The organism is Mycobacterium sp. NPDC006124 (assembly GCF_040614235.1).
Classification (GTDB): Bacteria; Actinomycetota; Actinomycetes; order Mycobacteriales; family Mycobacteriaceae; genus Mycobacterium.
In genome coordinates, this window is sequence record NZ_JBEXUA010000024.1 from 1 (window position 1) to 42,088 (window position 42,088).

The 42,088-nt window shown below is 67.9% G+C and carries 46 protein-coding genes; 25 read left to right on the plus strand and 21 right to left on the minus strand.

Annotated elements, in window-relative coordinates; all coding sequences use genetic code 11:
* On the plus strand, positions 1-395 hold a 395-nt coding region (locus ABZ195_RS27315), incomplete at its 5' end, for an HNH endonuclease signature motif containing protein (RefSeq protein WP_355223029.1).
* Here ABZ195_RS27315 and ABZ195_RS27320 read toward each other — a convergent pair.
* The 3 genes from ABZ195_RS27320 to ABZ195_RS27330 are packed head-to-tail and all read right to left on the minus strand — an operon-like array spanning position 392 to position 3,072.
* Positions 392-1,834, minus strand: coding sequence for an FAD-binding protein (locus ABZ195_RS27320; RefSeq protein WP_355223072.1), 1,443 nt, complete (start codon positions 1,832-1,834; stop codon positions 392-394). The two genes, ABZ195_RS27315 and ABZ195_RS27320, sit on opposite strands and share 4 nt — an antisense overlap.
* A gap of 2 nt (positions 1,835-1,836) precedes the next feature.
* A complete protein-coding gene (locus tag ABZ195_RS27325) occupies positions 1,837-2,331 on the minus strand; it encodes a VOC family protein (protein WP_355223030.1) in 495 nt (164 codons plus the stop codon).
* A 45-nt stretch (positions 2,332-2,376) separates the two neighbouring features.
* Positions 2,377-3,072 (minus strand): TetR/AcrR family transcriptional regulator, encoded by a 696-nt coding sequence (locus ABZ195_RS27330; protein WP_355223031.1) that lies wholly within the window; start codon positions 3,070-3,072, stop codon positions 2,377-2,379.
* Between the two features lie 112 nt (positions 3,073-3,184).
* On the opposite strand from ABZ195_RS27330, the gene ABZ195_RS27335 reads away from it, so the two are divergent.
* Complete coding sequence (locus ABZ195_RS27335; RefSeq protein ID WP_355223032.1) at positions 3,185-3,622, plus strand: nitroreductase/quinone reductase family protein; 438 nt, start codon at positions 3,185-3,187, stop codon at positions 3,620-3,622.
* A 3-nt stretch (positions 3,623-3,625) separates the two neighbouring features.
* On the opposite strand, the gene ABZ195_RS27340 is transcribed toward ABZ195_RS27335, so the two are convergent.
* The 6 genes from ABZ195_RS27340 to ABZ195_RS27365 all read right to left on the minus strand — a co-directional run bounded on the left by ABZ195_RS27340 (position 3,626) and on the right by ABZ195_RS27365 (position 9,549).
* The gene (locus tag ABZ195_RS27340; protein WP_355223033.1) at positions 3,626-4,258 is read right to left on the minus strand and encodes a hypothetical protein; all 633 of its coding nucleotides are present in this window, start codon (positions 4,256-4,258) and stop codon (positions 3,626-3,628) included.
* Between the two features lie 6 nt (positions 4,259-4,264).
* Positions 4,265-4,933, minus strand: coding sequence for a hypothetical protein (locus tag ABZ195_RS27345; RefSeq protein ID WP_355223034.1), 669 nt, complete (start codon positions 4,931-4,933; stop codon positions 4,265-4,267).
* A gap of 94 nt (positions 4,934-5,027) precedes the next feature.
* Positions 5,028-6,434: an FAD-dependent oxidoreductase gene (locus tag ABZ195_RS27350; protein ID WP_355223035.1), complete on the minus strand. Its 1,407-nt coding sequence runs from the start codon at positions 6,432-6,434 to the stop codon at positions 5,028-5,030.
* 22 nt (positions 6,435-6,456) lie between these two features.
* Positions 6,457-7,311, minus strand: a complete 855-nt coding sequence (locus ABZ195_RS27355) for a sterol desaturase family protein (RefSeq protein WP_355223073.1) — start codon at positions 7,309-7,311, stop codon at positions 6,457-6,459.
* Positions 7,312-7,339: 28 nt separating this feature from the next.
* Complete coding sequence (locus ABZ195_RS27360) at positions 7,340-8,905, minus strand: carboxylesterase/lipase family protein (protein WP_355223036.1); 1,566 nt, start codon at positions 8,903-8,905, stop codon at positions 7,340-7,342.
* Entirely contained in the window at positions 8,902-9,549 is a 648-nt protein-coding gene (locus ABZ195_RS27365) for a vWA domain-containing protein (protein WP_355223037.1), read from the minus strand. The genes ABZ195_RS27360 and ABZ195_RS27365 overlap by 4 nt, the downstream gene beginning before the upstream one ends.
* A 172-nt stretch (positions 9,550-9,721) precedes the next feature.
* On the opposite strand from ABZ195_RS27365, the gene ABZ195_RS27370 reads away from it, so the two are divergent.
* Positions 9,722-10,057, plus strand: a complete 336-nt coding sequence (locus tag ABZ195_RS27370) for an SMR family transporter (protein ID WP_355223038.1) — start codon at positions 9,722-9,724, stop codon at positions 10,055-10,057.
* Positions 10,054-10,380 (plus strand): multidrug efflux SMR transporter, encoded by a 327-nt coding sequence (locus tag ABZ195_RS27375; RefSeq protein ID WP_355223039.1) that lies wholly within the window; start codon positions 10,054-10,056, stop codon positions 10,378-10,380. Before ABZ195_RS27370 ends, ABZ195_RS27375 begins: the two co-directional genes overlap by 4 nt.
* On the opposite strand, the gene ABZ195_RS27380 is transcribed toward ABZ195_RS27375, so the two are convergent.
* Positions 10,352-11,542 carry an MFS transporter gene (locus tag ABZ195_RS27380; RefSeq protein ID WP_355223040.1) on the minus strand — a complete coding sequence of 397 codons (1,191 nt, stop codon included), beginning with the start codon at positions 11,540-11,542 and terminating at the stop codon, positions 10,352-10,354. The two genes, ABZ195_RS27375 and ABZ195_RS27380, sit on opposite strands and share 29 nt — an antisense overlap.
* Before the next feature lie 48 nt (positions 11,543-11,590).
* Between ABZ195_RS27380 and malQ the strand changes: the two genes are divergently transcribed.
* The 4 genes from malQ (at position 11,591) to ABZ195_RS27400 (ending at position 16,315) form a co-directional block, all read left to right on the plus strand.
* Positions 11,591-13,741, plus strand: a complete 2,151-nt coding sequence (gene malQ, locus ABZ195_RS27385; protein ID WP_355223041.1) for a 4-alpha-glucanotransferase — start codon at positions 11,591-11,593, stop codon at positions 13,739-13,741.
* A 65-nt stretch (positions 13,742-13,806) separates the two neighbouring features.
* Complete coding sequence (locus ABZ195_RS27390) at positions 13,807-14,226, plus strand: hypothetical protein (RefSeq protein WP_355223042.1); 420 nt, start codon at positions 13,807-13,809, stop codon at positions 14,224-14,226.
* A gap of 89 nt (positions 14,227-14,315) precedes the next feature.
* A complete protein-coding gene (locus ABZ195_RS27395; RefSeq protein WP_355223043.1) occupies positions 14,316-15,218 on the plus strand; it encodes a metal-dependent hydrolase in 903 nt (300 codons plus the stop codon).
* The gene (locus tag ABZ195_RS27400) at positions 15,218-16,315 is read left to right on the plus strand and encodes a PDR/VanB family oxidoreductase (RefSeq protein ID WP_355223044.1); all 1,098 of its coding nucleotides are present in this window, start codon (positions 15,218-15,220) and stop codon (positions 16,313-16,315) included. The genes ABZ195_RS27395 and ABZ195_RS27400 overlap by 1 nt, the downstream gene beginning before the upstream one ends.
* A gap of 3 nt (positions 16,316-16,318) precedes the next feature.
* Here ABZ195_RS27400 and ABZ195_RS27405 read toward each other — a convergent pair whose 3' ends face one another.
* Together ABZ195_RS27405 and ABZ195_RS27410 are read right to left on the minus strand one after the other, a co-directional pair.
* A complete protein-coding gene (locus ABZ195_RS27405) occupies positions 16,319-16,786 on the minus strand; it encodes an NUDIX domain-containing protein (protein WP_355223045.1) in 468 nt (155 codons plus the stop codon).
* Positions 16,787-16,790: 4 nt separating this feature from the next.
* Positions 16,791-17,402 carry a GIY-YIG nuclease family protein gene (locus ABZ195_RS27410; RefSeq protein ID WP_355223046.1) on the minus strand — a complete coding sequence of 204 codons (612 nt, stop codon included), beginning with the start codon at positions 17,400-17,402 and terminating at the stop codon, positions 16,791-16,793.
* 47 nt (positions 17,403-17,449) lie between these two features.
* On the opposite strand from ABZ195_RS27410, the gene ABZ195_RS27415 reads away from it, so the two are divergent.
* Positions 17,450-18,253: an SGNH/GDSL hydrolase family protein gene (locus tag ABZ195_RS27415; protein WP_355223047.1), complete on the plus strand. Its 804-nt coding sequence runs from the start codon at positions 17,450-17,452 to the stop codon at positions 18,251-18,253.
* Here ABZ195_RS27415 and ABZ195_RS27420 read toward each other — a convergent pair.
* The 3 genes from ABZ195_RS27420 to ABZ195_RS27430 are packed head-to-tail and all read right to left on the minus strand — an operon-like array spanning position 18,221 to position 20,021.
* Complete coding sequence (locus tag ABZ195_RS27420) at positions 18,221-18,607, minus strand: DUF732 domain-containing protein (RefSeq protein ID WP_355223048.1); 387 nt, start codon at positions 18,605-18,607, stop codon at positions 18,221-18,223. The two genes, ABZ195_RS27415 and ABZ195_RS27420, sit on opposite strands and share 33 nt — an antisense overlap.
* Before the next feature lie 37 nt (positions 18,608-18,644).
* The gene (locus ABZ195_RS27425; protein WP_355223049.1) at positions 18,645-19,208 is read right to left on the minus strand and encodes a hypothetical protein; all 564 of its coding nucleotides are present in this window, start codon (positions 19,206-19,208) and stop codon (positions 18,645-18,647) included.
* A 15-nt stretch (positions 19,209-19,223) separates the two neighbouring features.
* Positions 19,224-20,021: a nuclear transport factor 2 family protein gene (locus tag ABZ195_RS27430; protein WP_355223074.1), complete on the minus strand. Its 798-nt coding sequence runs from the start codon at positions 20,019-20,021 to the stop codon at positions 19,224-19,226.
* A gap of 118 nt (positions 20,022-20,139) precedes the next feature.
* Between ABZ195_RS27430 and ABZ195_RS27435 the strand changes: the two genes are divergently transcribed.
* The 3 genes from ABZ195_RS27435 to ABZ195_RS27445 all read left to right on the plus strand — a co-directional run bounded on the left by ABZ195_RS27435 (position 20,140) and on the right by ABZ195_RS27445 (position 22,848).
* Complete coding sequence (locus ABZ195_RS27435) at positions 20,140-20,511, plus strand: hypothetical protein (RefSeq protein WP_355223050.1); 372 nt, start codon at positions 20,140-20,142, stop codon at positions 20,509-20,511.
* Between the two features lie 199 nt (positions 20,512-20,710).
* Positions 20,711-21,142, plus strand: a complete 432-nt coding sequence (locus ABZ195_RS27440; RefSeq protein WP_355223051.1) for a hypothetical protein — start codon at positions 20,711-20,713, stop codon at positions 21,140-21,142.
* Positions 21,143-21,192: 50 nt separating this feature from the next.
* A complete protein-coding gene (locus tag ABZ195_RS27445) occupies positions 21,193-22,848 on the plus strand; it encodes an acyl-CoA synthetase (RefSeq protein WP_355223052.1) in 1,656 nt (551 codons plus the stop codon).
* Here ABZ195_RS27445 and ABZ195_RS27450 read toward each other — a convergent pair.
* Entirely contained in the window at positions 22,832-23,683 is an 852-nt protein-coding gene (locus ABZ195_RS27450) for a cyclopropane mycolic acid synthase family methyltransferase (protein ID WP_355223075.1), read from the minus strand. The two genes, ABZ195_RS27445 and ABZ195_RS27450, sit on opposite strands and share 17 nt — an antisense overlap.
* Positions 23,684-23,965: 282 nt before the next feature.
* Here ABZ195_RS27450 and ABZ195_RS27455 point away from each other — a divergent pair, with 282 nt between their 5' ends.
* The 3 genes from ABZ195_RS27455 to ABZ195_RS27465 all read left to right on the plus strand — a co-directional run bounded on the left by ABZ195_RS27455 (position 23,966) and on the right by ABZ195_RS27465 (position 26,460).
* A complete protein-coding gene (locus ABZ195_RS27455) occupies positions 23,966-24,751 on the plus strand; it encodes an SDR family NAD(P)-dependent oxidoreductase (RefSeq protein ID WP_355223053.1) in 786 nt (261 codons plus the stop codon).
* A gap of 321 nt (positions 24,752-25,072) precedes the next feature.
* A complete protein-coding gene (locus ABZ195_RS27460) occupies positions 25,073-25,618 on the plus strand; it encodes a peptidoglycan endopeptidase (RefSeq protein ID WP_355223054.1) in 546 nt (181 codons plus the stop codon).
* A gap of 194 nt (positions 25,619-25,812) precedes the next feature.
* Entirely contained in the window at positions 25,813-26,460 is a 648-nt protein-coding gene (locus ABZ195_RS27465; RefSeq protein ID WP_355223055.1) for a TetR family transcriptional regulator, read from the plus strand.
* A gap of 7 nt (positions 26,461-26,467) precedes the next feature.
* Here ABZ195_RS27465 and ABZ195_RS27470 read toward each other — a convergent pair whose 3' ends face one another.
* Complete coding sequence (locus tag ABZ195_RS27470; protein WP_355223056.1) at positions 26,468-26,653, minus strand: hypothetical protein; 186 nt, start codon at positions 26,651-26,653, stop codon at positions 26,468-26,470.
* A 157-nt stretch (positions 26,654-26,810) separates the two neighbouring features.
* Here ABZ195_RS27470 and ABZ195_RS27475 point away from each other — a divergent pair, with 157 nt between their 5' ends.
* The 4 genes from ABZ195_RS27475 to ABZ195_RS27490 all read left to right on the plus strand — a co-directional run bounded on the left by ABZ195_RS27475 (position 26,811) and on the right by ABZ195_RS27490 (position 32,699).
* The gene (locus tag ABZ195_RS27475; RefSeq protein ID WP_355223057.1) at positions 26,811-27,518 is read left to right on the plus strand and encodes a peptidase; all 708 of its coding nucleotides are present in this window, start codon (positions 26,811-26,813) and stop codon (positions 27,516-27,518) included.
* A gap of 26 nt (positions 27,519-27,544) precedes the next feature.
* Entirely contained in the window at positions 27,545-28,384 is an 840-nt protein-coding gene (locus tag ABZ195_RS27480; RefSeq protein ID WP_355223058.1) for a transglutaminase family protein, read from the plus strand.
* A gap of 66 nt (positions 28,385-28,450) precedes the next feature.
* Complete coding sequence (locus ABZ195_RS27485) at positions 28,451-31,576, plus strand: cytochrome P450 (protein WP_355223059.1); 3,126 nt, start codon at positions 28,451-28,453, stop codon at positions 31,574-31,576.
* A gap of 58 nt (positions 31,577-31,634) precedes the next feature.
* A complete protein-coding gene (locus ABZ195_RS27490) occupies positions 31,635-32,699 on the plus strand; it encodes an aldo/keto reductase (protein ID WP_355223060.1) in 1,065 nt (354 codons plus the stop codon).
* A gap of 9 nt (positions 32,700-32,708) precedes the next feature.
* On the opposite strand, the gene ABZ195_RS27495 is transcribed toward ABZ195_RS27490, so the two are convergent.
* The 4 genes from ABZ195_RS27495 to ABZ195_RS27510 form a co-directional block, all read right to left on the minus strand.
* Positions 32,709-33,980: a threonine/serine exporter family protein gene (locus tag ABZ195_RS27495; protein WP_355223061.1), complete on the minus strand. Its 1,272-nt coding sequence runs from the start codon at positions 33,978-33,980 to the stop codon at positions 32,709-32,711.
* The gene (locus ABZ195_RS27500; RefSeq protein ID WP_355223062.1) at positions 33,973-34,359 is read right to left on the minus strand and encodes a DUF4267 domain-containing protein; all 387 of its coding nucleotides are present in this window, start codon (positions 34,357-34,359) and stop codon (positions 33,973-33,975) included. Before ABZ195_RS27500 ends, ABZ195_RS27495 begins: the two co-directional genes overlap by 8 nt.
* 64 nt (positions 34,360-34,423) lie before the next feature.
* Positions 34,424-35,218, minus strand: coding sequence for a hypothetical protein (locus ABZ195_RS27505; RefSeq protein WP_355223063.1), 795 nt, complete (start codon positions 35,216-35,218; stop codon positions 34,424-34,426).
* Between the two features lie 64 nt (positions 35,219-35,282).
* Positions 35,283-36,938 carry an ATP-binding domain-containing protein gene (locus ABZ195_RS27510; protein WP_355223064.1) on the minus strand — a complete coding sequence of 552 codons (1,656 nt, stop codon included), beginning with the start codon at positions 36,936-36,938 and terminating at the stop codon, positions 35,283-35,285.
* A 139-nt stretch (positions 36,939-37,077) separates the two neighbouring features.
* Here ABZ195_RS27510 and ABZ195_RS27515 point away from each other — a divergent pair, with 139 nt between their 5' ends.
* From ABZ195_RS27515 to ABZ195_RS27540, 6 genes are all read left to right on the plus strand, one after another.
* Positions 37,078-37,389, plus strand: coding sequence for a WXG100 family type VII secretion target (locus ABZ195_RS27515; RefSeq protein WP_355223065.1), 312 nt, complete (start codon positions 37,078-37,080; stop codon positions 37,387-37,389).
* The gene (locus ABZ195_RS27520; RefSeq protein WP_355223066.1) at positions 37,389-37,673 is read left to right on the plus strand and encodes a WXG100 family type VII secretion target; all 285 of its coding nucleotides are present in this window, start codon (positions 37,389-37,391) and stop codon (positions 37,671-37,673) included. Before ABZ195_RS27515 ends, ABZ195_RS27520 begins: the two co-directional genes overlap by 1 nt.
* On the plus strand, positions 37,670-38,923 hold the full coding sequence (locus ABZ195_RS27525) for a hypothetical protein (RefSeq protein ID WP_355223067.1): 1,254 nt from the start codon (positions 37,670-37,672) through the stop codon (positions 38,921-38,923). Before ABZ195_RS27520 ends, ABZ195_RS27525 begins: the two co-directional genes overlap by 4 nt.
* Complete coding sequence (locus ABZ195_RS27530) at positions 38,920-39,291, plus strand: hypothetical protein (protein ID WP_355223068.1); 372 nt, start codon at positions 38,920-38,922, stop codon at positions 39,289-39,291. The genes ABZ195_RS27525 and ABZ195_RS27530 overlap by 4 nt, the downstream gene beginning before the upstream one ends.
* 170 nt (positions 39,292-39,461) lie before the next feature.
* Complete coding sequence (locus ABZ195_RS27535) at positions 39,462-40,370, plus strand: hypothetical protein (RefSeq protein WP_355223070.1); 909 nt, start codon at positions 39,462-39,464, stop codon at positions 40,368-40,370.
* Positions 40,371-41,019: 649 nt separating this feature from the next.
* Positions 41,020-42,024 carry a hypothetical protein gene (locus ABZ195_RS27540; RefSeq protein WP_355223071.1) on the plus strand — a complete coding sequence of 335 codons (1,005 nt, stop codon included), beginning with the start codon at positions 41,020-41,022 and terminating at the stop codon, positions 42,022-42,024.
* The last annotated feature ends 64 nt before the right edge of the window (positions 42,025-42,088 follow it).

A 42,088-nucleotide genomic window follows, 5' to 3' on the forward strand; every position in this document is an offset into this window, starting at 1 on the left:
TGCCCGCCACGAATTGCGATGTGGATCATACGATTGCGTGGCCGCACGGACCGACCGCGGCGTCCAACCTCAAATGCCTATGCCGTCGACACCACTTGCTCAAGACGTTCTGGGGTGGCGAGAACGGTTGGCGGGACTGGCAACTCGACGACGGCACGGTAATCTGGACTGCGCCGGGTGGCCACGAATTCATCACCACACCCGGCAGCTGGCTGCTGTTCCCCGAACTGAGTAGACCTACTGCCACGGTGACGACGAACGGCAGACCCACGGCTCACACCACCGGACTCACCATGCCGCGCCGCAGAACCACCCGCGCCCAAGACCACGCCAACCGCATCACTCGGGAGCGCGATCGACCCCTACCTCCGGACCAACATGACCCGACTCGTTAGCGCGCGGCGGCGTGTTCACCGGCGCGGCGGCCAAAGAAGGACCCCTCGCCCAATTGCGTTCCGCTGCAATACCCCTTGCCGTCCTGGGCGATGTTCGAAGCGCAGGCACCTGCGGCGTACAGACCGGTCACCACGGTGCCGTCGGCCCGGAGCACCTCGCCGTCCAGCGACGTGGCGAGCCCGCCCATGGTGAACCCGGCATACATCGCCTTGCCCAAGGACAGGTCGAACGCGCCCCATGGCCCCTTGTCTTGCGCGGCGAGGAATTCGGGCTGCTTGTGAAAGTCGGGATCCTCCCCCTTGGCTGCGAACTCGTTGTAGCGGTTGAGTGTTCGCACCAGGTTGCCCGTCGGAATGTCGAGCGCGGCCTCCATCTCCTCGACGGTCTCCCACCCGTCGATCAGCGGGATGAGAGGCACCTCGGGGCGTTCCAAATGGTCCTCGTCGACGATGAGGAAGGCCGCACTGTCGGGCTGTTCCATCACGAAGGCCGACGTACGCGAGTGATAGGAGTCCTCGGCGACGAACCGCTGGCCGTCCTTGTTGACGATGATCCCGGTGAGCAGGATCTCCGGCGGGTACGGCGGTGCGGTCACGAAGATCTGGTCCATGTGCTTGGTGGCCCCGCCGACCGATTCGCCGAGGCGGATGCCGAGTCCGTCGTCGTAGGTGCTGCCCAGGACGAACGGCTTCTCGGCGAGTTTCGGGGTGAACGTCGCGACCATCTCGGGGTTCATCACGAATCCGCCCGCGGCGATGACGACCCCCTTGGCGCGTATCGAGCCGGTGTCCTCGAAGTGCTTCCAGGACAAGCCGACCACGGCCCCGTCCTCGACGACCAGCGCCGTGGCTCCGGTCTCGTAACGGACGTCGACGCCCAATTCGGCGGCGCGTTTGACCAAGAGTTCGATCACCATCGCCGCGCCACCCAGTTCGCCGGGCATGGGCACGGAGTGTCCGCGGGGGGCGGGCGGCGCCTGCTCGAAGAAGGGCCACACCTTCTCGTTGCCCGTGTAGGACAGGCCCTCGGTGCCGGGTGGCACCACGACCTTGCCCGGGTAGTAACTGCGCTCGAACTCGAAGCCGAGATCCTCGAGCCAGTCGAAGTGCTCCACGCTGCCGTCGCAGTAGGCGCGGATCTTGTCGAGTTCGGGGTCGCGGGCCGTGGCGACGAGGTAGTCGTACATGGCGTCGGGGGTGTCGTGATGATTGGTGGCCTTCTGCACCGCGGTGCCGCCGCCGAGGTAGAAGTGGCCGCCGGCCATCGAGGTGGTGCCGCCCGCGACGGCGGCCCGCTCCAGCAGCACCACCCGTGCGCCGGCCGTGGCCGCGCTGACCGCGGCACAGCCCCCGGCGATGCCGAAGCCGACCACGACGACGTCGACCTCGTCGGACCAGTCGGCCACGGTCGCGGCGTCGACGGCGTCGGGGATCTGCATGCTCACGCTTGCTCCTGTTTCACGTAGTCGAAGAAGGCTCGGATCTCGGACGGGACGTGCGCGACCTCGAGGTAGGGCACGCCAGCCTGGGCGGCCGACAGATAGGCGAAGCTCATCCCGCCGGGCATGGTGCCGCGCGACACGACCGACGCGCCGTCGCGTTCGGCGTCGTCCAGGATCGTCTCGAAGTGGGCCTGGTCGTCGGCTTCGATCGCGACGTGGTGCAGACCGGGTCCGGAGGCGTCGAGGAACTCGGTGTAGACGCTCTCGCCGCGGACGGGTTCGATGAGTTCGAGCTGGGTGTCTCCCGCGTAGGACAACGACACGTGGGCGACGTAGTCGGCAGGCCGGCCGCGGTGGATGCAGGTGTCCGGGCCGAAGTGCACGTCGGGCATCCGCACCCACTTCCTGGCGCCCATCAGCTGCGTCAGCGCCGTCTCGGTGGCGCCGAGGTCGCGGGTCACCCAGGCGATCTGGACAGGTGTCTGGTCAGGCATCGCATCGAGGATATCCCCGGCGGCCACCCGTGGCTAGAACGTGTTCTAGTTCGGCGCGTGGGCGCCCGTCATCGCGGCGACGACCAGGCGAATCTGTCCATCGAACACGTCGGCGGGATCCGAGAGCGTGTCCGCGCCGTATTGCCCGAACGCCTCAAGGCTGATCGCCCCGACCAGCGCCGCCCACAGCAGGAAGCCCTTCAGCATCGCCGCATCCCCTCCGGCGAACGGGAATTCGTCACGGAGGGCGTCGAAGTCCTTCGACGTCGCCGACGACGGTCGGGGCCCGTCCTCGGGCACGTCACCCGCGGCTACCCCGTCGGATACCACGGCGAGCAGGGCGCCGACGACGCGGGTGCCGGGTCCGACGGTGGCATCGGCGGGTGCGTGATAGCCGGGCACCGGGCTGCCGTAGATCAGCGCCCAACTCGCCGGCTGGTCCAGCGCCCAGGCGCGGGCGGCGCGCGCCATCTGCAGCAGCCGGTCCTGCCAACCTCCTCGGGTCGCGGCCGCAGCCCGGTCGACGGTGTCGGCGAGGTCGGTGTAGGCATCGACGATCAGCAGGGTCAGCAGGTCGTCGCGGCTGGCCACGTAGCGGTACACCGCGGAGGAGACCATGCCCAGCTCACGGGCGATGGCACGCAGCGACAAGCCCGCGGCGCCGTCGGTGACGAGATGCCGCCTGCCCACTTCGACGATCTCGCGCTCGATGCGCTCGCGAGTCTCTTGGCGCTTGCCCATGGCTCGAGTGTCGCACGAATGGAGAGCATTGCTCTTGATTTTGCCGGATGCGCGTGCCATCCTCGAATGAGAGCACCGCTCTCTAATCACCGAACACTTTGAGGAGAACACCATGACGATCCGATACGACGAACCCAATCGGGCCGCGCGCGCAACCAACGCCGTGTTTCGCTGGCTGGCCGAGGCCGGCGTCAGCGTCGCGGGCACCCGCGCCCTGCGGGTCCGCGGTCGCACGACCGGCAAGCTCAGGGTCGTCGTGGTCAACCTGATGACCGTCGACGGTCGCGACTTCGTGGTCTCCCCGCGAGGCAACACCCAGTGGGTCCGCAACGCACGGGCCGCCGGCGAGGTGCAGATGGGGCCTCGGTGGCGGCGCCGGACGGTGCGGATCACCGAGATCGCCGACGACGCCAAGCCCGAGCTCCTGAGGCGCTACCTCGACCGGTGGTTCTGGGAGGTCAAGGGGCACGTCGGAGGGCTGACCCCCGACTCGTCCGACGACCACGTCCGGGCCGTCGCACCGACCATCCCCATCCTCGAACTGCGGTAACCCTCAGGTGCCTTCGCGCAGCATCCGGGCGATGGTGGCGGCCGTCTCGGCGCGCAGCTCACCGGATATCTGGATCGACTGCCCGTCGATGGGCTGACTGATGACGGGGGCGGCCAGCACGACGCCGTCGCGGACGAACGCGAGCTGCTTGCCGACGTTGGCCGTCGTGTACTGCGCGAACGCGGTGCTGGAGGCAGGGGTCATCGACAGCTGCACGGTGTGGAACTCGCCGTCGGGCAGCTTCGTCTCGCCCGCCCCGGTCAGGTCCAGCGCCAACCCCACCGGGCCGAGCCGGTAGACGGCGGCACGGTCGACGTCGCACACCTCGATCGGCGCGTCGGGCGGCGTCGGCGGCGGAACGGGCGGGCAGTCCTGCGGGTTGGCCACCAAGGGCGGCGATAGGACCGGCCGCACCGCCAGCGGGATCCCGATCACCGCCGGCGTCACCCGGGTTGGGGTCGTGTTGGCACGCTGGGCATTTCGGTCCTGCCCCTTGGTCATGAAGGCCGTCGCCGCACCGACGACGATCGTGCTGGCCACCGCGAGGATGCCGACCGAGGCCAGCACCGCGATCGCGACCCGTCGAGCCGTCCACTTCTCCTCCGAGGAGAACCACGAGAACAGCCGGTACCTCATCGGCACCTAAGCCGCCGGTGGGACCGGCACGGTATCGGCCGCAGACGTGATGACGTCCTGCCGAATCTGCTGATCGGTAACCGTCCACGACACCGCGGCGGGATAGTCGCCCCAGGTGCTGTTGAACATTCCGACGATGACGGCGCGCCCGTCATCGGTGAGGGTGTAGACCGGACCGCCGGAGTCTCCCTTCTTGCTGACCACGCCGTTGGCCATCGTGAACCATCCGTTGTTGACCGACTCCACGGTGCCGCAGCTCTCGCCGGTCACCACGCCGAAGTGACACACGGGCTGCCCCTTCTGCGGCGTCATCGCCGGGTCGGCGGCCAGCGTCCGACCGCCCGGCAGGATGTCGTTCAGCTGGACGTCGGGCTCCAACGCGATGATCTCCCAGTCCGAGATCATGTGGTCGGTGGCGACGACCGCACCGTTGGGGGTGTCGTCGCGGAACGTCGTCTGATGTCCCAGGACCCTGCCGCTACTGTCCGTGACGGCGCCGTCACCGCGGCAATGTCCTGCGGTGTAGGCCGTGCGCGTCGGGACGTCGACGAACCCGAGCGTGCACAGGTTGTTCCCCTGGCGAATCTCCATGCCGGGGTACACCAGCACGCCCGGATCGGCCGCGGCAGGCCCGGCGAGCAACACCAGGGACGCCGCCGACGCGGTGGCCAACACCGCTGCACGCACACGCCTTCGGCGCAACGTCGTCTCCGCTCGCTAGGGTCGATTGGGTGGTTAGCGTACCGACGGCACGGCTGGCCCGCACCGACTAGGAGTCGAAGCCGAGGCCGAGGGCGTCGAGCGTACGCAGCAGCACGTTGCGCCGGCCCGCCGAGTGGTCGGCCCGATCCAGTGACCAGCGGGTCGCCTGGATGCCGACGCTGGCGAACGGTTCGGGCGGAAAGGGCAGCGGCTTCTGTCGCACCATCTGCAGCTCGGTGCGTGGCGTCGGCACTCCGCCAAGCAAGTCCAGACAAACGTCGGCGGCGAACCGGGCAGCGCCGACGCCGAGGCCGGTGAACCCGTTGACGTAGGCGACCCGATCATCGCGGGCCAGGCCCCAGTGCGCACAGAAGCGGGTGTTGGTGTCGATGGCACCCGCCCAGCGGTGGCTGAAGCGGACGTCCTCCAACTGCGGGAAGGTGATGAAGAAGTGCGCTGCGAGTTTGCGGTAGCTCTCCTGCCGGTCTTCGTACTTGGCGTCGACCTTGCGGCCGAAGTGGTAGACCGCGTCGTACCCGCCGAAGACGATGCGGTTGTCCTTGGTCATCCGGTAGTAGTGGAACTGGTTGGCCGAGTCGCCGATCCCCTGCCGGTTCTGCCAGCCGATGCTCTGCACCTGGGCGTCGGTCAGCGGCTCGGTGGACAGCACGTAGTCGTAGACCGGCACGGTGTGGAACCGGTTGCGGCGCAACAGGTGCGGGAAGACGTTGGTGGCCAGGACCACCTGCTTGGCGGTGATGACCGATCCGTTCGCGGTGACCTCGACCGAGGCGGTGCCGGAACTGAGCGCCGTTGCGTTGGTGTGCTCGTAGATGGTGACGCCGGCCTCGGTGCACGCGCGAGCCAGCTCCAGGGCGAGCTTGGCGGGGTGCACGATCGCGCACGTGTCGCGCTCCAGCAACCCGGCCAGGAACGTCGGCGAGTGGACTTCGGCGCGCAGCGCGTCGCCGTCGAGGAATTCACCGTCGCCCTCGGCGGCGGATTCGTGGAGCCAGGTCACCTGGTGCGGTTCGGTCGCGACGGCGAGCATCCCGCTGCGCTGCCACTCGACGTCGAGTCCGAGCCGCTCGATCTCGGCCTGCATGCCGTCGAGGTTCTCCACGCCCATGGCCACGAGCTGGTCGATCTGGTTGGGCCAGCGCGTCTTTCCGTTCTCGTAGCCGTGGGTCAGGCTGGCCTCGACGAACCCGCCGTTGCGCCCCGAGGCGGCCCATCCCACGCGGTAGGCGTCGATGACGACGATGCGCCGATCCGGATCGCGCTGCGCGGCATGCAGTGCCGTCCACAGTCCGACGTATCCGGCGCCGACCACCAGCAGGTCGCACGACACCGACTGAGACAACGTCGGGCGCTCGGGGCGTTCGAGATCCAGCCACATCGACCCGAACGCACTGCCGGCCAGCGAGCGCTCCACCAGTGCGGGGTCGACGTATCCATCGAAGACGGTTTCCACGCGTCAACCCTACCGAGGCCCGTCAGGGACGTGACGGTCGCCAGCCGGGAGGTCCGAAGACGTACCCGAGGGCGTCGCGCAGCCGGTCCGTCCTGGTCACGTCGCGGACGATGGCGACGTATTCATGGGTCTGAAGTGTCCAGACGTTGAAGGTCGACACCTGCTTGGTCAACCCGTAGTGCGGCCGGAACGTCTCATCTCGATAGGTGCCGAACAGCCGGTCCCACAGGATGAGGATGCCGCCGTAGTTCTTGTCGAGGTACTCCGCGTCCATCCCGTGGTGCACCCGATGATGCGAGGGCGTGTTGAACACGTACTCGAACGGCCGCCACATCCGGTCGACGCGCTCGGTGTGCACCCAGAACTGGTAGACGAGGTTGACCGAGAAACTCGCGAACACCATCCACGGCGGAATTCCCAGCAGCGGCAAAGGAATCCACGCGACGATCTCGCCGCTGTTGTTCCATTTCTGGCGCAGGGCGGTGGCGAAGTTGAAGTACTGGCTGGAGTGATGAGCCTGGTGGGTGGCCCAGAGCAATCGGACGCGGTGTGCCGTGCGGTGATAGGCGTAGAACAGGAGATCGACGCCGACCAACGCCACCACCCACGTGTACCAGGCGGTCGACGGCAGGTGCCAGGGCGCAACGTAGGCGTAGACGACGGCATAGCCGAGCAGGGCAAGGAACTTCCAGGCGCCGGTCGTGACGATCGACACCAGCCCCATCGAGATGCTCGCCACGGCGTCGCGTCGTTGGTACGCCCCGGCCGGCGTGCGCTCGTCGGCGCCCGTCAACTCCTCGAGCTTGCGCGCCGCGAACCACTCCAGCGCCAACAGCAGCACGAAGAACGGCACCGCGAACAGCACCGGATCCCGCATCGGCGGCGGCAGCGAGTTCACCTGTGCCTCAGCGGAAGCTCAGCACGTCGTCGCCCCAGGCCGCCCGCAGCGGGCGGTCGGGATCTTCGACCACGACGTCGTTCTTGTCGAGCAGCAGGGTGGCGCGATCGTCGTCGCGGTAGGCCCGCCAGCGGGGCTGTCCGGCCGGGCCGGCGGGTTCCCCGGTCGCCGCGAAGTTCATCCATCTGGCGCGGATGCGCTCGGACAGGGCGGTGCCCGTCTTGAGCCCACCCAGCTTGAACGTCGGATCCTTGCTTCCCGCCACGAGATTGCCCCATACGTAGGGCAATTCGGTGGCGTGCGCGGCGCCGAGTCGCAACAGGCGCAGCATCGGCGTCGACCAGTCGAACCGGTAGGTGAACACGGGTGCGACGGCGGCGTGCCCCTCGGCGAACCAGATCGTCGGCATGCGGAAGCCGATGTCGCGGGCGACGCCAAGGCCGGGTGTCTTGCCGCGCCCGGGATAGGCCGACGTCAGGTCGGCCTCACTGGGCAACTGCAGGCTGGGCTGCTCGGAGGCGATGCCGTCGAACATCGACTTGATGGCCGTCGGCGTGATGGGCATCAGGGGCGACTTCATGAAGCGGAAGAGCGCCGCCTCGTTCTTGTTGGTGCCGATGATCAACGGCACCGGATGCGTCCCGCCTGCGCGCGCGACGTCGACCGGGTAATCGGGCACGAGATCCCCGTCGACGATCGGCGCGTAGGCCAACGTGCCGGGCGAACGCACCGGCACCTCGTCGAACAGCCGCTTGGAGGCCAGCAGCACCTCGCTCATCGGTGCGTCGGGCAGACGGTCGACCTCGTCGGGGCCGATGCCGAGGGTCTCCAGGAACTGCCGGGCCACGCCGCGGGACCGGCTGGCGTCGTAGACCGAGGTCACCGGGGAGCTCTGGGCGATGGCACCGGAGAACAGGCCGCGAGCCGCCGGGCTGGCCAGCAGCGTGGTGACGATTCCGCCACCCGCGGACTCCCCGAACAGTGTGACGCGGTCGGGGTCCCCGCCGAATGCGGTGATGTTGTCGCGCACCCATTCCAAGGCGAACAGCACGTCGCGCAGGCCCAGGTTGCTCTCGAAGCGGGTGCGGTCGGTGCTGAACGACGACAGGTCCAGGAAGCCGAACGCGCCGAGCCGGTAGTTGACGGTGACGATGACCGCACCGCCACCGGCCAGGGCCCGCCCCCGGTAGAGACTCTGCGCAGCAGACCCCAGCACATAGGCGCCGCCATGCACCCAGACCATCACGGGCTTGGCGTCGCCGGCCTCGGTGTCCGACGTCGCCCACACGTTCAGCAGCAGGGAGTCGTCACCCTGCGGTGCGCCGAGGTCGAGCGGTATTCGCGGGTCGGTGGGCTGATGGCACGCCGGTCCGACCCGCGAGGCGTCCGCGACGTCGGTCCAGCGCCGCGGCGGCTGGGGTGCCCGCCAACGCAGCTCGCCTACCGGGGGTGCGGCGTAGCGAACGCCTCGCCACGACTTCACGGTTCCGTCGTCGACCCCGCGGACGGGGCCGTAGGTGGTCTCGACGATCGGAGCGCCGACAGTACGGCCCACCCGCGGATCGGCCGTCATCGCGTGCCTCCCCTAGCGCTGGCCCGGTCCGCCTCGGAGAACCCCGGCGCAGGCATCGCGTCCACCGCCCGTCGCTGCCGAGAGACGTAGCTGGTGGTGGCTGCCATCGCCGAGGCCACGCCCTGGTCGCTCGCGTCGTAGGTCATGCTGCGGTCCGCCGAGAATCCCAGTCGGGCGCCCACCGCCACGGCATCCATGTTCGCGCCGAGGAACACGAAGTACCAGGAGTACTCGCCCTCCTGTCGCTTGATGGCCGCGTTCACCGCCTCGGGCGTCCATTCCCGGCTCGAGTTCTCCATGCCGTCGGTCATCACGACGACGATCACGTGGCCGGGCCGCTCGGTCTCCTCCATCGCCGCCAACTCCGCGCCGACGTCGGTGATCAGCCGGCCGATGGCGTCGAGCAGCGCGGTCGCGCCGCGGGGCTGCAGCTCCAGCGGCGCAACGTCGGCGATGGGCCGGTTCGCGTAGACGACCTCGTAGTCGGTGTCGAATTGCGCCAGCGTCACCAGCGCCTCCCCCGGCTCCGTGCGCTGCGTCGCGATCAACGCGTCGAAACCGCCCTCGGTGTCGGACTTGATGGTCTCCATCGATCCGGACCTGTCGAGCAGAGCGGCAATCAACGTGCGCTGGGGATTCGTCATGAGAACTCCTTCGGCAAAGCACGGAACAACGCGGCCACCACGATACCTGGGCCCTCCGACAGACCGGTTCGCCGCGAGATCCACCCGCGCCAGCAAACGCACCGTCGACGATTTGGCGCGCCGACGACCCGACGCCACCCGACGGGCCCGCGGCGCGGACTACGTTCGTCAGGTGCGCAAGTGGGCCCTACTCGGCGCGGCCATCGTGTCCGAGGTCGCCGCGACGCTGTCGCTGCGGGCGATGCAAGACCACGGCGTCTGGGTGGTGGCGGTCGTGGTGGGATACGCCTGCGCCTTCACGCTGCTGACCCTCGTGTTGCGCGAGGGCGTGCCCGTCGGCGTGACCTACGGCATCTGGGGTGCATGCGGCACGGCGTCGACCGCGGTGCTGGCGGCGGTCGTCTTCGGGGATCCCTTCACCTGGCCGATTGCGGCCGGCATCGGTCTCATCATCGCCGGCGTGCTGTTCGTCGAGTTCGGCTCGCGCACGGAGGGCCCCACGCCATGACGTGGTTGGTGCTGGCGCTGGCGATCAGCGTGGAGGTGTTCGCGACGCTCGGGTTGCGGGCGTCGGACGGCTTCCGCAAGCGGGCCTGGATCGCGCCCGTCGTCGCGGGATACCTGGCGTCGTTCTACCTGCTCTGGTTGACGTTGCGGCTCGGCATGCCCGTGGGCGTCGCCTACGGAGTGTGGACGGCGTGCGGTGTCGCACTGGTCGCGGTGATCGCGCGCTACGTCTTCGGCGATCCCCTGACGGGGAAGATGGTCGTCGGGATCTCGCTCATCATCGCCGGTGTGCTGGTCATCGAGCTGGCTGGCGCCGTCCACTGAGCACTCCCGCCGCGGCGGCGATGGCCAGCCCGGCGACGGGGACGATGAGCAGGCCGATGCGCAGGCTGGTCGCGTCGGAGACGATGCCGACCAGCGGTGGTGCACCCACGAAGCCAAGGCGCATCAGCCAGGCCAGCGCGGTCAGGCCGGCACCCGCCCGCAGACCGGGCAGCCGATCGGCCGCGTGCATGGCCGCGGGAATGGACGTCGCGGCGCCGATGCCCGCGGCGGCGAACCCGGCAATGGTGCCGGGCACCGTCGGGACGGCCAGCGCCAGTCCCATGCCGGCCGCGACGAGCAGGCCACCTCCGCGCGCGACGGCGCGTACCCCGAAGCGGTCGACCATCCGGTCTCCCGACACCCGCCCGATCACCTGGGCACCGAGCAGTCCGACGTAGCCCAGCGCGGCAATCGCCCCCGGTGCGCCGAGACCGCCGAGATAGAGCGCCGCCCACGAACTTCCGGCGTCCTCGATGACGGCTCCGCCGATGGCGATCAGCACGAGCAGCAGCAGGGCGCCGTACACCCGCCAGCCGGCCCGCCCCGCGGTGCCATCGTCGGCGGCGGGGTCGTCGGGCTGATCCCTACCCGTCAGCAGAAACGGGTAGGCCGCGAGTGCCACACCGATGAACACGGCAGCGCTGACGCCGAGGTGGACGCCGATGGGGATGCCCAGGGCGATCGCCCCGGCGGCCATGCCCGCCCCGAGAACCGCGCCGACGGACCACACGGCGTGCAGTGAGTTGATGATCGACCGGCCGTAGGCGCGCTGCACCCGTAGGCCGTGGGTGTTCTGCGCGACGTCGGTAACCGCGTCGCACGCCCCGCCGCCGAACAGCAGAACCGCCAGCAGCATCGGCGTGGTCGCGAGGCCGGCCGCGAAGACCAGCAGGGCGATGCCGACGGTGCACAGCACCGCGGTGCGGGCCGAGGTAAGCCTGCGGATCACCGCGCCGGCGGTCAGTCCGGCGACCAGCGCACCGACCGGAAAGGCGGCGACCACGACGCCATAGGTGGTGTTGGACAGGGCCAGTTCGGTCTTCAGTTCCGGGAAGCGCGGCACCAGGTTCGCGAAGATGGCGCCGTTGGTGAGGAACATCGCCGAGACGGCGATCCGGGCCCTGCGGGTGCGACGCTCGACGTCGACTGTCACCACTGCCACGACGATACGGGTGCGCGCGGGCGCACCCGAACCGGCAAGATCACCCCCATGACTGAACTGGCCGGCTCCCTGGTCGAACTCGCCAACCGCTACGGCGTGGCGGTCACCTACGACGATTGGACGGGCGGACACCGGGTGGTCTCGGAGTCGACGCTGGTCTCGGTGCTAGGCGCGCTCGGCGTCGCGGCGGGCACCGAGGAGGACCGGCAGCGTGCGCTGGGCGCCCTCGACGAGGAGCACTGGCGACGCGTGCTTCCCCCGACCGTCGTCACCCGCACAGGTCGGGCGGCGGCGTTCTGGGTGCACGTCACCCACGGCGATCCGGTGCGGGGGTGGCTTCGGCTGGAGGACGGCACCGTGCGCACCGGGCTTCGTCAGCTGGTCAACGACACCCCGCCCCGCGAATTCGACGGCCGGCTCGTCGGTGAGGCCAGCTTCGAACTGCCCGCAGACCTGCCGACCGGCTACCACCGCTTGCACGTCGACGCCGGCGGGGTCGAGGCGAACGCCGCGCTGATCGTGGTCCCCGACGCGGCGACGCTGCCGGCCTCCCTCGGCGGAGGTCGCACCTGGGGCCTGGCCACCCAGCTGTACAGCGTGCGCTCGGAGAGGTCGTGGGGCATCGGTGACCTGACGGACCTGACCGATTTGGCGGTATGGTCGGCCACCCGGTACGGGGCCGGTTACATCCTGGTCAACCCGTTGCACGCGGCCGCCCCGGTGGCGCCGATGGAGCCGTCGCCGTACTTGCCGACCTCTCGACGCTTCGTCAACCCGATCTATCTGCGGGTGGAGGCCATTCCCGAGTTCGCCTACGTCGCCGACCGCGGGGACCTGCGCAAGGCGCGCTCGGTCGCGCAGGGTCGGGCCAAGAAGTCCGCCCTGATCGACCGCGACTCGACGTGGAAGATCAAGCGGGCGGCGCTGCGGGCGGTCTACCGCGTCAAGCGCTCCGCGGGCCGTGAACTGGCCTACGCCGCCTACCGGGCGCGGGAGGGCCGCAATCTCGACGACTTCGCCATCTGGTGTGCGCTGGCCGAGAAGCACGGCGCCGACTGGCATCGGTGGCCCGAGGAGTTGCGCCACCCGGGCAGCCCCGCGGTGGCGGCGTTCGCGGCCAAGCGCGCCGAGGCCGTCGACTTCCACCGATGGCTGCAGTGGCAGCTCGACGATCAGCTCACGGCCGCCCAGGCGACGGCCGTGCAATCCGGCATGGCGCTGGGCGTGATGCACGATCTGGCCGTGGGGGTGGATCCCGACGGCGCCGACGCGTGGGCGCTACAGGAGACCCTGGCACTCGGGGTCAGCGTCGGCGCGCCGCCCGACGAGTACAACCAGCTGGGCCAGGACTGGTCGCAGCCGCCGTGGCGGCCGGATCGCTTGACCGAGCAGGGGTACGAGCCATTTCGTGCTCTGGTCAACGCGCTGCTGCGGCATGCGGGCGGGATCCGGATCGACCACGTCATCGGGTTGTTCCGGTTGTGGTGGATTCCCCAGGGCGCCGATCCGACAGAGGGCACCTACGTCCGCTACGACCACGAGGCGTTGATCGGAATCGTCGCGCTGGAGGCCCAGCGGTCCGGCGCCGTCGTCGTCGGGGAGGACCTCGGGACCGTCGAACCGTGGGTCCGGGACTACCTGGCCGAGCGCGGTTTGCTCGGCACGTCGATCCTGTGGTTCGAGCTGGACCGCGACGGGGGTGGCGGTCCAGCCGGTGGACCACTGCCGCCGCGGAGGTGGCGGGAGTTCTGCCTGTCGTCGGTGACGACGCACGACCTGCCGCCGACTGCGGGTTACCTGGCCGGTGAGCACGTCCGCATCCGCGAGGAGCTGGGGTTGCTGACGCGGCCGGCGGCCGATGAGCTCGCCGAGGACCAGGCCGAGCAGGCGGCCTGGCTGGCCGAGCTGCGCGCCATGGGTCTGCTGGGTGAGGACCCGAGCATCCAGGAGATCGTCAGCGCCTTGTACGAGTACCTGGGGCGGACGCCGTCGCGCCTGCTCGCGCTGGCACTTCCGGACGCCGTCGGGGACCTGCGAGCCCAGAATCAGCCGGGCACCACCGACGAATATCCGAACTGGCGGGTCAAACTGGCCGGTCCGGACGGCAGGGAACTGCTGGTCGAGGACGTGTTCACCAGCGCTCGGGCGGCGGCGCTGGCCGAGGTCATGCGTGCCCAGGTAACACCGGCACGCGAGTGACCGAAGTTTCTCAAGAGGCTGAACTGCGATATGTTCGCAGCCGCACCGCGACACTCGGAGGGCACGTGAAGAAGATCATCGGTCTGGGAGCCATCGGGCTCGTCGTACCAGCCATCGCTTCGACGGCCCTCGCGTCGGTCGCCCTGTTCGGTCCGGCCGTCGCCGGCGCCGCTCCGGCCACCGGCGCCTCGGCGAACGTCGTCGGCGAGCCGTATTACAAGGCCGTCAGCATCCTGAAGAGCCAGGGTCTGCGGGCGTCCTTCGGCGGCTCGTTCGGCAGCGACCTGCCGCAGTCCCAGTGCATCGTCAGCCAGCAGAAGGCGCTGAAGAGCCGAATGATCCTCACGCTGGACTGCACCACCGCAGCGGCCAAGGACGCGGCGGGCGATGTGGCGGCTCCGGCCGCCCCGGCCCCGGGCACGTCCACGGGCGGCGGTCAGGGCACCTACGGCGGCCCCATTGGGGTCCCGGTCCCCGTCGGCTGACGCCTCGGCAAGCCGGTACCCGCGTTCCCACATAAAGCTGCGAGCCGCGTAGACTCTCGTGACGTCACACGACGACGAAGGGGCACGCGATGCTGCGACCACGACGCTTCCACACGGTGATCGACCCCGGTCCGGTGCAGATTCAGGCCCGGCGGGTGCACTTCGGGGTCGACGACGTCCCCCTGCACTGGATTCCCGACCATCCGGTGGCATCGAACATGATCAGCCTGCTCAACGTGATCCTGCCTGCCGCCGAACGCTGGTTCGTCGCGGCGTACAACGAGGCGCTGCCACTGGTGAAGGATCCGAAACTGGCGGAGGACATGCGCGGGTTCATCGGCCAGGAGGCCACCCACGCCGATGTGCACGACAAGGTGCTCCACGAGTACATGGTCGGCCACGGAGTCGACGTGAAACCGATCCTCGACCAGGTCGAGTACGTCTTCGAGAAGGTGCTGGCTCCGGATCCGTCGATCACCGACCCCAAGCGCAAGCTCAACCACCTGTGCGACCGGTTGTGGCTGATCGCCGCGATCGAGCACTACACCGCGGTCCTCGGCGACTTCTCGCTGAACTGCACCTGGGACGACCACGGCGCGGACCCGACGATGGTGGACCTGTTCCGTTGGCACGGCAGCGAAGAGGTCGAGCATCGCATGGTGGCCCATGACGTCGCGCACTACTTTCACGACAGCTATCTCGACCGCATCCGCGCCATGTCGATCGCGGTGATCCTGATGGCGACGTTCTTCCAGCGCGGCCTCTGGTACCTCTCGAAGAGCGATCCCGGCGTCGAACTGGGCTGGTTCGAGATGCAACGCCTGCGACTGCGCGACTCGAAGCTCGGCCTGCTGCCGAAGTACCGAAAGTTGTTCGGGTCCAACACCTTCACGTACTTCCGGCCGGGATTCACGCCCGACGACATGGGGTCGACGGCCCAAGCCGTGGCCTACCTCGCCAGCTCCCCCGCGGCCCGGGCCGCTCACCTCTGATGTTCGCGCGCTTGCGGGACGTGCCGCCGAGTACGTCCGGGCGCACTCGCCACGACCTGCCGCTGGGTCTGGCGGCGAGCGTCCTGACCGGATTCTTCAATCTGTCTGCCGCCGTGCGAAATCCGGCCCCGCTGCCCGCCGTCTCGCGCGACTTCCAACTCGTGGTGGCCGATCGCCGGGTCGTCGCCCACGATCAGGACGTGATCGCGCTGACGCTCACCGCACCCGCCGGCGGGGAACTGCCACGCTGGCATCCCGGGGCGCACCTCGACGTGCACCTGCCCAGCGGCCGGGTACGGCAATACTCGCTGTGCGGCGATCCCGCCGTCACCGCGTCGTACCGAATCGCGGTGCGCCGCATCCCTACCGGCGGTGGCGGGTCGGTCGAGGTGCACGACGACCTGGTGGTCGGATCGACGATCACCACCAGCGGTCCCCGCAATGCGTTCCCGCTGACCGTGCCGGGGTACGGCTCACCGGCACAACGGTTTCGGTTCATCGCCGGTGGCATCGGCATCACCCCGATCCTGCCGATGCTCGCCCAGGCGGAGACCCTGGGCGTGGAGTGGTCGATGATCTACACCGGCCGCCGACGCGACACCCTGCCGTTCCTCGAGGAGCTGGCCCGCTTCGGTGACCGCATCCGGATCCGCACCGACGACGAGTCCGGTCTGCCGACGCCCGCCGAACTCCTGGGTGACTGCCCGGGCGGCACCACGGTCTACGCCTGCGGCCCCGCCCCGGTGCTGACCGGTCTGCGGTCGGCGCTGGCCGGCCGTGACGACGTCGAACTGCACTTCGAGCGCTTCGCCGCTCCCCCGGTCGTCGACGGCAACGAATTCTCCGTGTCGGTTGCCTCGACGGGCGACGCGGTTCGGGTCGGCGCCGACGAGACGCTGTTGACGGCGCTCAAGCGCGAGGGCGTACATGCGCCCTACTCGTGTCAGCAGGGGTTCTGCGGGACGTGTCGCGTGCGGGTGCTCGGCGGCGAGGTCGACCACCGCGACACGTTGCTCACCGACCCCGAACGCGAGGCCGGGATGATGCTGATCTGCGTCTCCCGGGCGGCTGGGGACGCGCTGACCCTCGACCTGTAGAGCTCACGCCGCGGCGAGGTGAGCCAGCAACGCATCCAGCAATGGGCGCTGCCCCTTGAGCAGTTTCTCCCGAGCCTGCTCGACGGAGAACCATCCCACCCGGTCCAGTTCCGGGAATTGCTTGACGACGCCGGACCCCTTGGGCCACTCCATGTCGAAGGTGTTGCTGACGCTGTCGGTGACGTCGAGGTCGGCCTCCACGGCGAACGCCGTGACGACCTTGCCGCCGGATTGCTTGACCGGCGGCAGGTCCGCCCGCGGCCCGTCGGGGACGGGAAGGCCGATCTCCTCGCGGAATTCGCGTTGGGCGGCCGCCCACGGGTCCTCGTCGTCGGTGTACTCCCCCTTGGGGATCGACCACGCGGCCTCGTCCTTGCGGGCCCAGAACGGGCCGCCGGGGTGGCCGATGAGCACCTCGTAGCCTTCGGGGCCGCGTCGGTACAGCAGCAGACCCGCGCTCATCCTGGGCATGGGATCACCACTCCTTGAGGATGCGAAGCTTGTTGGCCTTGGCCATCGCGTCGCGCCGCAGGCGTTTGAGTTCCTGGTGAAAATCGCTGTCGCCCTGCAAGTTCAGCGGCAGCACCAGGTGCTTCGTCAGCTCCTCCTCGAACACCCACGGCTCGGGACGCACCACCCAGGACACCTCGGTGTTGTCGGACATCCACCGGTTGAGCGTGGCCTCGCCGCCGGCGAGCGTGATCTGCTTTCCGGCGCCGACGCGGCGCAGTTCGAGGCCCAGCTCACCGGCGAGCAGCACCCCGAGGGTCTTGCGCAGCGAGGAGCCGTCGGCGTTGCCTCGGGCGCCGCCGAAGTGGTACCGGATGCGCTTGTGCAAATCCTGGCTGACGGGTCGCTTGCCGCTCGCGGGCGGGGGCGTCGGACTGATGCCGACGTGCAGCAGGGTCATCCCGTCACGCACCTCGCATCCGGTTGCGTCGACGACCGCCGGCAGGGTGCGGAACCACCACCCGTAGGCGCCGGGCGCCTTCGGGACGGGGCTGGGCTCGGCGAACACCTGCTCGCGTGTAAATCGCTGTGCGTCAAGAAAACCCGCGACGGAGTCGGGGCGAGGTGCGTCAGGCATGCCCTCAGCCTTTCACAGCCGGCCGCAGACGCCGCTAGAGTGCCCTCGTGGCGAACCAGTCGTATCTGCGATACGTCGCCCTCGGCGACAGCCAGACCGAGGGCCTGTGGGACGGTGATGACGAGACGGGCGTCGCGGGCTTCGCCGATCGGCTGGCGGCCCGGCTGGAGGAGCTGAATCCCGGAGTCCTCTACGCCAATCTCGCCGTCCGCGGCCGCCGCATCCGCGACGTGCTCGACCACCAGCTGCCCGCGGCCGTGGCGATGACGCCGGACCTGATCACCAGTTGCATCGGGATGAACGACGTCACCCGGCCGGGCAAGTCCTTCGCCACCGCGCTGGCCGACGTCGACCTGCTGCACGATCGGCTCGCGGAGACCGGCGCCACCGTCGTCACCACCACGTTTCCCGACCTCGAGCAGATCCTGCCGGTCGGGCGCATCCTGGGAGCGCGGGTGCGGCAAATGAACGCGGTGGTCCGCGCGGCGGCGGCCCGGCACGGCTTCCGCTTGGTCGACCTGTACGGGGCGGAGTCGATGGCCGACCCCGGCGTGTGGAGCCCGGACCGCGTGCACGGCTCCCCGGCTGGCCACGAGCTGTTCGCCGCGGCGGCCGCGGAGGCGCTCGGTTTGCCTGGCAGCAGCCATGATTGGGCCGTGTCGAAGACCGAGGTGGTCAGGCCCGGCCTTCAGTCGCGGATGTACTCGCAGCTGTTGTGGACGCAGAATCTGCTGATGCCGTGGATCTGGCGACACCTGCGTGGCTTGTCCAACGGCAACGGGCGCGTGGCCAAGCGCCCCGTGCTGACGCCGGTCGCGCTAGTTGCCGAAGCCGCCGAGGCCACCGAGTAGGCCCAGCGGAATCGGCGACTCGCCGTTGGCGAGCGAGCTCATCGCAGCGGGGCAGAACGCGGAGATCGCGAGCCCGGTGAACATCGTCGCCGGGCCCAGCGACATGCCACCGGCGTCGGCGACGTGGGAGGCGGTGTCGGCCATGTCCTGGCCGGGCTGCGCCAGCATCGGGCACACCGACCGACCGAGGTCGGCGGCCTGCCCGGGGTCGACGCTGCCGATGCCCGCACTGTCGATCGAGTTGATGAAGTCCGAGGTCGGGTCCGCCGAGGCGGGGGCGGCCGCCACCAGGGCGGCGCAGATGGCTCCGCCGGTCACGAGTGCGATCCGGGCCATCGTCGAGGTGCTGTCCACACGTGGAGCGTACGGCGAAACTCCGTCGCCGGCCGAATCAGATGCCGGTCCACACCTCGGCGATTTGACCTCCGATGTCGATGACCTTGGCCTTCGCGGACTGGGGGCTGTCGATTTCGCCGGACACGTGCTGCGAGATGAAGCGCTTGATCTCGGCGTCGACGCCGCCGACGATGCGCACCAGCTCCGCACGCAGGGTCGAGGAGGTGATGTGAATGGAGATGTCGGTGGGACGGGGCTTGTGGACGTCGAGGATCAGCGCCAGCGGGTGTGCGGCGATGGCCGTCGCGTGCAGGGCGATCTCGCCGAAGACCTTGAACCGCGGCTTGTCGATTCGCAGATCGATGATCAGCTCGATCTCCAGCGGGATCTGGATGTCGAAGGTCAGCTGCTCACCCTGATGCCGCGTCACCGCCGGATCTTGCACGTTCACCGTGGCGGTGACCTTGGCGAACTTGCCGGGCCCCTGGGCCATGGGCCCCATGGTGAACTCCTCGCCGGCGATCTGGCCGATCGCCGCGGCGACGCGCTCCTCGGTGACGGCGATCTCGAAGAACCGGCGACCGAATTCCTCGTACGTCATGGAGTCGTAGGCAGACATGGTTCGAATACCTTGTCACGTCCACTGGTCGTCGGTGAACACCCGCACGGCACGGATGCGCGTCGGTCGGGTCTCGAGGTCGGCGATGAGAACCAGCTGACGTCCGTCGCGGCACACGCGGACGGCGACGGCGGTGCCGGCGCGAATCATGCCGTCCCAGCGCGCCCCGTGCAGCAGACCGACCAGTTCGGAGGTGCCGATGCGCTCGTCGTCACCCCTGCTGAGCGTCGCGGCGTCGGCGAGGCGGCGCTTGACCGCCACCTGGTCGCCGGCGCACGCGTCGTCGAGCAGCCGGGCCACGTGCCGCTTGGCGCGGCTGGTCACGCCGCGAAGACCGGCCAGGAAACCCGCCGTGCCGGCCAGCCGCTGGTTGCGCAGCAGAGCCCTGGACAGCCGAAACGCGGCGGGCACGGCGCCGGCCCCGGTGCGGACGAACTGCCACATCATGGCGGGCAGCTCCCAGAACGCCTGCAGCCGAACGATCTTGAGTGAGTCGTCGAGGTCGTAGCGCAGGTAGGCGGGGATCCGCATCGTCACCGACGGGCCCATCCGGACCTCGAGGGTCAGGTCCCGGACGACGGTGTGTCCGACGACGACGTCGACGCCGCGGTGGAAGGTGATGTCCCGCGGGCCGATGAAGGTGTCGTAGAACCGGGCGATCTTGGCGCGTCCGACGTGGGGCCGCGAGCCGACCGGGTCCTCGACGCGGCCGTCGGGCGCGAACAGCCCAATCCAGCCGTCGCGGTCGTGGGCGCCCGCGGCCTCGGGTGAACGTTCGACGGCGGCGAGCACGTCGGCGATCGAGCAGACCATGCCCATTCACTTACCACCCCGATGCCGGTCGCACGGAGGTCGTGGCGAACTTCGTCGGGGACCTGCACACTGGTGGAAGAGCCGTGGAGTCCCCGTCGGCGCAGATGAGGAGTCCGTCATGAGCCAGAATCCGTTCGGAATCGACCCCGAGGATCTCGATCGCGTGATGCGGGAGGCCGGTGACGGTCTGCGCGACGCGCTGGGCCGCATGGGCCGTCAGGCGGGCTGGGCCACGCTGCTCGACGAGTTCACCAAGGGCACCCGCCCCAAGACCGAACCCGAGACCACCGGTGAGACGGGCGACGGCGTGTGGTCGATCTACACCGTCGACGAGTCCGGGGGCGCCCACATCGAAGAGGTGTACCCGACCGAATTGGACGCCTTGCGCGCCAACAAGAACAACACCGATCCGGGCCGCAAGGTCCGCTTCTTGCCGTACGGCATCGCGGTGAGCGTCCTCGACGCCGGCGGGCAGGAGCGTAGCGACTAGGGGATGTAACAGGCGGGCAGGAGCGTAGCGACTAGGGGATGTAACCGGCGGGCAGGAGCGTAGCGACTAGGGGATGTAACCGGCGGGCAGGAGCGCAGCGACTAGGGGATCGACGCCGGAAACCGCGCGCCTCCTCGACGGGACCGGCTACGCTTTGCCCGCAACGTCGTTCGCCGTGTTTTCAGGAGGCTCCCCCATCATGATTCGTGAACTGACGGTCGCCGCGGCGATCGCTGGAGCCGCCCTTGCCGTCGCACCCTCGGCCGCCGCCGACCCGGGCCCGATGTACCCCGACGACCCGAGCCATTACGACACCTCGGCCACCGACGTGCCGGGCATGAACTATCAGGCCTCACTCGGCGCGCCGTGCGACAACTATCAGCTGTTCACCTTCGGGCGCAGCCGCGGCGGGTCGACGGTGGTGTGCCACTACATCCCGAACCAGTGGCCCCCGGTGTACACGGGATTCTGGGTGTCGTCGTACCCGCTGAAGGGTGTGCAGCAGATCGGTGCGCCGTGTGACGGCCCCAAGGGTGCGGCGCAGTCCCCCGACGGTCGCCCGATGGTGTGCCTCGGCGACCAAGGCTGGCAGCCGGGCACCCTGACCGGTGCCGGCTTCTTCCCCGGTTAGTCGCCCCACTTCGACCATACGGAGGGTGTGCACCTGTATGGTCGGCTCTCATGGCTAGCGGGACTAACTTCAACCTCTCCGACGTGTTCGGCACGGTCGCCGCAGCGATCCCGGACCAGACGTTCCTGGTCTGGCGAGGCCGACGACTGTCCTACGCCGAGGTGAACCGTCGGGTCGACGGGTTCGCCAACTATCTGACGTCGGTCGGGCTGGGGTGCCACACCGAGCGCGACGGGCTGGCAGGGCACGAATCCGGCCAGGACCACCTCGGCATCTATCTGCGGAACGGCAACGAGTACCTCGAGTCGATGATCGGGGCGTTCCGGTCCCGGGTGGCTCCGTTCAACGTCAGCTACCGCTACGTCGAGGACGAGTTGCTGTACCTGCTGACCGATTCCAAGGCCAAGGCCCTGGTCTATCCCGCGGAGTTCGCGCCGCGGGTCGCCGAGATCCGCGACTGGTTGCCGCATCTGCGGGTGCTGATCCAGGTGGCCGACCACACCGGTCACGAACTCCTGCCCGGCGCAGTCGACTACGAGACCATCCTCGCGACTCCCGCACCGGCCGACGGCCTGCCCACGCCGTCGGGCGACGACCTCTACGTCCTCTACACCGGCGGCACCACGGGCATGCCCAAGGGCGTGCTGTGGCGCCAGCACGACATCTTCCTGTCCTCGATGGGCGGGCGGCCGTGGGGCAGCGATCAGCCGCTGGCGTCCCACGAGGAGTTGGCCGAGAAGGCCAAGGCGTCCGCAGGCGCGGTGTCGATGATGATGATTCCGCCGTTCATGCACGGCGCCGCGCAGTGGGCGGCGTTCAACGCCGTGACCATGGGCGGCCGGATCGTCATCCCCGACGACGTCGAACGCATGCGTCCGGCCGACGTGCTCGCGCTGGCAGCGCAGGAGCGGGTGCTGAGCATGCCGGTGGTCGGCGACGCGATCGCCCGCCCGCTCCTCGACGAGATCGAGGCCGGCGACTACGACCTGTCCGGATTGTTCACCATCACCAACGGTGGAGCCCCGCTGTCCCCCACGGTCCGCGAACGCCTGCTGGCGGCGCTGCCCCACCTGATGCTGCTCGACGCGGTCGGCGCCTCGGAGTCGGGCGCGCAGATGAGTACCTCGACTACGGCCGGCGCCGAGGTGCAGGCGGCGACGTTCACCCCGCAGTACGACACGGCGGTCGTCTCGGCCGAGCTCGACCGCGTGCTCGAGCCGGGCGAGGGCCAAGGCTGGCTGGCGCGCCGAGACCTGATCCCGCTGGGCTATCTGGGCGACGAGGCCAAGACCGCCAAGACGTTCCCGACGATCGACGGCGTGCGGTGGTCGGTGCCGGGTGACCGGGCGAACGTGTTGCCCGACGGGCGGATTCAACTGCTGGGCCGCGATTCGGTGACCATCAACTCCGGCGGGGAGAAGATCTTCGTCGAGGAGGTCGAACGGGCGATCGCCGCGCACCCCAGCGTCTACGACGTGGTCGTGGTCGGGCGTCCGTCGGAGCGGTGGGGCAGCGAGGTGATCGCGGTGGTGCAATTCGCCGACGGCGCCGACGCGACCGACGAGGAACTCGTCGAGGTGTGCCGCACCGCGATTGCGCGCTACAAGATCCCCAAGGCTTTCGTGCGGGTGCCGAAGGTCGTGCGGTCGCCCGCGGGCAAGGCCGACTACCGGTGGGCCAAGGAGATCGCTACTTCTTCAGCGTGAACTGACACAGGTCGGTGTAACCCTTGTGGAAGAAGTTGGCGCAGCCGGTGAGGTACTTCATGTACCGCTCGTACATCTCCTCGCCCTGCAGCGCGACGGCTTCGTCGTGCTTGGACTCCAGCGTGGCCGACCAGATGTCGAGGGTCTTGGCGTAGTGCTCCCCGAGGCGGTGGATGCGCTCGATCGTGAAGCCGGACTCGGTGCTGAACTTCTCGACCTCGGGCACGATCGGGATCTGGCCGCCGGGGAAGATCTCGTCGGCGATGAACTTGGTGAATTTGAGCAGCGTCATGGTCACCGGCAGGTTCTTGGCCACCCGCTCCTCGGGGCTGCACCGCGTGATGGTGTGCAGCAGCATGACGCCGTCGTCGGGCAGCGCACCGTAGGCCATGTCGAAGAAGCGCCCGTAGCGGTCGAAGCCGAAGTGCTCGAACGCGCCGATGGAGACGATGCGGTCGACCTTGCCGTCGAATTCCTCCCAGCCGCGCAGTTCGACGCGGCGGCTGCGGTCGGTGTCGATGCCGGCCAGGACGTTCTCCACGTGGGCGGCCTGGTTGCGGCTCAGGGTCAGCCCGATGACGTTGACGTCGTACTTCTCGATGGCGCGCTTGATGGTGGCGCCCCAGCCGCAGCCGATGTCGAGCAGGGTCATGCCGGGTTCGAGGCCCAGCTTGCCCAGCGACAGGTCGATCTTGGCCAGCTGCGCCTCGTGGAGAGTCATGTCGTCGCGCTCGAAGTAGGCGCAGCTGTAGGTCTGCGTCTCGTCGAGGAACAGCCGAAAGAACTCGTCGGACAGGTCGTAGTGCGCCTGGATGTCCTCGAAGGCCGGTGTCATGTCCGACCTGATGCGCTTGTTAGCCACCGGTGCCTCCTCGTCGTACCCCGCAGCAAGGTTACAAGGGTTAACTGCGATTCCCGAACCACGGTGCCCAACCGGGTGCGGCGGCAAACCTCGTCGGTTCCGACGAGTGTGCCGAGGCCGCCCCCGGTAACGCAAACCCGCATGCGGTGTGAGATCGGCCGGTAAATTGACGCGTGGCGTCGGCCGTAGGCCGCGATGCGTCTCGTCGCTGCGGCGCCGCGGACGATGTTTGGTTGCGAAGACGTTGGGAGACAAATGATTCCGAGTCCGTATTCGCACCCACGGGCGTTGGCCGGCCGCTCGGTGATCGTGACCGGCGCCGCCCGAGGGGTGGGGAAGGGCATCGCCGGCGCCCTCCTCGAGCGTGGCGCCTCGGTGCTGCTGGTCGACCGCGAGCCCGACCTGCTGGCGCGAACGGTGGGCGAATTCGCCAGGCAGGATTGGCCTTCGGAATTCTTGGTGGCCGATTTACGCGACCCGGTCAGCCCCGGGGCGATCGTCGACGCTGCCACGACGCAGCTGGGCGGGATCGACGCGTTGGTCAACAACGCGATCGCCACCAACGAACCAAAGGCGTTGGCGGACATCACCGCCGATGACTACGACCTGGTGTTCGACGTGGGTCCGCGGGCCACCTTCTTCTTGATGCAGGCGGCCTACCCGGTGATGAAGGCCGCTGGCGCCGGCGTGATCGTCAATCTCGGATCGGCCTCCGGCACGGGCGGGCAGTCGCAGTTCGCGGCCTACGCGGGCGCCAAGGAGGCCATTCGCGGAATGTCCAAGGCCGCGGCCCTGGAATGGGGCCGTGACAACGTCAGGGTCAACGTGATCTGCCCATTCGCCGACTCCCCCGGCGTGCAGTTCTGGCAGGAGATCGCACCCAAGGACTACGACCGCGCGGTACGACAGGTGCCACTGAAGCGGGTGGGCCGGATCCACGAGGACATCGGGGCCGTCGTGGCGTTCCTGGTGGGTGACGACGGCGCGTACATCACGGGTCAAACCATCATGGTCGACGGTGGAACGGGCGTGTTCCGCTGACCGCGGTGTGGCACTCGTGAAACTGCCAGCCACGGAACGACATCGGTCGCTTGACCGATAAAGCTGGTCAGTCGTCGGGCCTTGGCGGGACGTAGCTCCACGCCCCCGAAGGGCACCGTAGGTCGCACTCGGAAAACCATGTTTGACATGGGCTTTCACGAGAAGAGCCCTCCGTCGTGCGAATTCGAGTCCGGGGCAAATCGGTACGCGAGATCGGCTCTGCCGCAACGCTATTTGAGAGCTGGGCCGCCCGAATGACGAGACGTGATGGCTGCCACAGATTTTGGCGACCCCGAAAATCCGTTGCTACGGTCCGACGTCATGATCGATGCGATTGCGACCACGGCCATCCTGACTCTGGTCAACCAGGTGTCGGGCACGCCGTACCGCACGGGCGGCGACTCGCCCTCGGGTACCGACTGCTCCGGACTGGCGTCGTGGGTGGCCAACGCGGCCACGGGCCGCCCCATCTACGGCGACCGCTTCCACACGGGCAACGAAGAGCAGGCGCTGCTGGCGCGTGGTTTCCAGTACGGGACGCAGCCGGGAGCCCTCAACATCGGCTGGAACTCCGGCCATACCGCGGTGACGCTGCCCGATGGCACGCCGGTGTCGTCGGGAGAGGGCGGTGGCGGGGTCCGCGTCGGCGGTGGCGGGGCCTTCCAGCCGCAGTTCACTCGGCACATGTACCTCCCGGTGGCCCAGGACGAGCCTGCGCAGGACCCGATGGCTCCGCCACCCCCGGTCGACCCGTTCGCACCACCCCCACCGCCGCCCGGCCCGGCCGACATCCCCGCGGTCGACGGCGTGGCCAGCGAGTTGCCGCCGCCCCCGCCGCCCGCTCCCGAGTTGCCGCCGAGCATCTGACCGGCGCGAATTCGTTCCGGAGAGATTTGCGTGACATCACTTCCGGTTGGCGTCAACCCAGAATTCAGTCCGGCTGATTACCGTTTGGTGACCGTCAAACCGCCGGTCGACGGCTCGCGGGCGTCGGGTGGACGTCGACGGGCCGGCCGAACCACTTGAACGTAGACACTTTGCCAGACCGGTATCATCGCGGCGTGACCATCGACCCCGTCGAGCAGCCGTTGGGTCTGCGTGAGCGCAAGAAGGCGCAGACCCGCCGCCTCCTGATCGACACGGCCGTCGATTTGTGCCTCAAGCAGGGCTACGAGAACACGACCGTCGAACAGATCACCCACGCCGTCGAGGTGTCACCGCGCACGTTCAGTAGGTACTTCTCCTCGAAGGAGGGCGTGTTCATCGCGGTGATCGACGACCTGGCCGAGGAGATCACCGCCGCGCTGCGCAGCCAGCCGTTGACCGTCGGCCCCATGGAGGCCCTCCGGGCCGCCCACGTGTCGGTGCTGACCAGGGTGGCCGAACGGCGCCCGATCGCCGGGCTGACGGTCGAACGCATCGCATTGATCCTGCAGATCGTTTCCTCGTGCGAGACGTTGCGCCAGGCGGCCATCGAGTACCGCAGTCCCACGGCGATGTCGGTGCTGGCCGAGCACATGGGCGTCGAGCCCGACGACACGCGCCTCGAGCTGGCGGTGGCGGTATTCGCGACCACGATCGTCAAGGCGTGCACCGAGGTGGCCGCCGCAGATCCCGATGTGCCGACGGGTCCGGAGTTCGTCAGAGACCAGCTGAACGACGCACTCGCCGACATGGCACGATTCGTCAGCGAGCTCCAAACGTCCTGAGCAGGGACTACTTTGAGCGTCGCGCTCCCCATGCGGCGATGGCAATGCCGATCACGACGGTAATGGGCCCGATGATCGACCACGTGGTGGTGTTGGACATCGGGCTGCCGCCGACGACGCCGAACCCCTGCAGCGCCCAGAGTGCGCCGAAGCAGGCGACGACGATTCCCAGGCCCAGAATGGCGATGCGCATGGGGTCGAGCGTAGTCGGTGCGGTGCAATGGACGCGGTCGGCGTGCCCAGCGATGGACGGTGACCGGGTGTAGCGTCGGCGACGTTGGCACCGGCGTCCGCGCGCGACGTCACACCCCACGGAAAGCGCGTGCTCCTTGACCTACTGCATCGGTGTCATGCTCGACGAAGGGATCATCTTCGCGTCGGATTCCCGGACGAACGCCGGTATGGACAACGTGCTCAAGTTCTGCAAGATGACGGTGTTCGAACGTCCGGGCAATCGGGTGATCGTGTTGCTCAGCTCGGGCAATCTGGCAGGGACCCAAGCCGTCGTCAGCGTGTTGACGCAGCGGTGCGCTGACGGGGATGCCGCCACCCACATCATGGGTGCCCGCACGATGTTCGACGTCGTGCGACTCGTTGCCGATGCGATGCGCGACATCGAGAGACGAGACGCCGACTACCTCGGCGCGCGCGACGTACGCTTCAACGCCTCGTTCATCGTCGGTGGGCAGATCGCCGGTGAGCCGATTCGACTGTTCCGGATCTACGCCGAGACCAACTTCATCGAGGCCGGGGTCGAGACGCCCTTCTTCCAAACCGGTGAGACCAAGTACGGAAAGCCGATCCTGGATCGCGTGCTCACCCAGGACACTCCGCTGGTCGAGGCCGCGAAGTGCGTGCTGGTGTCCTTCGACTCGACGATGCGCAGCAACCTATCGGTAGGCATGCCGATCGACCTGCTCTGCTACGAAAAAGACACTCTCGCAGTGACTTTGCAACGCAAGTTCGACGTCGGCGATTCCTACTTCACCGAGCTGAGCAAGCAGTGGGGCGAAGGCACCCGGCAGGTGTTCCGGCAACTACCCGAGTTGCGATGGTGACGATCACGACGAACGGAAGGCACGCCATGAAGATTCACGTCGGCTTCGAGATGATCTTCGACTGTCCGCGGCCCACCCCGATGATGCTGAGCCTCAACATCCACTACAGCCGCGTGTCGGACCTGGTCGGCCGGGACAGCCTCCTCTTCGACCCGCCGGTACCGGTGTCGGGGTATCGGGACGGCTTCGGCAACTGGTGCACGCGCATCGTGGCCCCCGCCGGCCAGACGCGCATCTGGGCCGACGCCGTGGTCAAGGATTCCGGCTTGCCCGACGTCATCGTGCCTGAGGCGCAACAGGTTCCGGTTCAGGATCTACCGGAGGAGGCGTTGGTCTTCCTGCTCGGCAGCCGGTACTGCGACACCGATCGACTGTCTCAGATCGCGTGGAACCTGTTCGGGCAAGGCCCCACCGGATGGGGTCGTGTTCAGGCGATCTGCGACTACGTGCACAACCACATCACCTTCGACTATCAGCGAGCGGACAACACCAGGACCGCGCTGGAAGCCTACGAGCAAAGGGTCGGCGTCTGCCGCGACTACACCCACCTGGCCGTGGCGTTCTGCCGCGCGATGAACATCCCCGCGCGGTACTGCACCGGTTACCTCGGCGACATCGGCATGCCGCCGCCCTACGGCGTGATGGACTTCGCGGCCTGGTTCGAGGTCTTCCTCGGCGGACAGTGGTACACGTTCGACGCACGCAACAACACGCCGCGCATCGGCCGGGTGCTCCTCGCCCGCGGCAGGGATGCCGCCGACGTCGCGCTGAGCAATGCGTTCGGCCCCAACGCCCTGGTGAAGTTCACGGTGTGGACCGATGAGGTGGAACAGGCGCCGTCGCCTGCGCGGCATCGCAGCCCCTGACCCGTGGCCGATGACGGGCTCGTCAATTCAGGGACTTGGCGAACCGTCGGTGCCTATGCTGCGCGCATGCCCCACTACGCGCCGTCCCCCCCACCGACGATCGACGGCATCCCGTCGTTGGACGGCCCGCTGCCCACGGACGCAGAACTCGCAGGCCGGCCCTACGCTCTGCCCATCGACGTCCTCGCCGAGTCGCTCGGTCCGATCTTCTACGCGGACTGGGGTGGTACCCGCAAGCTGTACGCGTGCTCGGTCGAGCTGGTCGAGGAGCTGTGCGACGAGAGCAGGTTCGCCAAGAACCTGACCGCCTCACTCGCCCGCGTCCGGCCGCTGGCCGGGGACGGGTTGTTCACCGCCTTTCACGGCGAACCCAATTGGCAACGGGCGCATGACGTCCTGCTCCCCGGCTTCAGCTACTCAGGCCTGCGGATCTATCACGACGCGATGCTCGACATCAACTGCCAGCTGATCTCCCGGTGGGACGCCCGGGTGGGCGTCGAGCCGGTGAACGTCTCCGACGACCTTCAGAAATTGGCCATGGACACCGTCGGCCTCGCGGGTTTCGGGGCGCGGTTCGAGTCCTACGACTACGACGGCCTCGCCCCCATTCCGCAGAGTTTCACCAACGCACTGGCCGAGGTCTTCGCCCACGGCGAGACACCGGCGTTCGAGGTCGAGCGCTCCACCCTGCACGCCTACTTCGACGAGCTGATCGCCGGGCACGCCGCGGGCGGCACCGGTGATCTGCTCTACGTCATGCTCGGCGCGGACGGGGCGCCGGCGCTCGACGACGCCAACGTCCGCAACCAGATCATGACGTTCCTGATCGCCGGGCAGCTCACCACCTCGGAGCTCATGCCCAACACGGTCTACAACCTGCTGCACCATCCCGGCGCCCTGACCCGGGTGCGCGCCGAGGTAGACGCCGTCTTCGGACCCGATGACGACTACCTGCCCACCTACGACGACATCGGGAAGCTCGGCTACCTCCGTCAGGTCATCAGCGAGACACTGCGGCTGTCCCCGCCGGTGCTCAACTTCGACCGAATGGCCCTGGCGGACACGATGATCGGCGGTCGATACCCGATCAAGAGCGGTGAGGCCGTCACGATTCTGACCGGTGCCCTACACCGCCAACCGCAGTGGGGTGACAACCCCGAGCTGTTCGACCCGTCACGATTCGACGCCTCCGTCGCCGACACCCGGTCCAGCGCTGCGTTCAAACCCTTCGGCACCGGCGAGCGGTCGTGCATCGGACGTCAGTTCGCCCTGCACGAGGCGGCGATGCTGATCGCCAGGATCGTGCACCGCTACCGGCTGGTCGACTCGCAGCACTACGCCCTGCGGTGGGAGGGCCTCAGTCGACGACCGGTCGGGTTCCACGTCGACCTGGTGCGGCGTACGTCCGCCGAGCGCGCGGTGGCACCCGCGGCGACCACCGTCGCCACCCCGGCAGCCTCGGCGGTGTCCCCTGTGAAGGCCGGGACCACGCTGGCCGTGCTGCACGGTTCGAATCTCGGCACCTGCCGTGCGCTGGCCAAGCAACTCGCCGAGGAGGGCACCGACGTCGGTTGCGCCGCCACGGTCGCACCGCTGGACTCCGCTGCCGGTAAATGGCCCGACGCCGACGCGGTGGTGATCGTCGCGTCGTCGTACAACGGCCAGCCGACCGACGACGCGCGCGAGTTCGTGTCGTGGCTGTTCGGTGATGACGCTGCGCTGCAGGGCAACCCGCTGTTCGCCGTCCTCGGCGTCGGAGACCACAACTGGGCCGACACGTATCAGGCCATCCCCAAGCGGATCGACGCGCGGCTGACCGAACTCGGCGGCCGGGCGCTGCTCCCCCGCGCGGAGGCCGACACCTCGGGGGATCTGAACGGCACCCTCGAGGAGTTCACCGGCGCGCTCTGGTCGGCGCTGGCCCAGCACTGCGGCGATCCGGACGCGGCAGCGCTGACCACCAACGACGAGCCGCTCTACGACCTGCGTCTGATCAGCGGCCCGGTGACCGCGGCGATCGACACGAGGTTCGCGGTGCAGCCGATGACCGTCACGCTGAACGACGAGCTGGTCAGCACGGCAGGTCAGGCCAAACACTATGTTCGCGTGGCACTTCCCGACGACGTCGACTACGCCACCGGTGACCACTTGACGGTGCTGGCCGACAATCCGCCGGAGGTGGTCGACATGGTGCTCGACCTGTTGGGGATCGACCCCGAACTGCGGTTGTCGGTCAACCCGAGGCGCACCTCGAGGCGGTTGATCGCGCTCGACCGTGAGGTCAGCGTGCGCGAGCTGCTCACCCACTTCGTCGAACTGCGCAAGCCCGCAACACCCGGCCAGCTACGCCGGCTCGCGGCGGCCAACCCGTGCGACCCGGAACGCCGGCGTCTCGAGGAGCTCGCCGAGTCGTCGGAACCCGTTGCGCTCAGCCCGTTGGAGTGCCTGCATCAGTTCCCCGCGTGTGCGTTGACGGGGGCCGAACTCCTCGAACTGCTCGAACCCATGACGCCTCGGCACTATTCGATCGCGTCGTCCTCGCGGCTGTCGGCGTACGAGGTGGCGGTGATCGTCAGTGTGCTCGACACACCAGCGCGATCGGGCATCGGGCTGTTCAAGGGGGTCGCGTCCAACCATCTGGCCGGGGTCGCACCCGGAGCGGTGATCCGCGCGCGAATCGACCCGGCCCGCCAAGCGTTCCGCGCCGGCGCCAACCCACAGTGCAACGTCATCCTGGTGAGCGCGGGCACCGGCGTCGCACCGTTCTGCGGCTTCCTCGGCGACCGACTCGCGGCGAAGCGGGCCGGCGAACCCTTCTCGTCGGCGCTGTGCTTCTTCGGTGTGCGAGATCCGGACGTGGACTACATCTTTCGCGATGAGTTCGAAGACGGGGAACGGCAGGGCATCGTGCGCATGCGGCCCGCGTTCTCGCGGGCACCGGAGAACGGCGTGCGCTACGTCCAGGACCGGATCGCCGCCGACGCCGACGACGTGTGGGAGCTGCTCGGTGATCCCACGAAGGACACCCACGTGTTCGTGTGCGGGGACGGTGGCCGGATGGCGCCGGCGGTGCGGGCGGCGTTCCGCGACATCTACCGGGCGAGGACGGGCGCGGATGACGCCGGGGCCAAGGACTGGCTGGAGGGATTGGTCACCTCCGACAACTACGTCGAGGACGTGTGGGCGGGCTGATCGTCGGCGCTGCCAGGAAGCGCGCCTAGCATCGAGGCATCGCGCCTAGCATCGAGGCATGGAGTACCGCAGCCTCGGCCGAACCGGAATGCACGTCAGCCCGCTCTGTCTGGGCGCCATGATGTTCGGCGCCTGGGGTGAACCCGACCACGACACGTCGATCCAGGTCATCCACCGTGCGCTGGACGCCGGCATCAACTTCGTCGACACCGCCGACGTGTACTCCCAGGGTGAGTCGGAGGTCATCGTCGGCAAGGCGCTGGCCAACGGCAAACGCGACGACGTCGTGCTCGCGACCAAGTTCCACGGGCAGATGGGCGTCCCGGTCGACTCGCCGATGGGCACCGCCGGTGACCCGAACCAGCGTGGCAACTCCCGGCGCTGGATCGTCCGGGAGGTCGAGGACAGCCTGCGTCGGCTCGACACCGACTGGATCGACCTCTACCAGGTGCACCGGCCCGACGCCGACACCGACGTCGAGGAGACGTTGGCCGCGCTGACCGACCTGCAGAGTCAGGGCAAGATCCGCGCCTTCGGCTCGTCGACCTTCCCCGCGCACGCGATGGTCCAAGCCCAATGGGTCAGCGAGCGAAGGGGTTTGGGCCGCTTCGTCACCGAACAACCGCCGTACTCGCTGCTCGCGCGGAGCATCGAGGCCGACGTGCTGCCCATGGCCCAGGAGTTCGGCATGGGCGTGCTGCCGTGGAGCCCGCTGGCCGGCGGCTGGCTCACCGGCGGGTACCGCAAGGGTCGGGACCTGCCGGAGTCTAAGCGCCGCAGTCGAATGCCCGCGCGCTTCGACCTGGACAACCCGGACAACCAGCGCAAGCTCGACGCCGCCGACGCGTTGGGCCGGCTGGCCGACGAGGCCGGGCTGTCGTTGGTCCACCTGGCGTTGGCGTTCGTCCTGCAGCATCCCGCGGTCACCTCGCCGATCATCGGCCCGCGCACGATGGAACACCTGGAGTCCCAGCTCGGGGCCGCCGATGTCACGTTGTCGGTCGACGTGCTGGACCGGATCGACGAGATCGTGCCGCCGGGGGTGACGATCTCGAGTGCTGACCAGGGCTATCAGCCGCCGGCGCTGACCGATCCGTTCCTGCGGAGGCGTCGGACGGTGTAGGCCCAGACCTCAGCGCCGTAACCGTGCATTGATCGTCGCGAACACGCTCCACCCCACCAGCGTGCCGAGGGCGATCGAGAAGATGGCCGCGACCGTACTGCCGAGGGTCTTGATGTCGCCGTCTCCGGCGACGGCCTCACCGAGCGTCTCGAAGCTCAATGCGCCGGGCACCATCGCCCAAAAGGCCGCCAGCATCATCACGATGGCCGGCGGGGAGGTCTTGATCCGCGCGCCGAGCATCGCGACGGGCACCACCAGGAACGCTCCGAGCGCACCGGAATGCATGGGCGACAGGAACAGTCCGCCCACCTGCTGCCCGATGAGGGCGACACCGACGATCAGCACCAGCCACGGGAACGAGCCCGTGGGCGCCGACAGGTAGACGTAGAGCCCGATCGCGATCACGACCACCGCGACGTAGAGCGACCAGCTGCCCATCTGTGCCGACGGCTGCTGCGGCTCGAGACTGCCGCCCAGGTGAATACCCATGCCGACGCCAAACACCAGCAGCATCAGCTGCATTACGCCGTACATCAACCGGGTTGCGCCGCTGACCATCTGGGCACTTGCCAGCTCCATCGCACCGATCGTCAGCGCCAATCCGGGCAGCAGGGCCACCAGCGGCGGGCTGATCACCCGAAGCAGCCCGTCATTCGCCGCATCGGCGACGAACCACGTCGCCAACAGCGTCACCACCGCCGCCGCGAGCGTCGGCAGGACGGCGGTCAGGGTGGGGAACGGCCGACCCAGCATGACGATCGCGCCGACAACAGCACCCAGGAACACGTAACCCCACAGGGACGCCCACGTCGGGTTGATCACCATGCCGAAGCCCAGTGTGGTGACCGTGTAGCCGAACACGGTGACGACCGGGCCGAATCGCGGCTTCATGGACCGGGCGGCAGCGGCTTCCCGGGCCGCGTCGGCGGCGGTGATGGCGCCGAATTCGGCGAGCTCGGCGATCGCGTCGATGCGGCCAGCCACGTTGAGCTGGGTGGTGGGGTTGAGCACCGTCTCCACCTCGTATGCCACGGTGCCCACCTGGACCACCAGGGCGGTGGGCAGCACGACCACGCGGACGGTCTCGCGGGTGTAGTTCTTGGCGATCACCCGCAGGCGCGCCTCCACCTGGTGCGTGGGCTGCTCACATTCGATCAGCGCGATGCCGAGCTCACGGAGCATCGCGGCGACCTCGGTGTCGTCGTCGATCGGTCCCCCGGTCAGCGCGCGCGGCACCTCCTTGCGGATGGACCGAAGGAACCCTCGCGCGTCATCACTCATGCCGCTGATTGTGGGGCCGCCGCGTCGCGCCCCACAGCCCGACCCCGATCCCGACGACCGCGCCGCCAAGACCGATCACCTGCTGGGAGCGCCTCATCTGGTGATGCGCGTTCAGCCCGCCGAGTAGGTCGGCTGCGTCGGCACCGCCGGAGGCCAGGAACCAGCCTCGGGTGTCGCGCCCGCGCATCGCCGCCGTGGTCAGCAATCCGCCGATCAGGGCGTCGCGGTAGCCCATTGAATACAGCAGCAGCCGTGCCCCGCCGACCGGCTCCTCGGGATCGCCCCACCATCGATTCGCCCGGACGGGGTCGACGAGGAAGGAGACGCCCGACGCGACCCGAATACCACCCACGACCAATGCCGCACGATCGATCGCCATGGCTCGCACCCTACGACCGGCCGGGGTGGCGGTGTCAGGAACCGACCAGATGACCGAGCCACCCTCACCATTCGATGCCGCACATCCCGCAGCGCCAGCTCTCGGAGCTCGGGCAACATCCTCCGGCGTGGTTCCACGGCTCGATGTTGCCGAAGTCCGACGGCATCCCGTAAAACGTGCGCTGCGTGCGGCGCGCGGCGCAGCGGGGGCACGGTGGGTGCAGGCCGAACTTGAAGTCGAGGAAGCTCGTGAATCCCCCTTCGGCCATGGCCTGCAGACACTTTCGACATATCACCGCTGGCCAGTCGTACGTCCAATCCTGGGTCATCGGCAACTTGCGGCTCGGCAAGTCCACGGTGTGCGCAAAGATCTCCTCGCGAGCGTCCGATCCCGAGATGTCGATCGTCTCCTCACAACCGTCGCAAGTGCCGTCGTATCGCAACAGGATGCGCGCGGCCGCCATCGTGCTGTGTCCGAACCGACTCTCGGGCCTGCTACCGAAGCGGCTGGCGGTCAGCGCGTCCTCGAGTGTGACGACATCCTCGCCAACGAGATGCCAGGAGTCCGTGACGGCCCACTCCAATCCGAACAGCATCGCCAGAGAGGACAACTCCAGCAGATTGGAGTTCTGCACCGAGTGGTCGAAGGCGGCGCCGTCGGCTCCCATCCGTCCGAAGATGGTGAGGATCGTGGGTGGGTCGGTGTCGAGGACGTATGCCAGGACACTCCCCTCGACCGTCGACCCGTAGTCGCTGCGCCACGGCCGGTACGGCGAGCGCGGCTCCAGCAGGGCGATGACGGCGTCCTTCCAGTCGGTCGCGTGAAGGATGTGCAAGCGCGGCTCAGGCGGTGGCGTCATTGGTCCATTCTCCCAGCGGCCTCTGACATTTTGTGGCCGCGAGGACCATGCGATCACCGCACGATTAGGCCTCCGGCACGCCCAGCCGTCTCGCCAGTTCCGGACCGCCGACGTCGCGAACGAAGTCCGGATCACCGCAGACGACGAGTTGGTCGCGGGCGCGGGACAGTCCGACGTAGAGGCGCTCTCGCGACCGTTCGAACGTGCCCTCCTCGTTGACCACGACGACGATCGCGCGCCGCTCGAGGCCCTTGAAGCCCAGGACGTGGCCGTAGAACACCTGATCGGTGTCCCAGAAGGTGTTCCAGTACGCGGTGTGACCGTCGCGTTGCCGCTCGGCCTGCTCGGGGTGACGGCTCCCGGTGGTGAGCAGGGCGACGTCCTCGGGTCGCCAGCCGTCATTGAGCAGCGCGTCGATTTGGTCGTCGCCGACGCCCATGGCCTCGTCGCGCGCACAGGGGATGAAGGTGACCGCCGGACCCTCACCGCCGAGGAACCGCATCGGGTGGTCGACGAGCGGTTGGAAGGCGTTGGCGATCTGGCGGGTGTTGCGCAGGTTGTGGTCCAGGATGAGTGGGACCAGTGGCACCGGCGGCGATCCGTGCCGGTCGAACACCCGTTGCCCCTCGTCGCTGAACAGGTACAGTCCGCCGTCGACCGGATCCTTGAGGGCGGCCAGCAGCGGATCCCACCAGGCGTCGGCGAAGTCCTGCGCCTCATCCACGACGATCGCGTCGAACCGGTGCCCGGGAGCCAGTTCTGCTGCCAGAGCGGCCATGTGGAGTGGCAGGTCGTGTTCCCAGAACTGCACGGTGTCCTGGTTGCGCAGCGCTTCGTCGGGGCCGGAGGGGGCGCCCCACGTCTTGCCGAGGTCGTGGAACTCGCCGACGTAAGCGGGCTGTTGTCTGCGCGGCCAGGTGCCGGCGACGCGTTCGAGGTAGGAGGCCAGCCCGTGGGAGTAGCAGACCAGCGCGACGCGTTGGCCGCGCTGAGCCAGTCGGCGGGCCTGCTCCATGGCCAGGAAGGTCTTGCCGCTGCCCGCGCCGCCGCGGACCTCGACCCGGTTCAGCAACCGGATGGCGTCGAGGATGACGGCCTGGTGTTCGGTGAGCGCGTCGGCGGCATCCTCGTTGGCCAGCGCGCGGGCGACGACGTCGCGTTGCGGCAATCCCCTGCCGCTGAGCGCAATTCCGAGCTGCTCGACGCCCTCCCTGCTCAGCAGGGGTCGGTCGAGTTCCTGGCGGACGAGGATCTCCCGGAGCCGGTCGACCAGGTGCGGCAGGTCGGTGCGGTCGACGATCTTCCAGCGCGGGCAGTCCGGTAGGTCGAAGTCGGCGGGCAGTTCGGTGTGAGGCAGGACGACGACGTGGTCCCATCGCAGTCGCCCCTGGGTCCACCGGGGGTCCTTCTCGATGAAGTCGCGCAGTGCGTAGCAGGCCTCCCGCGCTTGTCGGACGGGTTCGATCTGCTTGTCGCGGCCACCGCGCTTCTGCCACCACCCGTCCCCGTCGTGCCATACCTCCCCGCCCTTGACCTCGAGGCAGACGATGCCGGCGCCCTCGATGCCGACGACGAAGTCGACCTCATGGTCCTTGAGGTGGTCGGTGACGCGTTGCCCGGGAACCACCAGGTCGTTGGGTTCGAGCTGCGCGACCAGCGTCGACCAGGTGCTGCGCTCGGAGCTGTTGAGCCGCGGCGTCTCGGTGACGGTGATCGTCATGTGTGGTGTCCTCCCCCTGGGCGCAGTGCCCGTCGGAGGTTAGCGCGGAGGTCCGACGGCGTGGGGAAACTGGTGCGTCGGCCTCCCGCTGAGTCGCCATAGGCTGGATCCCAGCGCCCGATCAGTCGTCGAGGAAGTCATGGACAATCTGAGAGTCAATGCCGATGCGGCATTTGCGACATCGCATGCCGTGAGCAACGACGCCGAGGAGCTGCGCGACGGGTTGCACGCTCTCCTGCGGGAATGGGACAACCTGTCGCAGGGCTGGTCGGGGGCTGCGGCGACCGGGTACGCCGGCATCTGGGCGGAGTGGCATGAGGGTGCCAACAAGCTGATCGACGCGCTTGCCGAGTCGTCTCGTCAGCTCGGCGTGGCTGCGGTGCGCTATGAGGAGCAAGACGCCGCATCTGCGGAGGTCGTCGACTCGACCACGATCAATTTGGGCCTCTGATGCGCTACCGCGTCGACCTCGAGGAACTGCTGGCGTTCGTGGACAAGTTGCAGGCGTTCGAACAGCGCGCGGAGGCCACCGCGGCGCGTATCGACGCGCAGATCGGCGGCTTGCACGACACCTGGTCCGGGGAGGCGGCGGCCGCTCACCGCACCCAACACGAGAAGTGGATGGCGGGGGCAGCGCAGATGCGCCAAGCGCTCGGCGAGCTGCGCGATGCGGCGACCAACGCCCACCGCAACTACACCGATGCCGCGCAGACGAACGTGGACATGCTGAGGTGACGACGCAGGACGTCGACCCCAAGACCTACTACGCGGTCGGCAAGGGGTTGTACGAGAAGGCGGAGAAGCTCTATTCGGCCTTCGACGTCAACATCAAGATTCTTCAGGCGACCGGGCAGATGGCGGGCTCCGACGACGCCGGCACGGCATGGGCCGCGTCCTACGACAAACGTGTCGGCGACGTCCTGGGAACCGTCAACGATCTGATCGCCGCGATGCAGAACTACGGTGGCGTGGTCATCCAGGCCGGCTACAACCATGCCGTCGCCGAGCACAACGCGACTCCGGGCCAGAAGGGCCCGGCACCCGTCAAGCCCGACGAACCATCAGTCTTCGCAGGGTGTTTGGCGGTACCGCCATCCGCGGGCGGGTCCGGCAAGGGCTTGCTCGACGACGCCATCGGCTTGGTCGAGCAGATTGGTGTCCCGGTGCCCGACGGTGACACCGACAAGATCGAAAAGGCCGCGGACGCCTGGGACCGATTGGCGACAGTGCACGAGACGACGGCGATCGCGGAGGCGCTGGACGTCGACGCCCGCTCATTCGCCGACACGCACTCCCCCGAGGTCGACCAGATCACCGCCGACCTCCGCGCTTTCGGCGACGCGACGAAGTCGGTGTTGGCGGGTTGCGCCGAGCTCTCCCGCTCGTGTACTGCCTACAAGTCCGCGCTCGACGGTCTCCGCAATCAGCTCGAGGGCATCCTCAAGGACCTCGCCGTCGAGCTGGCGGCGTCCGCCGTGATCACGATCGCCGCCTCATTCGTGACGTTCGGTGTCGGTGCCCTCGCGGGCGCCGCCAAGGCGGCCCAGTCCATCAGGAAGTTCGCCCGGATCATCGCCGAGGCCATCGGTGCATGGAAGGTCGAGAAGAACATCAGCAAGGGCGTCGAAGCCGGGGAGGACCTCGGCAAGTCGCGGTCGTTCCTGCAGCGGGCCCTGGACAAAGCCAGGCGGAACACGGAAGAGCAAAAGACGAAGCCGCCGCCACGACAGGGTCCCGACTTCGAATACAACACTCGACCCGAGCGGCTGGACCACACGTTCGCGAGCAAACACAAATTGGACGGAGTCGTGGAGCGAGCCGGAAGTAGGGAGGAGGCCATGGGTCAAATACTTGACGGCCTCAAAGGCCGTGTCCCGAACCAAGGTACATTCGAAACAGTAGTCAACGTCTCCGGCGAGAACGTGACTGTACGGGGTTTCGTCGACAACGGAGTCATCAAGGTGGGGACGGCGTTCATACCATGACCGAAACTGCAGGGCAGCGGCCGATGTCACCACAAGAAGCTGAAGTCATCCGAACCGTGGTCTCGGGGGCAAGCCCGCGTGTGCGAGATGCACTCATCGCCGACCTCGACGGTGCGATGGTCTCCAGTGAGACCCGGTGGATTCTCGACGTTGCCACCGCAAACGGCGGATCGGGTTCTGGCCTTCCTGACGGTCCGTTTCCAGCCAGGGCCTTCGTGCCAAGTAACGCCAACTACCAAGGCGAGGTCATCGTCTGGCTCACCAACGGCCATGTCTCGGGACTGGAGTACGCGTGGATCACTGACGATCCGCCGACCGAATGGCCACGGCCGGATCAGATGGAAGTCATTCTGCAACAAGACTCGTGAAGTCCCGCAGCCTTAAGGCTGGCTCCCGCGCACGATCTACGGGATCAACAGTCGCGAGCGGAGTCGACGGGACGCGCCCGACCCGCTTCGGTGTTAGGTCGGGTAGCACTACTCATGCGCTGCGGGGCCTCGCTCGTCGATCATGGGGGATGCGCAATTGGTTTGCTCGAGTGACGGCAGTCGGTTTAATTGTCTTGACGAGCTTGGGCATGACCGGGTGCTCGGCTGACCGCAGCGCCGAGGCCGACCGCCTTCGACCGATGGTTCAGGCACTACCAGGCGTGACGTCCGCAAATGTCAACTACGTCAACGATTTCGAGAACGGCGCCAATCTGGAAATCAGTCTGAACATGACGCACGCATCAATCGTCGAAATACGCGAGGCGGTGGTGAGCATCGTCGAGGCGGAGGGATCCCGGTTTGATGACCATCGCCTGGAGACGGCGATTGCCGTCGCCGACCGCTCGACGGTCGAATACGGCGGGTACGGAAAGCACCTAGATGCTGAAGAGGTCGCCGCGGATGCAACAGCGATCCGTGCGCTGGAAAGCCGGGTCAGCGCCGAAACGATTGAGTGGCATCATTTCGACGACCACGCCTCGCTGGAGTTGTGGGAGTCGAACGACTCAGACGCCGACCTCCAGGCACTTGTGGAGACCGTGGTCTCACCTTCGTCTCACGTCTACGTCCGCCCGAACGCGCGTCAGCCGCAGAACGCTTGGGACGTGGACCTTCCGCTCACCCTCGAACAGGTGGCCACGGCCGCCGCCCTTCGTGATCGGTTAGCGATGCCGGTCTACCAGGTCGACATGCGCGACGGCCACATCAGCGGACTGGACGTGAATCTTGGCGACATCGCGGTGGCCAACGAGAAAGCACGAGCTGTCGTCGCGGCGGTTGCACCCACGCAGTCAAGACCCCTCACCGTCACCTGGCGTCTGATTGGTGACAAGCCCCGGGAGAACGGCCGGTTCGCGGCCTGCTCACCAACAGGGGGGTTACCGACGGCCCCTCCCGCCCGTGACGTCGCTTCCTTGGAAGGTCTTTTCGCACAGAGATTTCCGGGGTGTCCGGGTTAAACCTTGGGGGCCGGCGACGGTCCTTCAAAGCCCGGTTTAAGCAGACCCCGGGCGGCATCTTCTCCCAAGCTTAGTTGCCAAGAAATGGCGCGCGACAGGCACGGGAGGATTGACCGCCCGCGATCCTCTGGGTTGAAAAGTAACTGGTGAGTGGTTCCGTGTTCTACCCGTCGACGCACGGTGCAGTGGTGCTCAACGCGGTTGTCATTCGCGCAGGCACCTGTGCGCCACGAATGATTGCTACAAATTGCTAGATCGGCTCAACGACGTGATCTTGGACCGCTGGCGGGAATGATTCGTTGAGTCCGGGTTCGGTGCGTTGAGAACCGCCCCAGCATTTCCCTGCAGACCCGGCTTGAGGTCGATTTCCTTGACAGCGCAGCGAAGTTCGTCGGTCAATCAGGCCGGTCCCGCAAGCGGCACTCGGTAGTGCAGCTCACCGCCCATGAAGTGACCTGCGCGCCAGGTGATGATTGCGGGCCTAACGAAGCGCGCAGTGCCCGTGACAGTAGCGCGAAGCCATTCGGGTGGGGAACGCGTTGACAGGGAGGAAGACGCAGCAGTGTCACAAGATGAAGGCCTCGAGCTACCGGTGTGGACTCTGACGACGGATGACATGCCCATTTCGAGGGATACAAACGACCAGATCATGACCCCTGAGCGCCTCTCGGAGCTGCGGTCGGTTTTGGCAACGCTCGCCGATTCTCCGATCACCACTTTAGAAGCTCATCCCATGCCGACGAATGTCGACACAAGCAGCGGCATCCCCCTCGCAGCTGCCAGTCCGCTCGCGCAAAGCCTTTCACAACTCATAACGCAGACAACAAAGGCCGGCACCACTGGCGGCGAGACGCTCTACCGCATGGTCGTACCCGCCAAGGTGGCGGCGCAATTTGGGCAGGGCATCGTGCGTTCCATGACGTCCAAATCTGCATCCGGCGGTGTTCACAGCGCGCTCGTCAGTTCAACAGGAATTGCCGCTCAGGCGAGTTTCGTCCCCGTCGCCGGTCAGGCTGTTGCTGCTGGGGCTGTGACCGCAGGTGCGCTCACCATTGCAGCGCCGCTAGTTTTCATGGCGGTCGCCGCAGGGCTGAGTGCACACGCTGACCGTCAACGCGACAAGGCGATTGAGCACATCACAGGACTGCTGGAGCAGCTGCACGAAGAGAAGCTCGACGACGAGCGCAACGAGCTCAATGGCTGTAGAGACGCCATCGAAGCGGCAACAGCAATTCTGCTTGACCGCGGACGGATTGGCGCAGCACTTGGTCTTGGTCCCGCTGTATTTGCGATCGACAAAGCCATGGCCACGGCCAACCACCGCTTAGCTGGGTGGGAAAAGAAGCTCGGCGGGCTGGTAGGCCGCCCCGTGGAGTTGGCCTGGCTCAAGAAGGCCTTCCCGGGTTTGGTCGATGCTGGCGGCCCCTTCCACGCTCACGTCGAAATCGCTCGATTGGCCATCGCCATGAAGCGACGAGTACTGGTCCTGCAAGCCGTGGAGCACGGCCAGCTGGAGGGCGCCAATCATGCCTTCGAGAGTTTCATCAGAACTTTGAAGGAATCAGAACAGCGTGTAGCTGCAACTGAAACCGGAATCGATTCCCTAATGAAGGGGCTCTCGAGCGGGTCTGCTGCACGAATAGGTGACATCTGAGTTGGCTTGCCCGGGACGGGTGGGCTGAGAGGATGTCCAAGTGCCCAGGCCCTATCCCCAAGAG

Coding starts and splice junctions, on each gene's coding strand:
- ABZ195_RS27320 (WP_355223072.1), bottom strand. CDS start 1,834: ATGCAGATCCCCGACGCCGTCGACGCCGCGACCGTGGCCGACTGGTCC.
- ABZ195_RS27325 (WP_355223030.1), bottom strand. CDS start 2,331: ATGCCTGACCAGACACCTGTCCAGATCGCCTGGGTGACCCGCGACCTC.
- ABZ195_RS27330 (WP_355223031.1), bottom strand. CDS start 3,072: ATGGGCAAGCGCCAAGAGACTCGCGAGCGCATCGAGCGCGAGATCGTC.
- ABZ195_RS27335 (WP_355223032.1), top strand. CDS start 3,185: ATGACGATCCGATACGACGAACCCAATCGGGCCGCGCGCGCAACCAAC.
- ABZ195_RS27340 (WP_355223033.1), bottom strand. CDS start 4,258: ATGAGGTACCGGCTGTTCTCGTGGTTCTCCTCGGAGGAGAAGTGGACG.
- ABZ195_RS27355 (WP_355223073.1), bottom strand. CDS start 7,311: ATGCGGGATCCGGTGCTGTTCGCGGTGCCGTTCTTCGTGCTGCTGTTG.
- ABZ195_RS27360 (WP_355223036.1), bottom strand. CDS start 8,905: ATGACGGCCGATCCGCGGGTGGGCCGTACTGTCGGCGCTCCGATCGTC.
- ABZ195_RS27365 (WP_355223037.1), bottom strand. CDS start 9,549: ATGACGAATCCCCAGCGCACGTTGATTGCCGCTCTGCTCGACAGGTCC.
- ABZ195_RS27375 (WP_355223039.1), top strand. CDS start 10,054: ATGACGTGGTTGGTGCTGGCGCTGGCGATCAGCGTGGAGGTGTTCGCG.
- malQ (WP_355223041.1), top strand. CDS start 11,591: ATGACTGAACTGGCCGGCTCCCTGGTCGAACTCGCCAACCGCTACGGC.
- ABZ195_RS27395 (WP_355223043.1), top strand. CDS start 14,316: ATGCTGCGACCACGACGCTTCCACACGGTGATCGACCCCGGTCCGGTG.
- ABZ195_RS27400 (WP_355223044.1), top strand. CDS start 15,218: ATGTTCGCGCGCTTGCGGGACGTGCCGCCGAGTACGTCCGGGCGCACT.
- ABZ195_RS27405 (WP_355223045.1), bottom strand. CDS start 16,786: ATGCCCAGGATGAGCGCGGGTCTGCTGCTGTACCGACGCGGCCCCGAA.
- ABZ195_RS27410 (WP_355223046.1), bottom strand. CDS start 17,402: ATGCCTGACGCACCTCGCCCCGACTCCGTCGCGGGTTTTCTTGACGCA.
- ABZ195_RS27425 (WP_355223049.1), bottom strand. CDS start 19,208: ATGTCTGCCTACGACTCCATGACGTACGAGGAATTCGGTCGCCGGTTC.
- ABZ195_RS27430 (WP_355223074.1), bottom strand. CDS start 20,021: ATGGTCTGCTCGATCGCCGACGTGCTCGCCGCCGTCGAACGTTCACCC.
- ABZ195_RS27435 (WP_355223050.1), top strand. CDS start 20,140: ATGAGCCAGAATCCGTTCGGAATCGACCCCGAGGATCTCGATCGCGTG.
- ABZ195_RS27440 (WP_355223051.1), top strand. CDS start 20,711: ATGATTCGTGAACTGACGGTCGCCGCGGCGATCGCTGGAGCCGCCCTT.
- ABZ195_RS27445 (WP_355223052.1), top strand. CDS start 21,193: ATGGCTAGCGGGACTAACTTCAACCTCTCCGACGTGTTCGGCACGGTC.
- ABZ195_RS27450 (WP_355223075.1), bottom strand. CDS start 23,683: ATGACACCGGCCTTCGAGGACATCCAGGCGCACTACGACCTGTCCGAC.
- ABZ195_RS27455 (WP_355223053.1), top strand. CDS start 23,966: ATGATTCCGAGTCCGTATTCGCACCCACGGGCGTTGGCCGGCCGCTCG.
- ABZ195_RS27460 (WP_355223054.1), top strand. CDS start 25,073: ATGATCGATGCGATTGCGACCACGGCCATCCTGACTCTGGTCAACCAG.
- ABZ195_RS27470 (WP_355223056.1), bottom strand. CDS start 26,653: ATGCGCATCGCCATTCTGGGCCTGGGAATCGTCGTCGCCTGCTTCGGC.
- ABZ195_RS27475 (WP_355223057.1), top strand. CDS start 26,811: ATGCTCGACGAAGGGATCATCTTCGCGTCGGATTCCCGGACGAACGCC.
- ABZ195_RS27480 (WP_355223058.1), top strand. CDS start 27,545: ATGAAGATTCACGTCGGCTTCGAGATGATCTTCGACTGTCCGCGGCCC.
- ABZ195_RS27485 (WP_355223059.1), top strand. CDS start 28,451: ATGCCCCACTACGCGCCGTCCCCCCCACCGACGATCGACGGCATCCCG.
- ABZ195_RS27490 (WP_355223060.1), top strand. CDS start 31,635: ATGGAGTACCGCAGCCTCGGCCGAACCGGAATGCACGTCAGCCCGCTC.
- ABZ195_RS27495 (WP_355223061.1), bottom strand. CDS start 33,980: ATGAGTGATGACGCGCGAGGGTTCCTTCGGTCCATCCGCAAGGAGGTG.
- ABZ195_RS27500 (WP_355223062.1), bottom strand. CDS start 34,359: ATGGCGATCGATCGTGCGGCATTGGTCGTGGGTGGTATTCGGGTCGCG.
- ABZ195_RS27505 (WP_355223063.1), bottom strand. CDS start 35,218: ATGACGCCACCGCCTGAGCCGCGCTTGCACATCCTTCACGCGACCGAC.
- ABZ195_RS27510 (WP_355223064.1), bottom strand. CDS start 36,938: ATGACGATCACCGTCACCGAGACGCCGCGGCTCAACAGCTCCGAGCGC.
- ABZ195_RS27515 (WP_355223065.1), top strand. CDS start 37,078: ATGGACAATCTGAGAGTCAATGCCGATGCGGCATTTGCGACATCGCAT.
- ABZ195_RS27520 (WP_355223066.1), top strand. CDS start 37,389: ATGCGCTACCGCGTCGACCTCGAGGAACTGCTGGCGTTCGTGGACAAG.
- ABZ195_RS27530 (WP_355223068.1), top strand. CDS start 38,920: ATGACCGAAACTGCAGGGCAGCGGCCGATGTCACCACAAGAAGCTGAA.
- ABZ195_RS27540 (WP_355223071.1), top strand. CDS start 41,020: ATGACCCCTGAGCGCCTCTCGGAGCTGCGGTCGGTTTTGGCAACGCTC.